Origin of the sequence: Bacillus massiliglaciei (assembly GCF_900098925.1) — a bacterium.
GTDB classification, from domain to species: Bacteria; Bacillota; Bacilli; order Bacillales; family DSM-1321; genus Peribacillus; species Peribacillus massiliglaciei.
Genome location: NZ_LT622359.1, coordinates 447,386 through 503,524, shown reverse-complemented (window position 1 = coordinate 503,524; position 56,139 = coordinate 447,386). Strand labels below are relative to the sequence as shown.

The 56,139-nt window shown below is 39.1% G+C and carries 67 protein-coding genes and 1 pseudogene (2 of these 68 only partly in view); 11 read left to right on the top strand and 57 right to left on the bottom strand.

The genetic code is table 11. From position 1 onward, the window contains the following. Positions 1-511 carry the 5' portion of a helicase-related protein gene (locus tag BQ4305_RS14440; protein ID WP_110928430.1) on the bottom strand. It extends 446 nt beyond the left edge of the window, so only the first 511 of its 957 coding nucleotides appear in the window; its start codon is at positions 509-511; its stop codon lies beyond the left edge, outside the window. A 210-nt stretch (positions 512-721) separates the two neighbouring features. On the opposite strand from BQ4305_RS14440, the gene BQ4305_RS14435 reads away from it, so the two are divergent. Beyond that, entirely contained in the window at positions 722-1,567 is an 846-nt protein-coding gene (locus tag BQ4305_RS14435; RefSeq protein ID WP_110928429.1) for a helix-turn-helix domain-containing protein, read from the top strand. Here the strand turns inward: BQ4305_RS14435 and BQ4305_RS14430 are convergent. The 3 genes from BQ4305_RS14430 to BQ4305_RS14420 all read right to left on the bottom strand — a co-directional run bounded on the left by BQ4305_RS14430 (position 1,560) and on the right by BQ4305_RS14420 (position 3,701). Beyond that, positions 1,560-2,207 (bottom strand): hypothetical protein, encoded by a 648-nt coding sequence (locus BQ4305_RS14430; protein WP_199880699.1) that lies wholly within the window; start codon positions 2,205-2,207, stop codon positions 1,560-1,562. The genes BQ4305_RS14435 and BQ4305_RS14430 overlap by 8 nt on opposite strands. Beyond that, on the bottom strand, positions 2,110-3,309 hold the full coding sequence (locus BQ4305_RS14425; RefSeq protein ID WP_110928427.1) for an FtsK/SpoIIIE domain-containing protein: 1,200 nt from the start codon (positions 3,307-3,309) through the stop codon (positions 2,110-2,112). The genes BQ4305_RS14430 and BQ4305_RS14425 overlap by 98 nt, the downstream gene beginning before the upstream one ends. Before the next feature lie 209 nt (positions 3,310-3,518). Then, complete coding sequence (locus tag BQ4305_RS14420; protein WP_110928426.1) at positions 3,519-3,701, bottom strand: hypothetical protein; 183 nt, start codon at positions 3,699-3,701, stop codon at positions 3,519-3,521. Positions 3,702-3,850: 149 nt separating this feature from the next. Between BQ4305_RS14420 and BQ4305_RS14415 the strand changes: the two genes are divergently transcribed. The 3 genes from BQ4305_RS14415 to BQ4305_RS14405 all read left to right on the top strand — a co-directional run bounded on the left by BQ4305_RS14415 (position 3,851) and on the right by BQ4305_RS14405 (position 5,063). Next, the gene (locus tag BQ4305_RS14415) at positions 3,851-4,042 is read left to right on the top strand and encodes a helix-turn-helix transcriptional regulator (RefSeq protein ID WP_110928425.1); all 192 of its coding nucleotides are present in this window, start codon (positions 3,851-3,853) and stop codon (positions 4,040-4,042) included. A 2-nt stretch (positions 4,043-4,044) separates the two neighbouring features. Next, positions 4,045-4,614, top strand: coding sequence for a hypothetical protein (locus BQ4305_RS14410; protein WP_110928424.1), 570 nt, complete (start codon positions 4,045-4,047; stop codon positions 4,612-4,614). Positions 4,615-4,721: 107 nt separating this feature from the next. Then, entirely contained in the window at positions 4,722-5,063 is a 342-nt protein-coding gene (locus BQ4305_RS14405) for a YolD-like family protein (protein WP_234396969.1), read from the top strand. 97 nt (positions 5,064-5,160) lie between these two features. Here the strand turns inward: BQ4305_RS14405 and BQ4305_RS14395 are convergent, their stop codons facing one another. From BQ4305_RS14395 to BQ4305_RS14385, 3 genes are read right to left on the bottom strand one after another with little or no spacing between them, the layout of a single operon-like run. Beyond that, the gene (locus BQ4305_RS14395) at positions 5,161-6,123 is read right to left on the bottom strand and encodes a peptidoglycan-binding protein (RefSeq protein ID WP_234396968.1); all 963 of its coding nucleotides are present in this window, start codon (positions 6,121-6,123) and stop codon (positions 5,161-5,163) included. 52 nt (positions 6,124-6,175) lie between these two features. Then, positions 6,176-6,421, bottom strand: a complete 246-nt coding sequence (locus tag BQ4305_RS14390) for a holin (protein WP_110928823.1) — start codon at positions 6,419-6,421, stop codon at positions 6,176-6,178. Positions 6,422-6,448: 27 nt separating this feature from the next. Beyond that, positions 6,449-6,781 carry a VIT1/CCC1 transporter family protein gene (locus BQ4305_RS14385; protein ID WP_110928423.1) on the bottom strand — a complete coding sequence of 111 codons (333 nt, stop codon included), beginning with the start codon at positions 6,779-6,781 and terminating at the stop codon, positions 6,449-6,451. Between the two features lie 311 nt (positions 6,782-7,092). Between BQ4305_RS14385 and BQ4305_RS21550 the strand changes: the two genes are divergently transcribed. Next, positions 7,093-7,416 carry a hypothetical protein gene (locus tag BQ4305_RS21550; protein WP_199880698.1) on the top strand — a complete coding sequence of 108 codons (324 nt, stop codon included), beginning with the start codon at positions 7,093-7,095 and terminating at the stop codon, positions 7,414-7,416. Positions 7,417-7,469: 53 nt separating this feature from the next. On the opposite strand, the gene BQ4305_RS14380 is transcribed toward BQ4305_RS21550, so the two are convergent. The 41 genes from BQ4305_RS14380 to BQ4305_RS14185 form a co-directional block, all read right to left on the bottom strand. Beyond that, positions 7,470-7,811 carry a hypothetical protein gene (locus BQ4305_RS14380; protein ID WP_110928422.1) on the bottom strand — a complete coding sequence of 114 codons (342 nt, stop codon included), beginning with the start codon at positions 7,809-7,811 and terminating at the stop codon, positions 7,470-7,472. A 157-nt stretch (positions 7,812-7,968) separates the two neighbouring features. Further along, on the bottom strand, positions 7,969-8,271 hold the full coding sequence (locus BQ4305_RS14375) for a hypothetical protein (protein ID WP_110928421.1): 303 nt from the start codon (positions 8,269-8,271) through the stop codon (positions 7,969-7,971). 15 nt (positions 8,272-8,286) lie between these two features. Then, on the bottom strand, positions 8,287-10,554 hold the full coding sequence (locus tag BQ4305_RS14370) for a right-handed parallel beta-helix repeat-containing protein (protein WP_110928420.1): 2,268 nt from the start codon (positions 10,552-10,554) through the stop codon (positions 8,287-8,289). Beyond that, positions 10,554-12,113: a phage tail protein gene (locus tag BQ4305_RS14365; RefSeq protein ID WP_110928419.1), complete on the bottom strand. Its 1,560-nt coding sequence runs from the start codon at positions 12,111-12,113 to the stop codon at positions 10,554-10,556. The genes BQ4305_RS14370 and BQ4305_RS14365 overlap by 1 nt, the downstream gene beginning before the upstream one ends. Beyond that, complete coding sequence (locus tag BQ4305_RS14360) at positions 12,113-12,823, bottom strand: phage tail protein (RefSeq protein ID WP_110928418.1); 711 nt, start codon at positions 12,821-12,823, stop codon at positions 12,113-12,115. Before BQ4305_RS14360 ends, BQ4305_RS14365 begins: the two co-directional genes overlap by 1 nt. After that, the gene (locus tag BQ4305_RS14355; protein WP_110928417.1) at positions 12,823-17,340 is read right to left on the bottom strand and encodes a phage tail tape measure protein; all 4,518 of its coding nucleotides are present in this window, start codon (positions 17,338-17,340) and stop codon (positions 12,823-12,825) included. Before BQ4305_RS14355 ends, BQ4305_RS14360 begins: the two co-directional genes overlap by 1 nt. 34 nt (positions 17,341-17,374) lie before the next feature. Then, on the bottom strand, positions 17,375-17,506 hold the full coding sequence (gene gpGT, locus BQ4305_RS22025) for a phage tail assembly chaperone GT (RefSeq protein ID WP_267888113.1): 132 nt from the start codon (positions 17,504-17,506) through the stop codon (positions 17,375-17,377). Positions 17,507-17,559: 53 nt separating this feature from the next. Beyond that, positions 17,560-17,925, bottom strand: a complete 366-nt coding sequence (gene gpG / locus BQ4305_RS14350; protein ID WP_110928416.1) for a phage tail assembly chaperone G — start codon at positions 17,923-17,925, stop codon at positions 17,560-17,562. Positions 17,926-17,965: 40 nt separating this feature from the next. Then, positions 17,966-18,157, bottom strand: a complete 192-nt coding sequence (locus BQ4305_RS14345) for a hypothetical protein (protein WP_110928415.1) — start codon at positions 18,155-18,157, stop codon at positions 17,966-17,968. 3 nt (positions 18,158-18,160) lie between these two features. Then, complete coding sequence (locus tag BQ4305_RS14340; protein ID WP_110928414.1) at positions 18,161-18,772, bottom strand: major tail protein; 612 nt, start codon at positions 18,770-18,772, stop codon at positions 18,161-18,163. Between the two features lie 36 nt (positions 18,773-18,808). Continuing rightward, on the bottom strand, positions 18,809-19,195 hold the full coding sequence (locus tag BQ4305_RS14335) for a DUF3168 domain-containing protein (protein ID WP_110928413.1): 387 nt from the start codon (positions 19,193-19,195) through the stop codon (positions 18,809-18,811). Continuing rightward, positions 19,195-19,599 (bottom strand): HK97-gp10 family putative phage morphogenesis protein, encoded by a 405-nt coding sequence (locus BQ4305_RS14330; protein ID WP_110928412.1) that lies wholly within the window; start codon positions 19,597-19,599, stop codon positions 19,195-19,197. The genes BQ4305_RS14335 and BQ4305_RS14330 overlap by 1 nt, the downstream gene beginning before the upstream one ends. Next, positions 19,596-19,964 (bottom strand): head-tail adaptor protein, encoded by a 369-nt coding sequence (locus BQ4305_RS14325; protein WP_110928411.1) that lies wholly within the window; start codon positions 19,962-19,964, stop codon positions 19,596-19,598. Before BQ4305_RS14325 ends, BQ4305_RS14330 begins: the two co-directional genes overlap by 4 nt. After that, positions 19,951-20,256, bottom strand: coding sequence for a hypothetical protein (locus tag BQ4305_RS14320; protein WP_110928410.1), 306 nt, complete (start codon positions 20,254-20,256; stop codon positions 19,951-19,953). The genes BQ4305_RS14325 and BQ4305_RS14320 overlap by 14 nt, the downstream gene beginning before the upstream one ends. Before the next feature lie 14 nt (positions 20,257-20,270). Next, a complete protein-coding gene (locus BQ4305_RS14315) occupies positions 20,271-21,437 on the bottom strand; it encodes a phage major capsid protein (protein WP_110928409.1) in 1,167 nt (388 codons plus the stop codon). Between the two features lie 26 nt (positions 21,438-21,463). Continuing rightward, positions 21,464-22,198, bottom strand: a complete 735-nt coding sequence (locus BQ4305_RS14310) for a head maturation protease, ClpP-related (protein ID WP_110928821.1) — start codon at positions 22,196-22,198, stop codon at positions 21,464-21,466. Further along, complete coding sequence (locus tag BQ4305_RS14305) at positions 22,188-23,354, bottom strand: phage portal protein (RefSeq protein WP_234396967.1); 1,167 nt, start codon at positions 23,352-23,354, stop codon at positions 22,188-22,190. Before BQ4305_RS14305 ends, BQ4305_RS14310 begins: the two co-directional genes overlap by 11 nt. 13 nt (positions 23,355-23,367) lie before the next feature. Then, positions 23,368-25,044: a terminase large subunit domain-containing protein gene (locus tag BQ4305_RS14300; RefSeq protein WP_110928408.1), complete on the bottom strand. Its 1,677-nt coding sequence runs from the start codon at positions 25,042-25,044 to the stop codon at positions 23,368-23,370. Further along, positions 25,041-25,382 (bottom strand): P27 family phage terminase small subunit, encoded by a 342-nt coding sequence (locus tag BQ4305_RS14295; protein WP_110928407.1) that lies wholly within the window; start codon positions 25,380-25,382, stop codon positions 25,041-25,043. Before BQ4305_RS14295 ends, BQ4305_RS14300 begins: the two co-directional genes overlap by 4 nt. Before the next feature lie 158 nt (positions 25,383-25,540). Then, on the bottom strand, positions 25,541-25,729 hold the full coding sequence (locus BQ4305_RS14290; protein WP_110928406.1) for a hypothetical protein: 189 nt from the start codon (positions 25,727-25,729) through the stop codon (positions 25,541-25,543). Positions 25,730-25,786: 57 nt separating this feature from the next. Then, the gene (locus tag BQ4305_RS14285; protein ID WP_110928405.1) at positions 25,787-26,119 is read right to left on the bottom strand and encodes an HNH endonuclease; all 333 of its coding nucleotides are present in this window, start codon (positions 26,117-26,119) and stop codon (positions 25,787-25,789) included. Positions 26,120-26,125: 6 nt separating this feature from the next. Then, entirely contained in the window at positions 26,126-26,359 is a 234-nt protein-coding gene (locus BQ4305_RS14280) for a hypothetical protein (RefSeq protein ID WP_110928404.1), read from the bottom strand. Between the two features lie 59 nt (positions 26,360-26,418). After that, positions 26,419-26,670 carry a hypothetical protein gene (locus BQ4305_RS14275; RefSeq protein ID WP_199880697.1) on the bottom strand — a complete coding sequence of 84 codons (252 nt, stop codon included), beginning with the start codon at positions 26,668-26,670 and terminating at the stop codon, positions 26,419-26,421. Between the two features lie 633 nt (positions 26,671-27,303). Further along, positions 27,304-27,786 carry a hypothetical protein gene (locus tag BQ4305_RS14270; RefSeq protein ID WP_110928402.1) on the bottom strand — a complete coding sequence of 161 codons (483 nt, stop codon included), beginning with the start codon at positions 27,784-27,786 and terminating at the stop codon, positions 27,304-27,306. A 22-nt stretch (positions 27,787-27,808) separates the two neighbouring features. Further along, positions 27,809-28,189, bottom strand: a complete 381-nt coding sequence (locus tag BQ4305_RS14265) for an ArpU family phage packaging/lysis transcriptional regulator (protein WP_110928401.1) — start codon at positions 28,187-28,189, stop codon at positions 27,809-27,811. Between the two features lie 109 nt (positions 28,190-28,298). After that, positions 28,299-28,811 (bottom strand): hypothetical protein, encoded by a 513-nt coding sequence (locus tag BQ4305_RS14260; protein ID WP_110928400.1) that lies wholly within the window; start codon positions 28,809-28,811, stop codon positions 28,299-28,301. 269 nt (positions 28,812-29,080) lie between these two features. Beyond that, positions 29,081-29,296, bottom strand: a complete 216-nt coding sequence (locus BQ4305_RS14255; RefSeq protein WP_110928399.1) for a hypothetical protein — start codon at positions 29,294-29,296, stop codon at positions 29,081-29,083. Between the two features lie 118 nt (positions 29,297-29,414). Beyond that, the gene (locus BQ4305_RS14245) at positions 29,415-29,999 is read right to left on the bottom strand and encodes a RuvC family protein (protein ID WP_110928397.1); all 585 of its coding nucleotides are present in this window, start codon (positions 29,997-29,999) and stop codon (positions 29,415-29,417) included. 14 nt (positions 30,000-30,013) lie between these two features. Next, positions 30,014-31,315 (bottom strand): replicative DNA helicase, encoded by a 1,302-nt coding sequence (locus BQ4305_RS14240; protein WP_110928396.1) that lies wholly within the window; start codon positions 31,313-31,315, stop codon positions 30,014-30,016. Continuing rightward, complete coding sequence (locus BQ4305_RS14235; RefSeq protein ID WP_110928395.1) at positions 31,296-32,096, bottom strand: replication protein; 801 nt, start codon at positions 32,094-32,096, stop codon at positions 31,296-31,298. The genes BQ4305_RS14240 and BQ4305_RS14235 overlap by 20 nt, the downstream gene beginning before the upstream one ends. A 17-nt stretch (positions 32,097-32,113) precedes the next feature. Continuing rightward, positions 32,114-32,536 carry a hypothetical protein gene (locus BQ4305_RS14230; protein WP_110928394.1) on the bottom strand — a complete coding sequence of 141 codons (423 nt, stop codon included), beginning with the start codon at positions 32,534-32,536 and terminating at the stop codon, positions 32,114-32,116. After that, entirely contained in the window at positions 32,537-33,274 is a 738-nt protein-coding gene (locus tag BQ4305_RS14225; protein ID WP_110928393.1) for an MBL fold metallo-hydrolase, read from the bottom strand. A gap of 2 nt (positions 33,275-33,276) precedes the next feature. Continuing rightward, positions 33,277-34,209: a RecT family recombinase gene (locus BQ4305_RS14220; RefSeq protein ID WP_110928392.1), complete on the bottom strand. Its 933-nt coding sequence runs from the start codon at positions 34,207-34,209 to the stop codon at positions 33,277-33,279. A 14-nt stretch (positions 34,210-34,223) separates the two neighbouring features. Beyond that, positions 34,224-34,658 carry a hypothetical protein gene (locus BQ4305_RS14215; RefSeq protein ID WP_110928391.1) on the bottom strand — a complete coding sequence of 145 codons (435 nt, stop codon included), beginning with the start codon at positions 34,656-34,658 and terminating at the stop codon, positions 34,224-34,226. Between the two features lie 17 nt (positions 34,659-34,675). After that, entirely contained in the window at positions 34,676-34,903 is a 228-nt protein-coding gene (locus BQ4305_RS14210) for a YqaI family protein (protein ID WP_110928390.1), read from the bottom strand. Continuing rightward, complete coding sequence (locus BQ4305_RS21545) at positions 34,896-35,057, bottom strand: DUF6906 family protein (protein WP_199880696.1); 162 nt, start codon at positions 35,055-35,057, stop codon at positions 34,896-34,898. The genes BQ4305_RS14210 and BQ4305_RS21545 overlap by 8 nt, the downstream gene beginning before the upstream one ends. Further along, positions 35,054-36,571 carry an ATPase gene (locus tag BQ4305_RS14205; protein WP_199880695.1) on the bottom strand — a complete coding sequence of 506 codons (1,518 nt, stop codon included), beginning with the start codon at positions 36,569-36,571 and terminating at the stop codon, positions 35,054-35,056. Before BQ4305_RS14205 ends, BQ4305_RS21545 begins: the two co-directional genes overlap by 4 nt. Beyond that, positions 36,572-36,787, bottom strand: a complete 216-nt coding sequence (locus tag BQ4305_RS14200) for a hypothetical protein (protein WP_110928389.1) — start codon at positions 36,785-36,787, stop codon at positions 36,572-36,574. A 13-nt stretch (positions 36,788-36,800) separates the two neighbouring features. Beyond that, entirely contained in the window at positions 36,801-37,529 is a 729-nt protein-coding gene (locus tag BQ4305_RS14195; RefSeq protein ID WP_110928388.1) for a phage antirepressor KilAC domain-containing protein, read from the bottom strand. Positions 37,530-37,644: 115 nt separating this feature from the next. Continuing rightward, a complete protein-coding gene (locus BQ4305_RS14190) occupies positions 37,645-37,881 on the bottom strand; it encodes a hypothetical protein (RefSeq protein ID WP_110928387.1) in 237 nt (78 codons plus the stop codon). 14 nt (positions 37,882-37,895) lie between these two features. After that, a complete protein-coding gene (locus BQ4305_RS14185) occupies positions 37,896-38,105 on the bottom strand; it encodes a helix-turn-helix domain-containing protein (protein WP_234396987.1) in 210 nt (69 codons plus the stop codon). A gap of 224 nt (positions 38,106-38,329) precedes the next feature. Here BQ4305_RS14185 and BQ4305_RS14180 point away from each other — a divergent pair, with 224 nt between their 5' ends. Further along, on the top strand, positions 38,330-38,986 hold the full coding sequence (locus BQ4305_RS14180) for an XRE family transcriptional regulator (protein ID WP_110928385.1): 657 nt from the start codon (positions 38,330-38,332) through the stop codon (positions 38,984-38,986). A gap of 15 nt (positions 38,987-39,001) precedes the next feature. Then, positions 39,002-40,354, top strand: a complete 1,353-nt coding sequence (locus BQ4305_RS14175) for a recombinase family protein (RefSeq protein WP_110928384.1) — start codon at positions 39,002-39,004, stop codon at positions 40,352-40,354. Between the two features lie 34 nt (positions 40,355-40,388). On the opposite strand, the gene BQ4305_RS14170 is transcribed toward BQ4305_RS14175, so the two are convergent. The 4 genes from BQ4305_RS14170 to BQ4305_RS14150 form a co-directional block, all read right to left on the bottom strand. After that, positions 40,389-40,814 carry a hypothetical protein gene (locus BQ4305_RS14170; RefSeq protein WP_110928383.1) on the bottom strand — a complete coding sequence of 142 codons (426 nt, stop codon included), beginning with the start codon at positions 40,812-40,814 and terminating at the stop codon, positions 40,389-40,391. 316 nt (positions 40,815-41,130) lie between these two features. Beyond that, positions 41,131-41,973, bottom strand: a complete 843-nt coding sequence (locus BQ4305_RS14160) for a DegV family protein (protein WP_110928381.1) — start codon at positions 41,971-41,973, stop codon at positions 41,131-41,133. A 159-nt stretch (positions 41,974-42,132) separates the two neighbouring features. Next, positions 42,133-42,816: a response regulator gene (locus BQ4305_RS14155; protein WP_110928380.1), complete on the bottom strand. Its 684-nt coding sequence runs from the start codon at positions 42,814-42,816 to the stop codon at positions 42,133-42,135. A 33-nt stretch (positions 42,817-42,849) separates the two neighbouring features. Continuing rightward, complete coding sequence (locus tag BQ4305_RS14150; RefSeq protein WP_110928379.1) at positions 42,850-43,998, bottom strand: sensor histidine kinase; 1,149 nt, start codon at positions 43,996-43,998, stop codon at positions 42,850-42,852. An 819-nt stretch (positions 43,999-44,817) separates the two neighbouring features. Here BQ4305_RS14150 and BQ4305_RS14145 point away from each other — a divergent pair. Both BQ4305_RS14145 and BQ4305_RS14140 read left to right on the top strand, forming a co-directional pair. Beyond that, a complete protein-coding gene (locus tag BQ4305_RS14145; protein ID WP_110928378.1) occupies positions 44,818-45,453 on the top strand; it encodes a YigZ family protein in 636 nt (211 codons plus the stop codon). 167 nt (positions 45,454-45,620) lie between these two features. Beyond that, positions 45,621-46,646 carry an LCP family protein gene (locus BQ4305_RS14140; RefSeq protein ID WP_110928377.1) on the top strand — a complete coding sequence of 342 codons (1,026 nt, stop codon included), beginning with the start codon at positions 45,621-45,623 and terminating at the stop codon, positions 46,644-46,646. Positions 46,647-46,861: 215 nt separating this feature from the next. On the opposite strand, the gene BQ4305_RS14135 is transcribed toward BQ4305_RS14140, so the two are convergent. From BQ4305_RS14135 to BQ4305_RS14120, 4 genes and pseudogenes are all read right to left on the bottom strand, one after another. Then, positions 46,862-47,911, bottom strand: a complete 1,050-nt coding sequence (locus tag BQ4305_RS14135) for a glycosyltransferase family 4 protein (RefSeq protein WP_110928376.1) — start codon at positions 47,909-47,911, stop codon at positions 46,862-46,864. 312 nt (positions 47,912-48,223) lie between these two features. Continuing rightward, entirely contained in the window at positions 48,224-48,955 is a 732-nt protein-coding gene (locus BQ4305_RS14130) for a WecB/TagA/CpsF family glycosyltransferase (RefSeq protein WP_110928375.1), read from the bottom strand. A 122-nt stretch (positions 48,956-49,077) separates the two neighbouring features. Then, positions 49,078-49,860 (bottom strand): annotated as a pseudogene (gene tagH, locus BQ4305_RS14125) (teichoic acids export ABC transporter ATP-binding subunit TagH); the annotation flags it as partial. A gap of 15 nt (positions 49,861-49,875) precedes the next feature. Continuing rightward, complete coding sequence (locus tag BQ4305_RS14120) at positions 49,876-50,694, bottom strand: ABC transporter permease (protein ID WP_110928819.1); 819 nt, start codon at positions 50,692-50,694, stop codon at positions 49,876-49,878. A 350-nt stretch (positions 50,695-51,044) separates the two neighbouring features. On the opposite strand from BQ4305_RS14120, the gene BQ4305_RS14115 reads away from it, so the two are divergent. Continuing rightward, positions 51,045-52,565, top strand: a complete 1,521-nt coding sequence (locus BQ4305_RS14115) for a glycosyltransferase family 2 protein (protein WP_110928373.1) — start codon at positions 51,045-51,047, stop codon at positions 52,563-52,565. A gap of 120 nt (positions 52,566-52,685) precedes the next feature. Here BQ4305_RS14115 and BQ4305_RS14110 read toward each other — a convergent pair whose 3' ends face one another. Next, entirely contained in the window at positions 52,686-54,788 is a 2,103-nt protein-coding gene (locus BQ4305_RS14110; RefSeq protein ID WP_110928372.1) for a CDP-glycerol glycerophosphotransferase family protein, read from the bottom strand. Between the two features lie 625 nt (positions 54,789-55,413). On the opposite strand from BQ4305_RS14110, the gene BQ4305_RS14105 reads away from it, so the two are divergent. Beyond that, positions 55,414-56,139, top strand: partial view of a CDP-glycerol glycerophosphotransferase family protein gene (locus tag BQ4305_RS14105; RefSeq protein WP_199880694.1) — the 5' end (the start) only. 2,109 nt of this gene lie beyond the right edge of the window; the window shows 726 of its 2,835 coding nt (coding positions 1-726); its start codon is at positions 55,414-55,416; its stop codon lies off the right edge, out of view.

The following is a 56,139-nucleotide window of genomic DNA, read 5'->3' as shown; positions in this document are numbered from 1 at the left end:
TTTTGGGAATGAGGCCTCGTTCCAATTGTTTTTTCCAATGGCCGCTCCATTTTAATTGCGGAAGCGGTATCGGTTTGCGGTGATAGCGGGCAGGGATTTTCACAGCCTGGAGACGGCCGCGCTGGCGGTCACGTTTCATATCAGGAGAAGGTGTGGCAGTAAGAAGAATGACAGATGCATCTGCTTTCTTTGATTTTTCAACGGCGAATTTTAGAGAGCGGTCCATGGAATAAGGAAAAGCATCTACTTCGTCAATGATCATCATATCGAAGGCATCACGGAATCTGCAGAGCTGATGAGTGGTTGAAATGACAAGCGGAGAATAGGTATGCCGGTCTTCACTGCCACCGTATAGAGCAGTGATGTGAATAGAGGGAAAGGCTGATTTCAGTCTGGGAGCCAATTCGAGTACAACATCAGTACGGGGAGTAGCGATGCAAATTCGTTTGCCTGCTTTCAGGCCTGTTTCAATGCCGCGAAAAAGGACTTCTGTCTTACCTCCCCCGCAAATAGCCGGAAGTGAATACTAAAAAATCCAAAATAAAAGAAGAGCACAACGTGTTCTATGTAGTGCTGGTAACACTCTAGAACCGATCGCCTACTCTAACTAGGCAAACACCTGCTGTACCCTTCACATGCATTTTATTATAGATGCACAAGGTAAGCAACGGTTTGTCTAAAAAGCGAATCGTTGCTTTTCTTATAAAGGGAGCATTTTAGTATGAAAAAACGTATTGATGTAATCGCAAATGAAGAAGCCTTCCACAATCTTTCTTCCTTCACTCAGATTGAAGATATGAATCAAACTGTACGTACTTACAGAGACGTTATCAGGGCGTCTATTAAGCGTGCTGACGTACAAAGCAGACTAATTGCATTACTGGAAATTTTGAAGCGCCACAGCTGCAAGCAAATTGGCGTGAGCTACATGTGCAAAAATACGATTGCGGGTAAGATGGAATTATCCTATAAGACTGTGCAGCGCCTGGTAAAAAAATTAGAAGACCTGGGCATGATCCGTCAGGTAGCAATGAAGCGTAAAAAGGATATGCTACAGACAGCTAATGCTATTATCATTCAACCTGTTGAAAAGGAAATGTCCGGCAAGACCCCTTCCGAAAAGTCCGAGAAGTGTCCGACCATTAAAACAACCCCTGTTTCTTTAAAACAAAAGATTAAAAATATAAATAAACGTAATACTGTTTCCTCATCTTCCGATATGGATAAATCTACTGATCAATTCAAAAAAGCAAATTTTGTAGCCCATTGGGTACCATCTACCTTTGCAGAGTTAGCTGGCTATTTCTATTCGGATGCCAAAACTATTCAGGAATTTTGGAAGGTTGTTAAGCAGAATAATAGAGTTGTGGATCATTATGATAACACTAGGGCTTTTAATAGTGAACAGGAGCTAAAAATAGGAGTCAGAGCAATCAAAGAATTTGTCATGAAGATAAAGTCTGGAGCAAAAATGAAAAACGGCATCTTTGCTTATTTCCACGGAATTGTAAACAATTTGATGAGTAAGCTTTATTTTGACGTGGATTTCATGCAGAACTTTAGCTGATCGATGAGAAAGTGTGGACCTGGCCATATATATTTTTCTCTTTCATCCAGCCTTCTAGTTTTCGCTTTCTTGCTTCTGTTAGTGTGAAAAAATATAGGACAGGGACCAGGCCACGTTCTTCTTTGATAGACGGCAGCACTTTGACGTATGCATCTATTTTCTTTCTGTTATCTGCCATGCCGCGGGTGTTATCGATCTCAACTAAGTGGAGGTATCCATTTCGGGTAAATGAGGCGTCTGCAATGACCTTCTTTTTATCCGGTAGAGAAATGCCTTTGAACTGGATTCCGTACCCTGTAGCGACCGGCTCCTTTGCTTCCAGAGGACATTCACGCTGCCAGTCAATCGGGCAATTGAAATACAGATAAGCGTCATTGCAAAGTAGAGTATGATCCAGCAGCATATTCTTTTTCATTTCCCTTGTGGATCCAATAAGCTCCCGGCCATCTTTATTAAGATACAGCACCTTCTCTTTGTTGTGGAAAGTCTCGATTACATACGGCTGCAGCTGTTTAACTACCCGGCAGGCATTGCGATAACTTTTAAGGTCGTGGGTTTGCTGCAGGTGTTTTATCTTGGCTGCTCCAAGGGTGTCGATTGTCATTAGCAGGCTTTCGATTCTCATCATGGTTGATTGCATCTGCTCTCTCCTCCATTTTATTGAACATGTATTTGTCATCAATATAAGGAACCTGGACAGTGCGATTCTTTTCTATTTTGTAAATAGCGCGGCCTGGAATGCTCGGAAGGTCCTCTGCCCCCACATCATCCAATATGACCCGGCTTCCTACCTGTTCAGCAGCAATAAAGGATAGGCGGGCTACAATATTTGCTTTAATTTGCATAGGAACTGCTTCCCTTGTAGGATACTGAGTGCAAAAAATCAACCTGTAGCCAAGTGCTCCACCTATACGTGCAATTTCTGATAAAACGGCTTGACAAAAAGCTGCGTATTTCTTTGCTTCCTTACCATTTATTATTTGTGGTGACAATTCCGCTCCTTCATCAACGATGATGAACGTTCTTTGATTTATAGGTGTATCCACAATGTTCTTGTACCGTTTAGCTCTCATTTCTCTTTGTTTGGCCTTTAATTGTTCCATAACATCTGAGAGCAATTCTGTGGACTCATATATATCAGAAGCTACAGCCTTCACCTGTGGTATGCCTATATATTCACCAAACTCCATCCCGCCCTTTAGGTCCAGGATATAAAAGTCTACATTCTCAATTTGGTTCATCAGTAGGCTGTAAAAGGCTTCCTTAATAAATACAGTTTTTCCGAACCTGGTCACTCCACCCACAAGCATATGAGGGTATTTGTCAAAGTCATGATAAAGGATCCCTGAGTGATTCCGGCCGACTGGTACCTCCCATGTACCTTTCTGCAGCAGGTCATCTTTATATTTCCAACTTACCGGCAGCTTCTTATTAAAGACGCGTATCAGGAGAACTCCGGTAAATTCTATTTCGATTTCCTTGTTTAATCCATCCCTGATGGCGGGCAATAATTTAATCGCATCATCTGCTGGCATACCTAAAGGCAACGAATATGAGTAAGTTACATGCGACACTTTATCCTCTTTATTGAGCAGCCGTGGGTAGTTCATGGAGTCTCCTTGTTTAATGCCGGCGTTAGTATTTTCAAAAATCCGCTGTATTTTCCCCTCTACCGTCAGTTTCTTTTTCGGGACAAACGCTGCTCCCACCACAACCGCGGGTATGGCCAACCATTCGAGCATTCCCTTCACTCTCCTATTCTATGAATTGTTCAATGTAGACTGCACTGGCCTATTCATTGCACTGTGCATCAAGTGAACTATTCAATGTAGTATGCAATGTTATGCGACACTAAGGCCGAGACTACTATTTCTCTGTGCAATGAAGGAGCAACAGATATACTCTGTATATCTCTTTTTCTCGGCATTCCATACCTCGAAAAAGATTGGAATCATAAAAACAGATGGCTCATTTCTTTTAGTAGCCACAGGATGCCTCCATATTTGGCTGTCTCCATTGCGATTGTCAGCATTTCCATATTGATACCTACCCCTGATTTCTCCAACAATGATATTGCCACCAATGCCCCACCCATTGTTCCCGTAGCGATCAATCCGAATGTAAATGGATCCATGCTGTTCACTCTCCCCTTCTGTGTATACTTCAATGTATGGGGATTCGCCTAAATGATGCTTGTATTTATAAGAAAAGTTATAAAAAACAACAAATTTGCTTATAAAGGTATATAACTTATTTTGGCGAATACCTTTATTGGGTGATCACATGAAATGTTTAATAGGAAACTTGATCAAGGAGCGAGGTTTAAAGCACAAATTCATTGCTGATAAAATCGGCGTATCCACGCAACAAATTTCTAACTGGATAAATATGAGAAACTATCCTACAATTGATAAGGCGTTTAAATTGGCTCAAATATTGGGGGTCAAGGTCGATGATTTATATGAGGAGGAGTAAACGTGAAAAAACTATTTCTAATTGGAATGAGCGTATTTGTTTTAATCCTTGCTGCATGTGGAAATGAATCTACTGAAGATACAGCAAAAGACGAGCAAAAACAGACTGAACCAACTATTGAGAAAAAGAAAGAAACAGAGGATGCAAAAACTGAGGAAACAACAGAGAAATCTGAAAAAGCAGAACCTATCACATGGGAAGATAAAGTGAAAGAAGTTGCAACAACAGATGGTTCTAACACAGAAAAGCATGATGAAATTGTTTCATATGCACGTGATTACAAAGCAACAGATGATGAAATTAAAGAATTTGAGAATTATATCATCCAAGAATATAAGGACAGAAATTACCTAAAAGATGTTACTAACCATGAATACATGCTTGAAAACATCTTTAAAGCTTCTGTAGTTGATTATCATTATGACGATTCCGACAGCAATCCTATACAAGACTTTGCATTTGATTTCTTGCAGAATACAAAATATAACTATCGTGGTGCTGAGACCGCTACAAGTGATTCTACTTTAGCGAATGAAGAGCAGATGAATAAAGCTCTTACTGAAATGAAATAAGAGGAAAGAGTCCCATCTTGTATGGGGCTTTTTTATTTACTCCTATTTTTTTCTTGTTGTTCACGAACAAATGTTTGTATTATACTGAATAAAAAGGAGATGATCGCGTGATTAATAAACTAACTCCAGGGTCTAATATGAAATGGGAATCAAGTAGAATGATGCTTCCAGAACATGTAGCTGCGCTCAGGCAATTAAAAGAAGAAAACAAAAAAGTGGAGAAGCCTATCCTGGATGAGCAAGAATTACAGGAAATTGGCATTGTTGTAATGGACTCATTGTATTACGCTCAATTAATCAGGGTAACTACATGGAAAGACGGTCATTTTACCTCACATGAAGGTGTAGTCAGCAAGGTGGATTACTATATGAAATACCTAAGGCTGGAGCTTGAAGAGGATTTTGAACGGATAATGATTGAGGATATAACTTCTGTAGAACAGTTATAAATACAAAAAGGCCCCACTCAATTGAGCAGGGCTTTTTTGCGCAGGTTAATCCATGGTGTGGATTTATTATTGGTTTATGGTGGTATTCTTATACATATTATGCGAATAACTTTTCGAATGTGTTCGGGCCGGCGATTCCATCCTTAGATAATTTATGAGCACCTTGGAAGCTTTTTACGGCCTTCTCGGTGTTGCTTCCGAACATACCGTCAATCCCTTTAGGATCGTGACCATTGACGTATAGTAAGCCTTGAAGGATATATGTGATATTCCCCTCTGCGCTCTTTCGGACGGTCGGAGTGGCTGCCTTTGTTTTAGGTCCCCACTTTCCATCAACCGCAAGACCTGATTTATATTGTTTGTTTAACTCAGTCTGGAAGCCTTTAAGTGCAGCCTTTAATGTTTCAGGACCGAAATACCCATCCTCTGCAATCCCTGTATTGTATCGGCTGTTCAGTTTCTTTTGAAAAGCTTTAATGTTTGCATCTCCACTTTTTGTTGCAGGCTTGGCTGGCTTAGAAACCTCTGAAGCTAGTTGTGCTTTTGGTGCAGAAGTGCCGTTCACCTTAGAAACAAGATTTGGCTTTTTGCCGGCCAATAATTGAGAGTAAGATAAACCGCCAGTCATCTCTAAGTGTGGATAGTCCTTGAAACTCTTCCAATCTCCACCCCACTTAAACCCAAGTGATTTACCAATGGCAGCCACTCGCTTCCATTTATCGTTAACCGTCCACAGTGCTGTGTTGCCATCATCGCTAACCAGGAAATAGTCCACAGCCAATCCAAAGTTATGATAAGATTGGCCAGGCTTGGCGTTTGTCACCTTGGCTTTAGCAACATTACTGTAATTTACGCCGTTATAGGTATAACCAAGCCTTCCCTGACCATAAAGCTTGGCCTGTTCTGTCATGGAACGATAGCCGGCAGAAATTTGTACAAAGATACCTTCGTCATACGCTCGCTTGATTAATTCAATAGCTGACTCTTTCACCACTGGATGGATGCCACTGCCCATATTTTTAACCGACCGATCAATAAGTGTCTGCAATGCTACAGTCATTAAAATCTCTCCCTTTTTTTAGATAAAATAAAAAGCCACCCGAATGGGCAGCTTATTTGCGATCTTTAAATACTTCATAAATTCCTGTGCCACCAAGACCTGCTAATGCCCCTGCCCACAGACGGAGAATAAGGTCCATATCTGTGAACGGATAAGCAGCTGCACCGATTAAAATCCCTACTCCCAAGCTAACCGCCGGGATAAAATTAGTTGGGATATTAACCGTGCTTTTAATTAAGCTAGTCAGCGCAGTAAGAATTGGCGCCAGCACAGTTGTAAATATTAAAATTTGATTCATCACTTCGTTTTCCAAATTAAACGCCTCCTATAATAACCTTTGAATAATCTCAATTACTCCATAAAAAAGACCCCCGCCACCAAAGATAGCAAGAGCCAATTCCCATTTTTTATTTGAGTTGTTTTTCCTGATTCCCAATGTGTGATCAACTAGAGTTTTGAAAAGTGCATCCTGTTCTTTCCTCTGTTTATTGATCAATTCTTTTTGCTCTTGGCTCTCCTTCAGCAAAGTTCCCTTGATCTCCAGTTGACTGGTTTGGACAGCTGTCATTTCTTTTTTTACTTCGCTGTAATTCCTTTCGAGCGTTAAGATCCTTTGCTCATGATCTTGGACCATTTTTTCCACATCAATCTCCTCCAATGTCCATCCCCCCTAACAAAAATATCTCTCTGTATATCGTGCTGCTGGCATAGATTATTTTCCATCGCAACACCACCTTTTCTGGGCATAATAAAAAGCCACCCAAAACGGGGTGACTTACATTAATAAAAACACCACTATGAATTAAGTGTTTCAATAAAATTCTTTCTATATTTCTTTACATCTTCTTCTAACTCTTTATATGATTCATCTTCTCCAACACAAATTGTATCTTGAATTACATACTCTTGAGCTGATTCCCAATTGGCTAGCACTTTAGTACAATCCCTTGGTTAAACAACTTAACCTTTTTGATAAATGAGAATAAACATAGAAATTTAACCAAGAACCAGAAACGACATCGCGCTACTGTAAACCATTATGCAACAGATAAGTACGGTAATGTCTTTTCGGGCAATGTTTCTATTGGCGGGAACGGGATTGTAGTTAATGGGCACTCACTAGATGATCCGAGTGCTGCAAATAACCCATATTTTAAAAACTATACTGCAACTTTCTATTATGAATTTATTTTTACTAATCTAAACTCACCTGTTAGCGAGACATTATTACAAATCGTTGAAGGTGCAAAACAAACAATAGATGATTTAGCTTTAGCTATAACAGGAGAATAATTCTCCTGTTTTTTTATTGTAAATAAACAATTCGAGGACTCCGTTTGGGGTCCTCAAAAGTCTTCTTCACCTTCCCAGTCATAATCATAATTTTCTTCGTCTGGATTAATCTTTAGATAGTATTTTCTGGCTGTATCTTCAAATCTCATACAATCACCATAACTATAGTCAATGCTCGGAAGAGCTCTTCCGTGCTTGCCTACCATTAAATCCTGATATATTGTTTCGCAATCATATAATTTTTCTTCGGCTTCGATATACTCATCATACCAATACCCTTCATCAAAAATATCTAAGTACCCGAAATAAATACGAGCAACTAAAAAAATGATTAGTAATGGGATACCTACTCCTATACCCAAACCCAATAAAAAATTTTTGTGTTCTTCTTTCATTTAACTATCTCCTTGGGATTTCAATAAATACTATTCATATATCGGAATTAATTTATAAAAATTAAGAAGTAGTTAATTTTAAAATGAGGGCTTTTGATGGAAATCCCCTTAACATTTATTTGAACCTTAATTTTTCTTCTCCCTATAAATACAACTACTAATTAAACGGCGTTTGTCCTTCTTCTAAAACATTAATAGCGTTTTTAAATAGTTCTTCTGTTTTTAAGAAATTATAACCCTGTTTTCTATAGTTTAATGAATCATCTAAAATGTCTGGCACAAAAGTGAAAGATCTTGTATATAATGGATCCTTATTTTCATCTTTCATTTTTTTTGTATAATAAATAAAAAGCTGAAAAGATACTATACTTCCGTCTGTTTCAGTTAGGGATTTTATATACGCATAGGCTGTTTCAGCTACTACTCCATTAGGAGCTTCATACCGTAATTGCAATGCCATATTATCTTCTCCTTATCATTGTGTAAGTATTGTCTTTCCATCCGTGTCACTTGTTGGCTTCCCATTTTTTATTCTGGGATTTCCTGAAGCATCAATCCAAATGTGAAAATTCCCCATTCTAAAGTGTCCCCCGTTATAAGTGCTTTGACAAGCGAGTCCACCCTGATTAACCAATTCATCACCCTCATCAATGGTTAATATAATTTTGCCGTCATTAGAAGAATTAGGTTTGCCAAACTTATATCTTAAATTACCGCTGCCATCTATGAATATTCGATATCCACCCATATGCAGACCGTTCAAATAGGAAGAATTGGTTCTCAATCCCGCTGCAGCTGTGAAATATTTCTCCGTTCTAAAACCATTTGTCCCATCATTAACTGGATCAATATCTAACCTTATATTTTCATTTCCATTCCCTAGAAAAAGGGCTGGCTGATTACTGGATGGTTCTTTATCGATTTTCATAAGTTTTTCATATGTGGCATTAGGGTCTATGACTGACACTGTATTCATCCGATAAACTTCAAATGGTATACCTGAAGCAGTAGCCATAAAAGGGTGGAATCCATATCTTTTTAATATCCCCATTCTCATTTCACCTTCAGCATCTGCTCCCGTAAAAGCAATATTATTAGCTCCTGCATTTTTAGAAGCTATTGCTACCATTAAGTTCTCTATGTTATTTGAATTAGTACCATCTTGTTTCAATCCATCGGTGATAACGTGTTCTGTGCCATAGGCTTTGTTCCCTTTAAATGTACAACGAATTGCATAGCCCATTAATAATGGGAAGTTTAATATCCTTGTTCCGTCTTTCATGGTATCAGTTCGTTTGTCAATAATAATATTCGATTCAACAAGTAGGTCTTGAATTGTGATTCCTGAATTAACATCTAATAAAATTCCGAAATTTTCATTATTGAGTGGTACAGCATCTGTAAATCCATCAGCTTTTTTATTACTTCCACAATCAATGATCATGTTATGACTGCACTGACCTACTAAAAGACCTCGTATATAGATGCCACCTCTAGCCGCATTCATAATTACATTGTTGAAGATACCTATATTTCTTGCGTAATCTTCTACATTTTCTGGTGTAATCGGATAAGTGCTACTTGGATATGGATATACACCTATGCCTATACCTTTTCCATCATCAGGCCCATCTACCGGTCCTTTTCTTACACCATTTATGATATTTCCTGAAACGATACCGTTTTTAGGAGCATCAGCTAACTGGATACCGTTCCATCCTGAATCATTAACAATATTCCCTACACACGTAAAGTTAGAAGGACCAGATTCGTTATTCCCTTCTCCTCCCATCCAACCAGATAACCAAATACCGCAATATGCAGAAGTATTGATAATATTGGCATTACAAACGATATTTTTATTTTTACGACTAATACTGACACCATTATCTGCACTGCGGGAAACAGAATTGTTATTAAAAAACACGTTTTCACAATGGGTATAACCAATATCTAAGCAATTATCAAAATCATTATTTATAATTCTTGCATATCCTCTAATGCCTTGGAGAAGGACTGGCAAAGAAGCGATATTTTTGAAATCACAATTACTTATGGATATATTTCTGACAGCATGTGACTCACCAGGCATTAAGTCACCTGCGAAATGTATGGCAGTGTCAAAGCTTTCAACTGTTGTTCTTTTTCTTCTAGGAACCTTCTGGCCTTCATCAATAACCCCGCCAGTAAATCCTACCCCATCAAAACTTACATCTGATATATCATCTGAAGCAGTAAAAGCTGAATCCATTTGTATTTTTGAAGTAATATAAGTTTCTTTCTTTTTTCCTAAGACAGTTAGTCCGTTAATAGCCTTTACTGGACGATCTAATTCCATTAAATACGGTGGTAATTGAATAGTTTTTCTATAAGACATATTTATTGCTGATTCAATAGCATCTGCCCAACTATTCTGTTCGTTTTTAAAAGGTTCAACCTGGACTCCTATTGTGGCTAGTTGGCCATCTAATTCATCAGCACGTTGTCCCATTGTTTGAAAAACTTTTCCGGTTACACCTGACACATGGAAATCCTTAACTTCAGTAATGTCTGTAGAATTAGCGATTTGCTCATTATATTTCATTTCCAATATTGATTGGCGACTTTCAGTGTGTTTTGTAAGATCTGTAGCTGACTGAGTTTCTTTATTTATTTCTTCTAATCCATCCACTAATGAGCCTCGAACGTCTTGTCCGAAAACAGCAGTTTTGATTTTATTTAGATGTTCATTGATATCTGCCATTATGCTATTCCTCCTTCCAGATTAGTTATTCTTTCATTCATTTGATCAAGATCCTGTGGATGCAAAACAGAAATAAGCTGCAATTTCTTCTGCAGCTCACTTATGACCATTTTCATTTGTTCCAAATCTGTCAGGCTTTTAACAGAGATTAAATTCATTTTTGCTTTATCAGCAGCAGGCATAAGACCTGACTTTTCAGAAGTTGCATTGTCATAGAGAGGGACACCTTCTACAGCATCATTCAAATCATATATTGCTTTGTTTAGGTCAATGATTGCTTGGTTAATACCAGGCAAATCACTATCGATGATTGATTGGTTTATTTGTGCCACACTCTGATTAACTGTTTTTATTTCGACCGATAAAGTGCCTATACGTTGTGATTGCTCCCCTACTCTTGACTCAATTCGAGCAATATTCTTTGTTGCCCTCGTTGCATCTGCTTGATATTCATAAAGCTTCTTCATTTTGTCCCCTATTGTGATGCTTGCTTTCTCAGGACCATTTATGTCAATTGACTTACCGACTATCCTCAGAGTATCATCAATGCCCATTACCGGGTTATACACTGGATGAGAATTATAAACATCAAGGCTGTCAGGATCTAATCCAATGAGAAAAAGATCAACTGCTTCTATGGTGTACTGTGTAAGGACAGTCTTTTGAGCCTCAAGATCCGCTTGTCCTTTTCGAAGAAGATTATTCACATCCGTTACATCATCATAAACGACTGTGCCACCTTGGATTCCAAATTCCTCAATCAAAGCATTTCCATCCAGGTAAGGTTTGCCGCCATTAACTGAGGAAATTGACAGCCTTTCTTCAGAAGCATCTGTAGCATCTGGATTTTCCGATTCAATTCTAGCTCCTAAAGGAGTAAGTCGGGAAATGATAGAGGTAGGATCCACATCAACGCTCATACTTAAAAGGTTCTTTGCAATACGAATCGGTGTCTTTTTCACTTCTCCGAACTTCTTCATGTAATCAAGATACCGGATGCCATTTTCTTTTCGGACTCTTATCTCTCCACCTAAGCGATCCAATAATTTATCTTTGATTGTGTCAAAAGTAGTTGTCTCAGCTGATAAATAAATGTACTGATTATCTGTAGAATTTGTTACATCCATTTCACCGATGTGAAAATGCTTGTAATCTTCTACCTGACTATTGTGATAATCAAGGATAGTTTGGAGCAGTTGCCGCGGTGTGCCTCGGAATTCAAGATGCCTTTGCTGGGAATCATGCAGATAACCAAGCTCCCCTTCACAAGTAAAAGCAGTACTTGTCACTCCTGTGTTCTCCATGTTCTTTGAGGGTTTTAATACACGACCTTCGAAGTCATATTTCCCTGTCTTAAGGTTTAACACTTTGATCAGAGTTCTGAAAGGCCGAATCTTACCGTAACCGGGATTTCCGGGATATATACGAAAATCAAAAGAGTCAATCAAGTTGATTTCCTTTTTGATCGACCCTTCAGGTAATTTCAAATTATTCACTTTAGCATTATGAATCTCAATTTCATCTGTCTGATTATCACTTTGTATGGTTACTCTATACATCAGCGCATCTCCTTATAATACACAAACTCAATGCTGCCTTTACCAGTGATAGTAATAATATTGTCACCTGGCTGAAGAGTAAAATCATCACTCTGAGATGTGCCAGCAGGGACCTGCATTGTCACCTGATCTTTCTTCAAAGTCATGGCAGACGACGTGACAATTCGAGGCGTAACATCCGGTGTACCTGCATTCAGCAGGTTTATAGACAACTGGCCGTTCACATCAAAACGAACTTTCTGTGATACATCTAATTCAAAATTAAAGCTATCCCATATGTCATTACCTTCTGGAAGATCAGCAATCATAAATGGATAAGCAGTAAAATTAGCCGTAAGCAGTCCCGACTTCCAATCATCTTGAAAGCTGCCACCCTCATCAAATTCAGCCAAAAAGTAATAACCCGGTATTGCATCATCATAGAGCCTGACCTTCCCTCGAGTAGAAGACAGCCAATTGAGTAATTTTGTCTTAATTATGTGGACGTACTGAACATTCAGCTGTTGTTTGTTCATAATCGTAAACACATAAGTTAAAGGCCGCGGTTCATAAACCTGCGACCCATACAATTCACTGAAATCATATTGGATATTACTAAATGGAACAGTGATTAAATTTTTCTGTTTGCTTGCAATGCCAATATCACGACTCTCTATTGGTATTTTGAAATCTTGATAAGAATGGCGACCGTTATAAGTAATGCCTAACATTATGTTGCCAGCCCCCTATCTGATCCCTGTACTTTTGTTAATCCCATTCTGTTCAAATGCGGTTCTAATACTTTTGCAAGAGGTATTCCGTCCACATAGAGATTAGGATTTTTCGCAAGAATTGCAGTTAATAATTCTACTTGTTCCTGCAGTAAACGAATAATATTCGCCAGATTCAGGTTATCTTCTGCAGAACTTGAACTTGAGCTTGGCAATTGATTAGGACGCTTATTACCAATATCCTTCCCAGCCAGTGCCAACAGCTTCATAGCATCAGTTCGCCGGCTTGGATCTGTTGGTATTACCCATTCTGGCCAGCCGCCCTCAGCAAGCTTATACAGGCCTTCATTCTTGATTAATCCACCTGTGGCATACCCATGACCCTTACCGATATATTTAAGCATGCTTGTAGCACCGTAACGGCTTTTTGCATAATTAATACCGGCAAGTAAGCTGTCCAAACCGTTCATTTGGTTATTATGGCCAGGAAAGGCATAGGCTCGAAATGTCGGCGGGATTACTTGGACGAGGCCGCGAGCTAAATTTCCGGTCCTGGCATTAATATCATTAACAGCCATAGACTGTACAGCCTTTTCATTACCGCCTGATTCTGTCTTAATCTGCCTTAACCAGGCATTTACATAAGCGTCTGTGGTTGGCAACCCGTTCATCCCTAATGCACGAATGACAGTGCCGCGCCATCTTTCCACACCTTTACCGCTTGGCGATGCAGAGAAATTTTCCAATGTTTTTTTCAAGAAATCAAATGCAGTGTCTTTCACTTTTGTAAATCCAGCTTTAGCAATCTTAGCGATGTTGCCGCTGCCGGAAGGTCCACTAATCCCCAATGTTTCCATTGCTAAGTTAAGAAGCTTTTTCGGATTCGTTGCATACTTCCAAATATCCACGGCTGTATCTTTGACCTTCTTGGCTCCTTTTTTGGTTGCCCCCCAGACATTACCCGCGACCTTTTTTGTTCCTTCCCAGAGGTCTGTACCCCATGCATAGTGTGGAATTAACTGCTTTGTCAGCGAAGCTGGAAGCACTTGTGCTCCTTTTGGTAGGTTCACTAAAGTTGGCTTCTCCGGTGAAAGGAACTGCTGTCCATTTGGCATGATAAGTAATTCAGAGCCAGCATTAGAACCCTTTCCATCACCAACAACAGCTGGACCATCGGCAGGATGTCCACCTGTACCACCTGCATATTGCGGGACTTTCCACTTGGATAGCTGTTTATCATCAGGAACACCAAGCTTACCCATTACCCAATTGACTCCTGTAATGACTCCATTTACACCTGTTCCAAGCCCATCAACCATTTTATTCGCTACCGAAGTGACTCCGGCTTTGATTTTACTTGCTGTTTTCTTTAATCCATCAGACATTTTTTGAGGCATGCCTTTAACAGTCTCAACCATATTGGACACATAATCTTTAACTTTATTTTTTATTGAATTAAAAATGTCCGATACCCCGGATCTAAAGTTGCTGAAACGATTGATCGTATTGCTGACTGCAGTTTTAATTGGATTATAGATTGCGTTTTTTATAGCATTCCAGATATCCTTCGCAGTATCACGGATCTTTCCGAAAATCGAAGAGATCGTATTACGCATTGTGGTAAAGCGATTTTTCACCAAATCGACAATTGCCTGAATCACTGTTTTAAAGAATCCTGAAATGCTATTCCAAATGGTTGATATAAGCTTTTTAACCCCGTCCATAAGGGTGTTAGTTTGATTTTTCATGGAAGTGAATCGGTTTTTCACGAAGTTTACAATCCACTCGATCACTGAGGAAAAGACACCTTTTATACTGTTCCATGAACCTTTGAATGCATTCACTAGGAGTTTTCCTAAAGATAAGATGCCTTTTAGCATCTTTCCCCAGAACATCAATTGAACATAGTTCCAAATAAAAGTTAAAGCCCCAGAAAAGACCTGCTTGATGCCTTCCCACATTTTCGAAAAGTCACCGGTAAATAATCCAGCAAAAACTTTGACAAGGCCCATGATCACATCCAGGGCCCCTGTGATAACGCCCTTAATGTTGCCCCAAATTGACTTTATAATGGCAAGTACCGCCGGCATGATAAATTGGATTACTTTAAAGATCCCGTAAAAAACAGCACCAACCACTGTTCCTAAAACTTCAACAATTTTAAAAATGCCTCCAAATACATTGGAAGCAGCCGCGAGTATCTGTTGCCCATCCGATTCAAAGAAATCTGACACTTTAGCAAAGATTCCGGTAATGAAATTAAGAATGGCTGAAAATGCCTTACTCAGTGAAGATTTGATCCCTTCCACAATTCCATTAATCTTTTGAACGGTACTGTCAGAGAGACCCATACCGCTTAATATATCCATTGCACCTTGATTATCGCCTTTTAGGAATTTAAAAATGGCTGAAAATGAGTCAATAAAATTAGAACGAAATAGGGAAATTTTCTCTGCAATATTATCAAGAGTTGCTACTGTCTTATCAGAAAATCCAAGTCCGCTTAATATAGTCCGACCCTTTTCACCATCATCTTTAAATAAGCCTTTTATCCCCGATATTACATCTCTAACATAATTGCGGAATGATGAAATTCTCTCAGCGATATAATCCATCTTCATCACCGTATTATCAGAGAACCCTAGACTGCTAAGGATATCTCGACCTTTTTGTCCATCATCTTTAAATAGTCCCAAGATGCCAGTGAAAAAGGTTTTTATATTTTTTGCAGCAGAAACTACTGTAGAAATTACCTCTTTCAATCCATTGCGGAATGTCTCCGAGTTTTTATAAAGTGTTATGAACCCGGTCGCTAATAAGGTGATAATCCCAATAACAATTCCCACAGGACCCGTAAGAGCTGCTAGTCCCAACCTCAACCACTTTAACAAACCGCCTGCTCGTGCTATTGAAGGGAAAAGTTTAGCAAGTCCTACTGCTGCATTGCCTAAAAAGCCAATAAACATTCCTCCGGCAACAAGGAGGGGTCCAATAGCTGCCACTACTGCTGCGAAAACAGCTGTTAATATCTTCAATGATGGAGATAGATTTTGCGCCCATTTAACTGCATTAGTCAAACCCTGTATAACGGCTCTTAGAGCTGGCTGTACTATGTCATAAATTTGCAAACCTAATTCACTCAAAGCAGACATTAAAGTTTTAACGTCCCCGGTTGCGTTATCATTCATAGTTTTTGCCATTTCAGCCGCTGCGCCATCGGCTCCTTTTAACATTTCAGTATTTTTCCCGAGATCCTTTGACCCTTTATCTAGTAATACTGCCCAATGTTTATAAGCTTCTGCTCCAAATAAGGTTGTTAGCGCTGCTGATTTCTGTTGAGCAGTCATGCCATCAGTGCCTTTTTCAATTTCTGATATTACATCAGGCATAGATTTCATGTTTCCATTAGCATCGAAAAAGCTGACACCTAATTGATCAATCATCTTTTTCATTGCCTTGGTAGGCTTGGCCAATCGACCTAAAGAGGTAGCAAAAGCACTACCGGCCATTTCCCCTTGGATACCTGCATCAGATAATGCCATTACAGCTGCAGTTGATTGCTCCATACTCCACCCAAGTGTTTTGGCAACCGGTCCTAAAGGCTTCATAGCTTCACCTAATTGCTCAACGTTTGTATTCGCGCTTGATGCTGCTCTAGCTAAAACATCCGATACATGCCCTGACTCATTGGCTGCAATTCCAAAGCCAGACATGATATTAGACGTTATATCCGCCGCTCTCCCTAAATCCAGGGCGCCCGCAGCTGCTAAGTCAAGCATCCCCGGCATAGCCGAAAGTATGTCATTTGTTTTAAAGCCTGCCATTGCTAAGAATTGCATACCATCTGCTGCTTCTGAGGCGCTGAATTGAGTTGTTGCCCCTAAATCCCTGGCTTGCTTTTCTAAAGCTTCTAGATCGTCTCCTGTGGCTCCAGACACCGCGGAAACTTTACTCATAGAGTATTCAAAGTCCATGCCCGTTCTAGCAGCCAATACTCCTAATCCAACCAAAGGAGCCGTTAAATATAAAGACATCGATTGGCCGACAGATTTCATATTTCTTCCGATGTTAGTTAGCTTGGAACCAGTTTGTTCTAACCCTTGGCCGAACCTTGACCATCCAGATTCCGCAATTCTTTGTTCTTCACGTAAATCTCGTAATTCAGCTTCTGTCCTCTCGATGCTACGTTCCAAATTATTTAGAGAAGCCACTTCGTTGTTATAAGCTCTTGCGGCTTTATCGGCCTGTCTCGACCCTTCACCGTGTTCCCTTACCATTTTCTTGTATTCTTCTTTTGCTTCACTGGTAATAGCCCTCTGAACCTCTAATTTACGATTCAGACCAGTTATTCGAGACTCATATTTATCTATTGATTTATCACCGCGGTCAAATGCTGATAAATTTGCTCTCATTTCACTATTAACTGTCTTTAATTTATCTCTTAAGCCTGTTAACCCACGATTCAGCCGGGTTGAATTGAGGTCAAGATCAATGGATAAGCCTTCAATCCTTTCCATCCATTAACCTCCCTTCCGCATACCAAAAAAATCCCTAACCACCGAATGCAGCGATTAGAGATTTTTCTTGTTTTGGCTTATTCTTTTCTTTCAATAATTCGAGCATAAAGTTGAATGGCATATCCATAATTTCTGTAGGATCCTTGCCTTCTTTCATCAGATTCATGAATAACTTATCCATATATTCCTTTTGCTTTTGTGGAGTAAAATCGTCATCCGTTAGCGATTCTTCTCCGCGATAAACTTTTTTGATTCTTCATTTTGCCGCCCCTGAGCAACAAAGATAATTTGTTCCTGCAAAGTGTTGATTGCATCCGGAGCATGCAGCCCGTTGAATAGATCGTCTTTCGTGAATTGTTTGTTATAGACTTTATTGGCCACAAAATCTAGTAATTTATCCATCTGTTCTTTTTCAGATGCAGCACTCTTCTTTTCTCCCTTATCTTCAAAATCATCCATCATATCAATTGCTTCATAGACTACTGCAAAGGGAATAAAAGCTGGGGTCAAATACTTTTGAGTAACGACTTCCCCCTCTTTTACTTCCTTTACCAGTTCAATCATATGTCGTTTTAAATTTGCCATTTTCCATTCTCCTTTTCATAAAAAAGAGCAGGCATAATGCCTACTCTTCAATTTTTTTAATTAATGGTAATCCAATTTTGTTTTTCGTTGAGGATAGTTCTTCCAATCGTTTCTTGCTGATGTTCTTTGTCGCCGGTTTCGGGTAAGAATCACCCTTACGATAAATCTTACTCTTGTCTTCCAGGTCAGTGAAATCATACAGCACAATATATTTATCTTTTTTATTACTCATAATTTACGCCCCCGCCGGTGCAGTTTCAGTTTCAGTTCCAGGGAAAGGTCTGCCGAAAATAGCGAGGAATATAGCATCACGCTGTGTAGTTTCTCCTTTTTCATCAGTACCAGTCAGGATAGATTTGGGTTTGTCAAACCCTTCTATATCACGATCCATAAACTCAGCAGTGACTTCATCAGAAGAAAATTCAACGCCATCTTCCTTTGTTTGTCCTGTGATGTTAGGGCGGAGAAAAATCCCTTTCGGCAATCCCACCCATTCTGTAGATCCATCTTGATAGGTTTTGGCAAAAACACATGCTACATATGGTGGTTCATCATCCGAACCGTAAGCATAAATTCCTCCGTTAACCTCCAAACCAAACAGCACTTGTTTATCCTCTTTTGGTACTTTATGAAAGGCGGAGGTAACAGACGTATTACCACTTGCTACGGCGATTTCTGCCACTCTATTATCACCGTAGGCACGTACTGCTTCCTGCGGCATTTCGATCTCAATATTTTGTAAAAATTCCACACGCTCGGGAGCTTTAGTGGTGATTCCTTCTCCTGTCTCGTCTAACGGGGCATAATAAAACCGGTCTACTCCGGTAGCTGCACGATATCTTTTCATCTAAACCACTCCTTTTGTGTAATAAAAAAAGACCTCTTACAAGGCCTCTAAATCTTCTCTATAAACTTTTCCTCTGTACCTTCTGGCATCACGATAAACGCCAGTATCCTTGTCCCATTCATCCACACCGGTTCCTTGTGAAAATCCTAATTCCCACATAGCCTGCCGGATATGATTCGATAGCTCCCTTGTGGAGGCTCTGTTCTTCGACCAAACTTCTATCTGGAATAGGCAATCATAAGTCATCCAGGTATTATCTCCGAAATCTTTAGGGATTGGAACGTCCAATGGATCAATGACAATATTGGGAGCTGTAACGCTCCCGGCATCAGGAAATTCATAATATTTTATCCGGCCGTCAGCATTTTCTCTGATATACGGATCACCCATAAGCTTTTCATAAATCATTGTGAGAATATCCATTATAAACCTCCAGCAAGAGCACGCCGATATTCTTCTTTAATCGCATTCCTATAGGCAGTTTCTGCATTTCTCAATGATCTGGCAATGGCCCCTTTGCCTGCTGGGTTAGGATTCTTTACAGTGCCAAATTCATTAAGGTGAATGATCCGGTAACGATTGTGCGGCCCTTTCCAGTGAACTTTAATTGTTCTAGCCCCTCTGACTGTAAACGGGGCAGAAATAGTAATTTCATCGATTGAAGCGCCGGTATCCTTAAATGATTCAAACTGGCTTTTCAATTCTCGGACATAAACCTGGGCCGCGCGCTTTAATGCTTTGTCATTGATTTGCTGAATCCGTTGTGGCCCAAAACGACTCTGCAAATTTCGAAGCAACTGATCCATGCCTGTGATTTGTATGCTCATGATACCAACTCCACAATCACATTGATAAATGCTTTATGCTGCAGGTCTGGCTGAACAGATTTGATGTTAAAACGCTTGTCCCTGTATTCAGGAGCATCAATGGATAAATAATGCTCATTTGTCGGGATATACTCTGCCTGCGGGTCTCTGATTGTAATTGTTAAATCAGAGAGAGTTCCGTTAGACTTAGCAATCTCCAAATCTTTCAGCCAGACATTATCAATCTTCGCCCAGGCCTTGTGAAGGATTCTTTTTTCAGACTCCCCTGGCTCAGGACCTTCGTTGGCAGCATACTCATAAAAAATAACCGGAGTTCGTAAATCGCCTGTATTTACCCTTGGCGGCTTGTACTTAAATGGTTGCATCAATGTCCTCCTCCGCTAAGGCAATTGATATCCCCAGACTATTAATATCACTTAGAAAATTTTCATTGAAATATTCTAAAGCATCATTATAGGCATATCTGGTTCGTTCAAATACTAATTCTTTCGCTCTAAGATCGATATCACTATCTCCCTCAATGTTAAAATCTCCGCAGCTGCCTTTTATCGAAGCGATAGAAAAGGACAACAATTTTTTCAGATTGTCATCCTCGTTGTGGGTTATATGCATGCGCTCTTTAAATTCAGCCAATAAATCAGGAGAAACTTCCTGCATTTAGATCACTCCAATCAGGCGCCAGCTGGTTCTTCAGATGCAGGTGCAAAAGAAATGTTAAGGTCATAGACCAAGGCTGCTTTATTATCCTTTGGCTTACCATTAGCAAATTGTTTGATAGTGTAAAGAGTAGCATCTTCCATGGCAAAAGTTTGATCGAATTTTCTGAGCTTATAACCCCCAGCTATTACAGCCAAATACTGTCCTTTAAGGAAGAATAGAGCTTTTCCAACTGGGATTTCTTCTGACTCCACGACTTGAATATTGTACGGTAAAGCAGTTACCCATTGTCCGTTGGAAGTTTGGATGGTATTGCGGAATTGAACACCGATAGCATCCATTGGATTTACAACCATTACAATTTTACCTGCTACTTTTCGGGTCTCTCCTTTTGCATTCGTAGACAATGCTTTGACAACTTCATATAGCTCACCAGCCACAATTTCACCATACTGAGAAGGAGCAAAAGTTAAAGTACCTGATGAAGTTTTATCTGTAACTGCACCTGAATCTGGATCAACATCTTTCATTAATCCAACCGGCTCACTTTGTGCAGATCCACGACCATTTACAAATCCGTATTCCAAACCTATAGAGTAACTTTCAACAAGAATAGTACGAACATAGCGTTCAATCCAAGCCGGACCAAGATCCAACATATCATTCGGAATAACCGCAAATGCTGTTAGTTTTAATTGTCCTACTTTTTCAGAACGGAAAGCCGCGTTAATTTGTCCAGAAATATCGCCGAATAGTTCTTTCCAAGCAAAGGCTTTTGTGGCATCAGAATAAATAAACTTCGTTACCGCTCCTAAATCTTCTAAACCAAGTACAGCAAGCAATGGATGCTCTTTTACCAAATCCTCAAATACGCGCTCTTGTGTAGTTTCTGGAAGAATAGAATCATCTTTAAATCCACCATCAATTACAGCTGCATTAAAGAACTTTGTCTCCTCAGAAGTAAGAACATTTTGTCCGCGTTGTTGAAGGATAGAGCGATCCAGCATTTCATCATTAACTTGGTTACGAATAGATGAAGCTACTTCTGTTTGAAGCGCATTAAAATAATTTTCATACGCTTGTGTCGTTTCCTGTTCTGTAGCATCCTCTTTTGATAAAACAGCTGTTAGTGCTTCTTTAGCACTTTTAAAAGCTTCTGATTTGTTGAATTTAATTGTCATTATTTACTTCCTCCATTTTCATAAAATTAAAGAATCCTTACAGCTCTGTTTTGTTTAACAGGTGCAGGATTCTTAGGTTTCGTGTTTTTTAATTTATCTAATTCATTTTGTAAAGTCTGCATTTGGACTTTCATTTGTGCTAATTCTTCATCGGGTTCTCCCTCCACAGTTGATGTTGTGGCAGTAGCAAAACCAATTTCTAAGGCTTCATTTGCACTAAACCAGGTCTCCTCATTTACCATGTTTCGTATTTCTTCTCGTTCAACATTTGCACGAGTCATGTAAATATCAATGATGCCATCCTCTAATTTTTCAAGCATATCAGCTTCTTTTCGCATAAGTGTTTTACTGCCCCATACGATAGTGGAAGCTTCATGAATCATTAACATGGATCCCGCACCCATAATTAATTCATCTGCTGCCATCGCTATAATAGAAGCAGCTGAACAAGCCCAACCGTCTACATGGATCGTAACCTTCCCTTTATGAGACTTTACACGATTGTAAATAGCTATCCCATCGAAAGCACTGCCGCCTGGAGAATTCAGGTTAATAACTAAATCGTTACTCCCTGCTTCTTTCAACGCATTATCTACATCCTTTGCAGAAGTAAAATCTCCCCACCATGACTCCCCAATATCTCCATAAATGGTTAATTCACTTACGCCCTTTTCTTCGTCATGAACAACAGCAAAATTATGTGGGATACTCGCTAACTGCTCGTTATATTTTTGATTTTTAAAGCCGAATTTACGTTTCATCTGCTTCACTTTTATTCTCACCTCCTTTAACTGCTTCTGTACCGTCTTGGTAATTTTTCGTAATGAAATAATTCTTCATAATGTCTTCGTCCACACTTTCTAATCCCAATTCAGTTCTGATTTCATTACCATTAACTACACCAGAAGAACGCAATTTATCTATTGATGTGGCCAGATCAAAAATGCTCAAATAGGAAGGAGAACGAACTTCCAATCTTGTTCCATTTAAAATATCTTCCTTATCAAAAAACTTGAATAACCCTTCATCCTTGATTTTTTTTAAAATGGGATTAATTGAATACATCATATAATTTTTTGTTACCTTCTCTACATCCGCCATATCACCACGAATGAGAGTTAAAGGAATGCCTAATGCAGTTGCTACTTGATCGAAAAAACCATCAGTCACTTTATTTATCTCGTCCACAGATTGAATGCCATTTCCACTGCCAGCAAAGTGCTCTTTGTATTCGAAGCCTGATTGCTCAGGAATGATTGCTACATCTCTTTCTCCAATAGCCTTGTACATCTTATTGATAAATTCTTGTAATTTCTCCAGGCCATCTTTATTTTTGGCAGTCGTAGCATCCACTTTAACCGTTGAACGTATTTGATTTTTTCGCTTTTGTGAATTAAGAATACGGCCAAATAAATCACCATAATCACTAAACAAACTGTCTACTAAGGGTGTTAATGATTCATTACTATACTTCAAATGAAATACTTCATTTTGCTTGAATACTCGTTTAAAGGTATAGTCTTTAATTTTGACATTTGAAAATGTATCTTCAAAAACTGCATATTCATTATGATCAAAGGTATCGGCAATCAATAAATCTTCATCATCGGATTGAATAACAAGTGCTTCATTGTCATAAATCAATTTGTACATAATTTTTTGCCAAAACGTACTTGCTGTTTGATTTTTATTAGGACGTATATTCAACCGATAATATAATTCATTTTTTATAAATTCATCATTTTGTTTAATCCTAAATTCAGATTGACTTATGGTTCTCGCCAAAAAAGAAGCACATGTATCAATAGCTAACCTTTTCATGTGCAGTCTCTTCGATGTAACTTGAATCAATTCAAGATCAAATATAAAGCTAGCCTCACTACTTTTACGATTTACAATCAAATCCCAAAGCCCCAATTCCTCACCTCCTTTAAAAATTGATATCAGCAAAGGCGAATGATCCGCCTATTACAATTTCATCTGCCCGATACATCCCATGAACAAATGCTTGGAAGCCATCTGTTTTACGCTTTACAGGTTCTTTTTTCTGATACTCCTTATTGCCTCGTTTATCAGTAACCACAAGTACATTATTGGTGTACCAACGCATTAACGGATTAGGCCCAAAAATTATTTGATGATTCGCAAAAGCTGTTTCAATTCGCGGAGCCAATAAACTGTGAATGGCACGTGGATTTCTTATAATCTCCACTTCAAATCCCTCAGTCTCGAACAGTGGCTTTAAAATCTCCATTCGGAAATTATCTGCAACGATTTTTTTAATGACATAATACTTACGCATCTCCACAAACCATTGAACAATTATGTGTGGATCAATAGAGGGGCCATCAAGGACTGATAACAATCCCTCTTCTTCCCATTCTCGAATAGGAGCCAATTTCTTTTGATTTTTCACATTATCGCTCATCTTTTTCGAATAAGCGTAATGTTTATCCACGAATTCTTTACGGACAAATGAATGAGTTTTGAAAATGTAATTTTCTTCTGCATCCCTGAATAAAAGGCCGCATGCTGCAAAATCACGAATCGAAGCATAGTCTAAACACCCTATGCATTCCTCATTTAACAGTTCAGGTACCTCACGATCTGTAGCTTCGATTTCTTCCCAGCTTGCTACAGACCTTTCTAAATCAACCTTAGGAAGGTTCATCCGCTTCGTCATGAATTCTTCAAAGTTTGATGGATCGTCTTCCAGCTCCTCGTACTCTTCATAAATCGTATCGAAAAGACCTTGTGCATAATCGCTCCGAGGTTCACACAACATTGGATTCGCTTTTTCCCATAGTTCCGGATCGTCTGCTTCTGATTCATCATCCAGCTTACAGATGAACGGAAAAAGAGAATTCCACCTTGCTTCACCTTTTAAAACTTTCATGGCCTTTTCTTTTAATTTATCTAAGAAGCCTTCGCGTACATATCCATCAGTGCCAATATAGAACTCTCTTGGATTACGCTTTTTACCAAGTCCTGAAATATGAACCCGTACATCTTTGTTATCTTCATATTGATGGATCTCATCAAAGATAACAGCACCGTCTCGGAGGCCGTCTTTTGTGCCGCCGTTGGACGTGCGGAAGGTGAAGATGGAATTGGTCTTCTTTGATACGATCTTCGTTAATGTGGCTTTAAAAGCCCGCTGCAACACTTCATGTTTTTTCACACATTTATATGCCTCATCAACCGAGGTTTTAGCTTGCTCCTCACTGTTAGCAACAATTGAAATATTATAATCTTCAATACCATGAAGCTCACTAATAAGAAAGTTTGATATAACTGTAATCAGACCATTTTTCCCGCCGCCTCGTCCAAGCATCCAAAGGAATTTTCGAAAGACGACACGATCATTTTTTTTCCAAAATAAAAAAACGAATGCTATTAAGAATTTTTGAAATGCAGTTAATGGGAAGTACCACTTCTCACCAAATGCAATACAATTCTCAATCAATTCGTCATCAAAATAAATATCATCATTCTCGCTAATGTTCTTCAGAACAAAATCTATAAGCAATATTCGTTCTTCATTTAACTTAATTTTCCCTGTCTCATACAGGTGAATATATTCATCTACATATTTCTGAGTGGTCATACTAAATCACTTGATTCATAATCACTTGGTTTCCCTTCCACAGGCGAGGATGAAGAGGAAGGGACAAGGTTTCCATTGGTGAAATTCATGCTCTTTTCCAGCGCAATCAGCTGCGAGTTTAATTTATTCTTTTCATTCATTGCCGGGTGAGCCTTAATAAACCTTTGCGAACCATTTTCTATTACAATAGTCGCCCCATCCCGTTCAATGGCTTCATCACAAGCTGCATCCAACTCCCGTAATTTTATATAACGATTTACTTTATCCACTTCCAGCAAATCGTCAACGTCAATCCGGGTCATTAATTGCGCTTTTAAATTTTCTAATATTTTGTTCATGCTACCCCTCCCCCCTATCCACACCCCCATACGTGCGCGAATTCAGAAAAAATATTTGCGAGTTGAGACCCCTGCCCGGTCCCCGGGTTAAAAAAATTCGGCAAAACTTTTGACCGGGGGGTGTTAATCTTTTCTTCATAAAAAAATACCGACTGTGATTAAACAGTTCGGCATTCAAAAGAAGGCTTTTCATATTCCATTAAAACAATTTCACCTGTTTCATCTTTCAAGTGCCATGTATGTCTTCCTGTCTCATCACAATGATCAATCTTTAATACTTCATACCTTTTGCCATTAAAATTAATGGTACCTAAATGTTCTGGTAAATCATTTAATTCATAGGCCATTATGTCTCCCTCCATCCTAAGTTTAGTTATACATATTATATATACTTCTCTCAATGACTACCATCGTTCGTCATCCCATTTCTTTTTCTTAGCCTGGCCAAAGACTCGACCATGCGCTTTGTTATGACAGTTCAAGCAGACAGTCTCCAGGTTGTCCAATACAAGAGCCAGCTGCGGATAGTGTTCAATCTCATACTTATGATGGACGTTAAGCTCAATGCTCTTGCGTCCGCCCTCGACCTTGCGTGAGTCCGCATGAACTCTGCCCTCACGTTTACATTGCTGGCACTCATAGTTATCACGCTTAAGAGCCTGCTGCCTTAAGGCTTCCCATTCACTTGAGCGATAGAACTTCTTCTTCTGTGCTTCTGTCTTGTACTCAGCAGCCATTGAACATCACCCATCAGTTTCTTTACCAGCAAGGATTTGTTCACCTGGTTCTATTTCAGTATAAATACGCTCAGCTATCTTTCCGCCATCAACATATGCTCGAGTGATGTCATCCTGTTCCTTATCCAGGCGAATACTGTACTCATCTTCCTTTGCATCGTAATCGATGTAGGATACATCGTACTTCTCCAGTAACTCAATGACCTTTTGTTTAGCTGCTTCCTGTACTTTGTTTTGCATCTTATTTCCTCCTTAATTTGTGGTGTTCAACCTGCATCTGACAAAATTAAAAGACCTCATTAACATGAAGTCCTGGCTCGAATAAATGCCGGCTTACGATCTATTACCTGATGTTTAATAAATGCTTTCTGAAATGGCTTATGCTTAGCTGCAGGATGCACTGGATGATTGCCTTCAAGATATTCAGTAACGTGATTCATAAGATGTTCTTTAATACTCTCCCACGTTTCCCGGATTAAAATCATTAGCCTTTCAGCTGCTTCTTTAAACAGCTTTGCGATTTCATCTAATCTTTCACGATAAGTATTCATTCTCCTCATCCTTTCTTTCAATAAAAAAAGCACCCAAATTAATGGATGCCTTTCTTCTTTATGGTCTTGTTGTTCCACCTGGATCTAAATCCTTACTTCCCACTACGCCTGGATCTTTCATCTGATCACTCCTTATCCTAATTATTAAAACCATTATACCCTTGCAAGATATTTGCAAGGTAGTTTTCTTTATGTTTTCTTTATGTTTTCTTTAGGAATCGTGCTCTAATGAAGGAAAAATTTCAAGTGTACTCCACGTGGGTACATTACTGTACTCCATATGGGTACAACTTTGTACTCCACGTGGGTACAAGAAAACGGTGTACTCCACGTGGGTACACAATATATTTTCTCTAAACCAAATGCTCCATAGAGTACCTGCTTTACAAAAAATATATTTGGAGTGCTCTTACCTCCTCGCCCCGCCCGCAGCCACCGCAAACTAGGTGCATCAGCATGAAGATCATGCCTGTTTGACTACTCGGGTTAGCACAACTGATAAGGGACTGTGCTTATCCCAGGAATCACTTCCTGAGATTAATGTTATAAAAATGGGCACAAAAAAAAGGCAGCAACTTTGTCTGCCTTTTTCTCCATATTTTGTTCGCTTTTTGTCCGGAAAATTTTCCTGTTTTACCATTCGTAAGACCTAATATTATTTAGAATGTCACGTGCATAATCTTCATATCCTTGAATGTTTATGCCATCGACCACACTATAAGTGAAATCTTGGTTTCTTTTAAATTCTTCGTCATATAAATGGGGTTTCTCGTTCATCTCTTTCCACGATCTATATATCCAGCATCTATTTACTCTATTTGGATTAAAGATACCTTTGTTATACTCTTCTAGATTTTTATTGATAATTGTAAGAACGCAATAATGACTTCCTATATCCAACGCTATATCCATATGGGCATTAGGCCCATCATTGCCTGTGTTACCCGGAGTATAATAGTTTTGGCAAAAACTTCTGATGCTGTACTCCACAATATCAAAATCCTTTTTATGAATGGGCATTACAATCTTTTTTGCCTTTTCAAGTACATCCTCTATGCGGAAAGGTTTGACTGGAGTTTGAAGTTCAAGAAAATCGAAAATGCTTAGCTGCTCCAATTTCCCTCACTCCTTCCAAAGATCAAATAATATTCAAGCAATGAGCAATCATAAAAATAGCCTGCTTCTTCTTTTCGTAATAAGCTGTTTTCTGCAGGCATAAATCCAAATAAATATCTATGTCATTTTGACGTTCAATCGCTAAGTATTTCTGTTCTATGATTTGCCGTTCGATACAGTCCAAACTATTCAGCGCTCTCTCCATATGGAGCACCTTCATTTCCTTCTCCTGATCGTTATCATTCAATTTTGGAAATATATCAATGGTTATCCCTTTTTCTTTCAGCTCTTTCTTATTAAGCTGCTGTATTTTAAGCGCTCGGAATAATTTAAGTTCTTTTACAACAATGGAGCGTATTTCCTTCTCGTCAACATCCGGAAAGAATGATAATTGATTGCTCATAAAATTCTCCCCCTGTGGTATAATATTTCCACCAAAACATACACCATGGCCGGGAGAAATCCTGGCATTTTTCATTTCAGCCCCGAGCGTATGCCCAGGGCCATTCCTATTAATCTAGCTCATCCGCATCTGGATAATAATCCCCGAATGGATCTTCTTCCTTTTGCTCTGGTTCATCCTGACCCGCAGCTGCTTCATCTTCTTGGCCGTCCACATCTTCCAGGGACAATTGATCAGGAGAAATAGATGCCGTACTATCCTTGTCCACTTTATATTCAAGGCCCTCATGCTTCTCCTCAAAATCATCTGTACTCATTTGTGATTCGACAATAGTTAAAGAGACGTCCGAGCCTGCTTTTCTATAAAAGTTGAATGTATTTTCTGCAGAAGCATCACCTTTGACAATGAACTCCAGAACCGTCTTTTTGCTGTCTTTAGTAGATTTATTAAATTCACAGCGTAATTTTTGTTCTACTCCCTCAATTTCCAAGATGACAACTTCACGGGTAAGATCCCTCAATTCAGGCTTTTTCTCATCGTCCCCTTTAACATGGAACTGAACAAGCTCCTTTTTGCTATCCTTTGTCTGTTTATTGAAATGTGCTTTAACTGATACTTGCATTTGAATCGCTCCTTTTTCCGCATTATTTAATCAAACTTCGTCCTACTTAACGACTTTTAACTTTTGCTTATTGATGTACTTTTGAAGTTGTTTTACCAATGCTTCTGCGTGTTCAGCAGTGCAATAAAAGTTAAACTCGCCTTCCTCGTTTTGTACGATTATCGCTGTTGCACCATCTTCTCCATCAATTTCCGCAAATTAAAAGTTAGTGCTTTCATCTAATGCTGTTTGTATTCTCATAAAATCTCCTTTTAACGCATAGTGTGTGTCTACTTTGTCCGAACCAGCTTAGCAACCCACGGGGAAGAAAAATCCTCACTGGTATAACGTTTCTCAAAAGAATATTGATCTAATTTCTCACTTGCCATTTCCTGCCTCAAAGGAGTCACTAATTCAAATCCCCTGGCTAGAAGATCGTTTATGGCTTGTTCTGCCTCACTCTTCTTCCGGCGGCGGATAAAGACAGGTTGGGTATAAGAAGCCATCAGCTTTTCACCTCTTTTAGATATCCAGATTTAACAAAAATGTTTCTCCACGACCTGGCCAGTTGCTCCTTCTGTCTCTTTTTCAGAGACTTACGGATCCTGCGTTTCTGTTTGTCCGTCATGCCTTGGTAGCCTTCTTTCTCGGCTTTCTAGCTTTTGGCTGAGGATTTAAGATATTTTCAATGACCTCTCGCTGGTATGAAAGTTTGGGATATAACCCACTTTTTGCCCTCCTGATAGCCTTTGCAATTTCAGCCATAATATAAGCGTCCACCACGTTGTCACTGCTGTGAGTAAAGCCGAAATGTTCTTCGACTGCCTTCATGACAGCTAACTTTTTTTCTGGACCTTTCAATCTCCTTTTATGGCCAACTTCACCTTCCCAGCCGGTAACATTTACAAATTTCTTTACTGCATTAGGCGCCGCCTCATAATATGGAATTTTCCTCATATACAAAGCATTACGGATGCTCCCATGTATCCAGCCTGCCTGCGCAGCCCTCTGGGTATCAAAGGGCACACCTTCTATACAGATAAAGTCATCAGGGCGTATATGCTCCATGATTTCTTGTGTTAAAGTAACAATCCTTTTAGGATCCTCAGAGCCGATGCCTTTCAGCTCTTTTCCTCTTAAAACGATACTGCCGGGATCCATTGCCACGAATCCTGTTTTAGTGGATGGATCAATTCCTACAAAACGCATCTTTCTTCCCCCGTTCAACTTTCATCCTTTTTTAAAGGAAGCTCTTCAAATTTTTGTTTCCAGTTCAGAAAGAGTAGCTTGAATTCATTCACTCCAATGTCACGGCCCTTTGCAAAGGTCTGATTGATGATTTTACCGTGTGAGGACGTTTCCCCTTCGGTCCATAAAAACTCCACCACATCGGCGTCCTGCTCTATGGAACTGGACTCTTTCAAATCTGCTAATACCGGCCGTCTTGGAATACCTCCCTTTTCCGAGTCCCTTGTCATTTGGGAAAGCATCATGAAGCAGCAATTCATTTCCATTGCAATCTGTTTCGCCTGACCGGTCACTCTTCCAATTGCCAGCGCCCTGGTATCTCCCTTTGTCTGTGGGATATTCATAATCTGTAAATAATCCACCACGATCATGGCAATCTTTCCGTATTTCTTCTTAAACTGTTTGGCCGTAGCCTTTATATGCTCAATGGTTACACCAGCGCTGTCCTCCATAAAAATCGGAAGGTATTCAAAGTTCTCATATGCACGATCTAAAAGGGCTTGTTCTCTATCATTAAGGTTCTTCATCTTAATCCTTTGAAATGGAATACCAGTTAAAGAAGAGAGCATCCGGTCCTTCAAGGAGTTACGTTTCATTTCCTGGCTCCATACCAGGACAACCCCTTCATTCTGTTTAGCGACTCCATAAATTCGCTGTAGCGCAATGGCTGTTTTTCCGACTGATGGCCGGCCGGCGCTGATAAATAACCACCCCCGCCAAAGTCCGTGCGCCCATCTATCAAACTCCTTAAATCCCGTTTTTATATACTCTGCAGGAGTTTTTAAATGCGTATAGTACTCTTCCTTCGTTTCTGAAAAGCTGAGCATTTGAGAATTGTCCTGCGGCCGTAATTCAGTGATGAGCTGCTCAATATATGAAAAATACTCTTCATCTGATTCATAATCATCCCGGCTCATTCCATCAATTATGTGTGCTGTGTTCTTTATTCGCCGTTCCATGGCCTTAGAGCGTATAATCCGAGCATAATGCTCTATGTTTGCTGTAGAAGGGCAGGAGGCGGCCAATTCTGACAAATAGGTGACGCCCCCGATTCTATCAATATCTCCAAACTTGACATAAGCATCGGTCACAGTAACGATATCCACCGGCTTCTGCTTCTCTTCCAGGAATCTCATAACTTTATAGATTTCCTTGTGCTTAGGAAGCAAGAAATCTCTTTCCTCTAAAAATGCTATTTGATCTAAAACATCAGGATCCAGGAACACTGCACCTAAAACAGATTGTTCTGCAGTAATTTCAGTTCCAGTTAAATTCATCCGGATTCTTCCCTTCTGCTATCCATCTTTGAAACTCGATATCTATGTCCCTTGCATCCCTGCGTTGTGGAGCTGCGGCTTGTTTTGGTTTCTTTTCTGTATTCATCTTGATTGCTAAATCCCCGAATTTTTCACGGAGCTTCTTGGCAGAAAGGACATTCGTTCTCCAAAATGAATCCTTCACAACCCAATCCATTACTTCCTTGGCCAATTTTTTGGTAACACCGTCTAATTCAACCAGCTTTCGAAAATCATCTGCCCAGGTTTGTAAATTTGCTTTTCTGATAAGATGCTCAACGCCCGCCTCTTTCGCCACAGCAGCCACCTTCTCGTGGAAATAAAGAGCCATTTTATAATAGGAGTTATCTTCTCCGTATTTTTGCTTAGCAGCACGTTTCTTTTTTGGCTTTTCTTCCTGCTCGTTATTTTCTATATTGGAGGAAAGAGAGGACTTCCTTTTGCTCTCCGGCTGTCCCCATTCATCATAATTTTTATTAAAGCTCAAAACCCTCGCCCCTTTTTCACCTGTTCCTAATACATTAACTACCTGGCTATCTATTAGAACTTTTAATTCACGATCAACCTGGCTTCTGCTTGCATTTATCTTTTTAGCAATATATGTTATAGAAAAATCATTCTCAGTCGTTTGGAAGCCGTAGGTACATCTCCATATGAAGAGCAATATTCTAAGCTGTGTACCATTGAATGGCAGCTTTATTACGTGTTCCATAATCTCGTTTGCAATTCGTGTAAATCCTTTTTTAAGTTGTGGACTGGCCATAAAGCTTCATCCGTTCTTTATCTCTGAATAGTGTTGATCTGGAATAAAGGAGACTCTTTCATTAAAGTTAAAAGCTCATCGATTTTAAGTTCATGCCCGTTTCTTTCTGCCATCAGCCTGATTAGATTAGTGACAGCCAGAATCAGACGATCATTTTTCTCTTTTTCCTTATCCAGCTGCTCGATATAGTGCAGTTTGATATCTTCAACTTCTTGCTCTGTAAATACATCTTCTGCAGGCTGCTCATCGTCTTCCTTAATCTCCAGGCAAACATCTGGATCAAATAGTTCACCTGATAATGCTCCATCTATAACTTGGTATTTCCAACGTCTGTCTAAAAGAGTAAGAGAATACAACTGACGTACTTCAAACAACTCGCCTTTATTGGCAATTCTCCCTCTGCCTTGCTTATGAATATCTTTTAATAGTTTAATTTTCATTTAAAACACCTCTATTTCATAATCTCTGTTGGCTTTAAATCCTCTTCTGGCCAACTCTCGAATAGTTGTCATCTTGGCTAGATCAGCGAAGTTATTGCTGCTGGATAAGTGGGTCAGATAAATCTTTTCGCCGATTCCTTTAATCAACTTGGCCAGGGCTTCCGCAGTCTGCTTATTGCTTAAGTGACCGATATCAGATAAGACCCTTGCTTTGACGCTGTTTGGATATTGAGAATACTCAACCATGGCCGGCTCGTGATTGGATTCAATAATGAAAAAGTTGCTGTATTTCATGGCTTGAATCATTTCCTCGTCCACCTTGCCAGTATCCAAACAGACAGACACTTTATCCCCAACATTGTCCACAATGGCAAAACCAATTGGTTCATGAGCATCGTGGTAAGTTTTAAAGACCGTTATATCAAAATTAAAAGCTTGCAGATTCCCTTTAATGACTCGTTTCAACTCAGGGTCCACGCCTTTAATGCTTTTCCATTCGCCCTCAGAGGCATAGACTGGAATCTTGTACTTATTGGCTATTGGCAGCCCTTTAACGTGGTCTGAGTGAGCATGAGTGATAAAGATGGCATCTATGGAGTCGGGACGAATCCCGACCTCCAATAGCCTTTTCTCAATTTGCGTCTTAGGAATCCCCGCATCAGCTAAAATCGTGTTTTCTCCTGAACGAATAGCTATTACATTGCCTTTGGATCCACTCGCTATGATGTCTACCTTCATAATTAATCCAGCTCGTCATTACTTGAATTTTGCGCTTCCTGCATGTCTAAGTGCATTTCAAGCAGCTGCAGCAGTCCAACATAATCTGCAAGGGATGGGTTTTCTGGGAAACTTGGAGCATGTTTAGCGATATAAGCTAGCTGTTCCTTTTTAGGGATGCCCAGCTGCTTAAAGGCTTTGCTCACATCACCGCGGATTCTCTTAATCTCTGGATCTTCAACAGGCTTCTTTTCTTCACTGACAGGCTTATCGATAAGATCCTGGTTAGGAGTGATGTCTTTGCGATCTTGCGGTTTATATTCAGGGACGGCAGCAGCATCGGTAACAGTCTCCATTCCTTCAACCACTACGTCCGCGATATCAAATTGTCCTTTTATTGCTCTGGTTCCTACATGTTTTTTGAACATATCAGGGTCCACATCGCCATTATCTTGTTTCCAAAACTTGCCGTTAATCTTCATCCATTTTTGAACTTCTGAAACATCCATGAAGACTACGTAATTACTTCTATTTTCTCGTTTGGCAATAGCATAGGCCCCCATCACCTTGCCTCTAGGAAATCTCGGTTTATGCTTTACACCAACCATTTCACCCTCATCATTTAAAACCACATCGAAGTCATCAATTTCGTTTTCGCAAACAACTTGCGAGAAAATCCCTTGATATCCCTCAGACTTTTGAGCCAAGGATTTCAGCCCTTCATATGAAACCCGAATATCCATCTTTCCTCCATACACAATTGGGAAAGCATGTTTTAGTGATGGATCCAGCCCCATTCGATTACATTGATACATGAAGAGGTTAAACTGTGGGATCGATAAATCTTTACCTACCGTCTCTTTCATAGTCATAAGTTCATTAACGCCGAAGTCACCGATCTGATGTAACTCATTAAGTTCCGTATTTTGAGTAACGATTGAATTATTGTTTGCCATTGTTAAATTCCTCCTTAATATCTATCTTCTTCATCAAATTTGACTGTCAGAGAAGGGTTCCACTTGTTTGATAGATTTTCAACTGTGCTATCTATCATGCTTTTCGTGAAGGCTTCAATACTCCTTTGGCTTGACAACTGCCTCTTAAGTTCTTCTTTAAGAGATTCTCTGTTTTCATCCAAAATTTCTTTAACCATTTCCTTGCAAAGTTCTGTGACAGTCGTGTGGACATGATAATCGATTAAGTTATATTTATTATCACTAGAGTAGCTGCTTACCTTACCGCTCTTATCAACTTTTGTCATAAGCATTGTTTTAATGGCTGTGCTAACAAGTTCATCTTTTTTCCCTAAAGCTTCAGCAATGCTTGATTGAACTACTCCTTGTACGATTTCTCCGATATACTTTTCATCAATTTTTAAATCAAGCCCCATGATATTGTTTGCCATAATTTAAACTCCTCCTATCAATCTGCAATTTTGAATATGAAACCTTTAGCTTCAATCAGGTAATCTTCCAATCTATCTTCCGGAACAGCCTCACCATTCTCCGGATCAAGCACGATGGAATCCCCTTCTAGGATTTCATTGCCAAAGTAATCTGTACCTGAATGCTCCGGCTGGGCGACCATATTGGCATATCCCGTTTTCCTAATCTGGGTAACGTCCGGGTGCTCAATGTGATCTTTACTCATGCGGAACCTCCCGGGTCTGACCTGTATACCGATGGATAATCGTCATGTTTTCCCCTTCTGGATGCTTAAGAAAGAGCCAGTCTTTGCTTTCCTTAATCCCGATGGCTTGGACGGCTTTATGCTGACGGACGGTTAATCGTTTGCCGCGTTTCATTCCGCATCCTTCCCTTCTATTTTCAGTTCCTGCCCGGCAACTACCCGGCTTAATATCATCTGTCCGATAGGCTCCTTAAATTTCGTAATGGACTCAGCATTATCCACGACAACCGGCGTAACAAGGTCACTCTGCTGGCTAAGGACATCCCTTAATTCCAAGCCTGCCCGGATGCTTTCGGACAATGACAGGGTCCTGTACGGCTTACCATCCAGTTCGATTTCAAAGGTGTTTTTCAACTCGCCATTCTTCTGTTCTTCAAACAGGCGGACGGATAAAGTATCAAATAGAGCTTGTACTTTTTCAGCCTGTAATTCGGCTTCCTTGGCCTTGAATGCCTTCACACTGTCCAGGATGAAAATTGATTCATTGAGGGATTTAAGTGTGTCTTTTTCATCTGTCTTAGCTTGTTCAGTTTCTTCTTGTAATCTATTAAACTCAGCATATTCTCTAATAGCAGAGCGCAATGGCTGTCCTGATTCATCCAGCTTTTTGATTTCCTCTCTAAGTACAGCTGGATCGATAAATTCCAGGCCAGCTAATTTTTCTTGCAGTTCGTTCCTTTTGCTAACAAGCTCTTTATGCTGCTTCCTGTGATCAGCTTTGCGTTGCTCGATTTCCGCATTCACCTCGGAAACCGCTTCTTCATCCAAAGGTTGTTTACACATGTCACAAGTATCCTGGGCAACTTGTGTTTTTATTTTTTGCCAACGCTCGAATGACATTTCAATTTGTTGCTGCAGGTTCAAAATCTCAGCCTGAGTCTTATTGAAATCCTGATTTTTATCCCATATGTCATCCATCTGGTTTTCTTTCTCCCGCACCTGCTTATCTATTTGTGCAAGTTCCACTTTCAATGATTCGATGGGAGCTTGAATATCGGAAAACCTATCCAGCTGCTCTTTAAGTGTCTTTGTCCGGCTTTGTGCAGCTATATATTTTTTGTCCAGGCTTGTCTTATTCTCAGCGTGGATTTTCTTAATATCATCTAAACTATGCTTTTTTAATAAAGCAGCTAGGCATTTGTGTTGCTCGTCCGGCATATGCTTTAATACTTCTTTATTTGCTGGAGAGGATACATATTGCAGTAACGTGGCCCTTTGCTTCTCCCAATGTAGAGAGGGAAAATAATGAGGATTGAACAGCGATAGGAATAAATCCTTCGTGAATAGGTTCTCGACAATCTCATTAAATTCGCCAGCTTTTGATGGCACTTCGTTGATGTAATACGCAGTTTTGCCTTTCTTTAGGCCTCTGCCCAGTAATAAAGACTTTTCATCAATATCCAATAAAAGTGAAACCATCGTCTCCTCTGCCTCGTATGTAATAGGCGCAGGATTCAATTTGCTTCCTGTGGCATCAGTGCCGTACAATAGCCATGGGATAGACTCCACAACGGTAGTCTTTCCTTTCGCGTTATCCGCCGTGATCTGTGTCGTGTCGCCAAACTCAACTGTCAGATCACGGTGCGATTTAAAATTAGTAAGGGTCAAAGCTTTAAAGATAATCTTCACTTAGCAAACCTCCAATGCATCATATTGATATCTCACACACAAAACCGGCAAATTGATTTCTGCAATCAGCTCATCGTTTTGATCGAACAGCATGTATTGCCCGTCCCTCTCGATAATGTCCTCAACAATTTTGTCTGCGTATTTGTTTCCAATCTCAATCGAATGAACCCATCTTCTTGCATCTACTTCTATAGACTTGATCGTTCTTTCAGGCATCTCTCTCATCTCCTCACTCAGCTATTTTCATTTCATTGTTAAGAAATTTATTTATGAAATAAATCTGACCCTTTCCAGTTACCTTAGGCGTTCTGGTTGTACGACTGGACCCATCTGGATTGCTGACAATTCTCTTTTTAATTTCAAACAGACCCAAATCCATGCTTTTCTGAGAAGGCAGGTTAAACATCTCTCCTTTTTTCTTAATGAGATATCCTTTCTCCCGCAGCCATTCAAACAGCCTGTTTTGCCCAATTTCAATTCCATTCTGCTTTAGCAGCTTTGACAGCTCTCCGATCAAGATGGATGACTGTGAGACCTCCACCGCCTCCGCAAACAGAACCTTTGGTTTATCCAAAGCAATTTTCTCTTTTAGCTCAATTACTTTTTGATCAGCAAATTGAAGCGCCCTTTTCATTACCATCTCTGGACTGTTCCATAGTTTCTCCAGCTGCAGGAAATACTGACGGGCCTGCTTTCCTTTTTCCGTTCTCTGGATCATGGAGATTTCTTTTGCCATATCTAATTTGATGTGGTGATCTACAATTTCTTGCATTCCTCCAGGGGTCGGACATTTTTGGGTCACCCTTAGGAAATCAATTTTTTCATTAAATCCATACTCGGTCATTCGGCCGAACCATTTTCGATATTCAGTCTTAACTTCCAGAAATTTATGAAGCTCCCGGCCGCTTACAATAATTTCACCCTGTTCATTTTGATTCGTGGTGATGATTTCATTCATTATTTTCACCTCCTTTCATTTCCTCTCTAGCAAAGATTCCACCTAACATAAAACTGAACGTGCTTGCCAACAAAAGACAAAATACAAATGTAGTTAAAGTGACCATGATTACCTCCTACGAGATTTGTTTAGCTTTTCCTTTATAAGTCAACACTGTGGATAGCGTCCCGTTCTCATAAACCACTTTTCTGTCATATTCTTGCATTAAAGAACTACTTGACTTTTTTTCGTCCGGAGCAACATACTCCCATGCGTTGTTCCTATTTAAAACTTCAGCCAACCCTTCAGGTGCTTGAAATTCAAATCCATCAATCGAAACGCTAATGATTTGAAACGACTGTTTTATTTTCATCCCTCCACCTCTCTCTACTTTTGAAGTAAACTCCCTTCCCTCTCTCTACTTAAAGTAGAGTCATGGTTAAAAAAAATAAAATCATAACTTACATCTAAGATTCGACAGATTTTTTTTGCTTCACCGATAGTTACGTTATCCGGATCCTTTTCCATCTTGCTATAAGTTTGAACGTGAATCCCTAGACGTTTAGCTATGTCGCGTTGTGTAAAACCCTTTAGCATTCTAGCTTGTTTTAAAGTGAGTATCATGGTTATCACCTCGCTTTTCATCTTGCTTAACCAAATATTAATCTACTTAAAGTAGAATGTCAATAATAAATCTATCTACTTTTTCTACTTTAAAAGTGTCCTACTATATTAAAAGTAGATTTTTTTCGACTTTAAGTTGAATATATTCTACTTTTAGTTTATGATATTTAATAACAGAAGACCGGGGGGGATATAAAATGAGTATTGGTAAAAATATAAAAAAACTAAGAGAAATGCATAATCTTTCCCAAAAAGACCTTGCAGAGATTGCAGGGGTTACTGATAAAGCAGTCTCAACTTGGGAGAACGGAATTAAAGAACCAAGAATGGGAGCTATTCAAAAAATCGCAGATCACTTTGGAATTAGAAAAAGTGACATTATAGAAGATAAAACTTCAAAAGTTAATCCAATTAGTTTAAAACACCATAATATTGATGGTTTTTCTAAACCAGTACCTTTGCTTGGATCTATAGCAGCAGGTCTTCCAATCGAAATGGTAGCAGTACAAGAATGGGTAAATGTTCCGTTTGAAATTGCTGATAAATATCCTGATGCCTTTTTAGTGAAAGTTACTGGGGACAGCATGAATAAAGTTGTTCCTCCAGATGCCTTAGCTTTAATAGATCCAACTCAAGAGGTAAAGAACGGAGATATCGCAGCAGTGGCTGTGAATGGTTATGACGCTACTCTAAAACGTTTTTATAAATTCCAAGATGGAATTACTTTAGAACCAGAAAGCTATAACCCTAAACATACAACTCAGTTTTATAATTCAAAGGAGCAAGAATTTAACCCAATCCATATTAAAGGAAAATTAGTTTGGTACATGGCTCCTCTAAATATTAAATTCTAAAATTGGAGGTTCATAATGGTTAAAGCTGCACTATATATTCGAGTTAGTACACAGGAACAGATTGAAAATTATAGTATTGAAGTTCAAAGAGAACGATTAGAAGCGTATTGCAAAGCGAAAAATTGGGAAGTTCAGGACTTTTATATCGATGGGGGATTTTCTGGATCCACACTGGAGAGACCTGATTTGCAAAGAATGCTGAAAAATTTAAAGGAAATAGATGCGGTTGTTGTTTATAAATTAGACAGATTGTCTCGTTCACAAAAAGATACGTTAGAACTTATTGAAGAGCATTTCTTAAAAAACGATGTGGATTTTGTATCGATTACTGAAACATTAGACACCTCCTCACCATTCGGAAAAGCGATGATAGGAATTTTATCTGTTTTCGCGCAATTAGAACGAGAAACTATTGCAGAAAGAATGCGAATGGGCCATATCAAAAGAGCAGAGAATGGTTTGAGAGTTATGGGCGGGGATTATGATCCTGCAGGGTATGCCAGGGTAGATGGCCATCTTGTATTAAAGGAAGATGAGTCAAAACACATAAAAAGAGCATTTGATCTTTATGAAGCATATCACTCTATAACCATTGTCCAAAAGAACTTAAAAGAAGAAGGTTATCCAGTTTGGAGATTCAGAAGGTACAGAGATATCCTATCCAATCCTCTATACATCGGACAAGTAAAGTTTGCAGGTGAGCTTTACCAGGGTCAACACGATCCAATAGTCACAGAAGAACAATTCGACCGCGTACAAGCCCTTCTGAGACGCCACAAGGGTAATAATGCTCATAAGGCTAAAACAAGCCTCCTGAGTGGTTTATTGGGGTGCAGTTGCTGTGGTGAATCGTTTGTAGCTTATTCAACTGGAATATCAAAGAAAAATAAGAAAAATTATTATTATTACATATGTAAAGCACGTAGATTTCCGTCCGAATATGAAACTAAATGTGTAAACAAAATCTGGAGTAAAGATAAAATTGAGTCCTTAGTACTTGAAGAATTAAAAAACATGTTATTAAAAAAATCAACTGATCAGAAAAAGAGACCTACTGTAGATTATAATAAGCTCCTTAAAGATGTTGACAGAAAAATTGAACGTTTGATCCAGCTATATACCAATGAGAAAATCGATAATAATTTATTAGAGAAACAATTATCGAAGTTAACCGAAGAAAAAAATCGAATAATCAACAAGCAGACCATACAAGAAGAAGACACATTTATAATTTCTGAGGATATGTTAGATAACATAAAACATAATTTAGATGTACTTGATTTCCCCGACAAGAGAGCAATAGTGCAAAGTTGCATTAGACAAATTTATATCGAACATGATCACGTCAAAATTGATTGGCGTTTTTAATAACACATTTTTTTAGGTATTCATTGTTGGCTATTCAAACCGCCCATACCAGGAGCTGCTCTCCCTTCTCTACTGCCTTTACAACCCGGTTGGAGGCCGTTTGCTGTCCATCTGACAATTCTCCGGTCCAGGCCATGACTTCCTCAAGGATGGGGAATTCGGTTTTAGGCCCTTTCCAGCCATATAGGAAAGAACATTCGCTCACACGCCCCATCATTATGCAGGCACGGCAGTAAGTGCAGGCTTCCTTGCCGCAGATTTGACAGGGAAAGCTATAAAACAGATGGCGGTCTTGATTGCCGCATCTCTCACAAAAAAATCCTGTCTTCTTTCTTATGATGCCTTTTGTTTTGGTTATGAATTCGCTGTCCAACGAGTCATCCGGAAACGGGATTTCACTCCTCAGCAGCTGCCGGCCGGCTAAATGCAGACAAAGAGCTTTTGAACTGATATTTTGCAAAACACTTCCTCCTTTCCCTAACAACCATTCGCTCTAAAAATGAGAAATCCTTTTTTCGGTTATATAGAGGCCGTAGCACAACTTAAGTTGAAATGCATTTCATTAACAAAACCCTGAACCAAAAACTGTGATTGCTGAAGATTGGAACGAAAGGTGTGAGACTCCTGCGGGACTAGAGGGCCAGGTGAGACCCCGGAGGCGGTACGCCGAGAAGGCTCACCGCCCTCCCCGCGGAAAGCGAGCAGCCTGGAGTGGAAATCATCCACTTCCTTGCTTTAGTAACAAAAAAGCCCGTCATATGACAGGCTTTCTCTGTTTATTTTCGATACCAAGTTAAGCCCATCGCACCTTCACCAAGATGTGTGCCGATAACAGGACCAAAATAGCTGATATCAAACTCCACATTTGGATACTGTGCGTGCAGCTCCTCTTTCCATTCCTCGGCTTCCTTCAGCCTTTTAGCATGAATGATCACCGCTTTGTAGCTGCCGCCTGCATTTGCATCCTCTCCAAGCAGCTCATTTACCCGCTTCATCGCCTTTTTCCGAGTGCGGATTTTCTCGAATGGAACAATGACTTTATCTTTAAAGTGCAGAATCGGCTTCACCTGCAGCAGGCTTCCAATCAGGGCCTGGGCGCTGCTAAGACGGCCGCCACGCTGAAGATGTGATAAATCATCCACAACAAAATAGGCCCGCAGTGATTTCTTCATTTCATCAAGCCTTGCGATGATTTCTTTCGGTTCTTTGCCCTGAAGCGCCATTTCCGCTGCTGTTTCTACATAAAAGCCCTGTGCCCCGCAGCTTATTTCTGAATCGTAAGCATACACGTCAATGCCATCTGTCATTTCTCCCGCAGATATAGCTCCCTGGTAGGTACCGCTTATTCCGCTTGATAAATGAATCGAAATGACCGCGTCATATTCTTTCGATAATTGCTCAAACAATTCAACAAATTGACCGATTGGCGGCTGGGAAGTGGTTGGAAGTTTTGCTTCCTTTTTCACTTCCTCATAAAACTGATCAGCAGTTAAATCAATTTCCTCCCGGTATACTTCCTGCTGGAGAACAACCTGCAGAGGGATCATATGTATATGCAGGCGTTCAAGGAGTTCTTTAGGCAAATATGCCGTACTGTCTGTAACGACCGCCGTTTTCATAGGTAAAACCATCCTTCACAATATATTTATCCATAATCCACTATTTTAAAGGAAAGAGCGGGCAATTGCACCGACTAAATCGTTGATATGCTGAATTTACAGGAGCCAGTATGCCAAAAAAGCCCCTCCAAAAGAGGGGCGGTATTTTTGTATAGTTGCTTATTTTACTTCGACCCAGCCATTCTTAATGGCAAGAACAACAGCCTGTGTCCGGTCGTTTACATTCATTTTCTGAAGAATATTGGATACGTGGTTCTTGACGGTTTTTTCACTGATATACAGTGTCTCGCCAATGGAGCGGTTGCTCTTTCCATCTGCTAACAGCTGAAGCACTTCACATTCACGGCGAGTCAAAAGATGCAGCGGACGTCTGATTTCAGGCGCATGGACAGTATCTCCTTCTGAACCTTCCTCGACAGCAAGTCTCCGGTATTCCTTAACCAGGTTATGCGTAACTTTCGGATGCAGATAGGATCCTCCGTCCGCAACAACCCGTACTGCTTCAATCAAGGCATCAGCATCCATTTCTTTAAGCAGATATCCTTGGGCCCCTGTCTTCAGGGCGTGCTGTACATAGTTCTCATCATCATGGATGGAAAGGATAATGACTTTTGTATCCGGATACCGGCTTACAAGCATTTGCGTCGCTTCTACACCGTTTACATTCGGCATATTAATATCCATGATCACTACATCCGGCTGATACGTTTCTACAAGGTTGATCGCCTCGCTCCCGTCATCCCCTTCTGCAACAACATCAAAACTGGCTTCAAAATCCAATATCCGCTTTACTCCCTCTCGGAATAGCTGATGGTCATCAATAATGACAATACTAGTCTTCAATGGCTTTTCCTCCTATAAAAAAACAAATAATATTTATTTAGCATCATGGTAAGGAATTTGGATAAATACAAGCGTACCGGCACCCGGCTGTGAATCGATCGTCATTTCACCTTCCAAGAGCTCTACTCTTTCCTTCATTCCCACTAAACCAAAAGATCCCGCTTTCTGGACGGATGCATCAAATCCTTTTCCGTCATCCTTAATAACAACGGTCGCAGATTCTTTGGAAATCGATAATTTAACTTGAATATTTTTAGGCGATGCATGTTTCAAGGCGTTTTGCACGGCTTCCTGAACAAGCCTGAACAAAGCAACCTCCATATCTCCCGGCAGCCTTTTGACCTGTCCCAAATTGACAAAATTCAAATGAATGCCTTCATTATAATCTTCGGTTGTCTGTAAATATTTTCTTAGGGTAGGCACCAAACCTAAATCATCAAGAGCCATCGGACGCAGGTCATAGATAATCCGCCGCACCTCATATAAGGCATTTCGGACCATCACTTTAAGGTTCTTGATCTCGACCATGGCGGCATCCGGCCCATTCTGTTTATGTACCCGTTCAATCAAATCCGAGCGCATCATGACATTCGCAAGCATTTGAGCAGGACCGTCATGAATCTCCCTCGAAAGCTTCTTGCGCTCCTGTTCCTGAGCTTCGATAATTTTAAAACCAAAATCCTGCTTCCGCCGAGCTTCCTGAAGTACTTCGCCTACATGTTTAAGATCCTGGGTAAGATAATTAAGCACAACAGTTATCTGCGATACAAGATGGGAAGCCCGTTCGATTGTCTGCTGCAGGCTCCTGATCCTGATTTCCAAGTCATCCCGCCGGTTCCTCAGCTGCTTTTCAAGCTGGCGGTTCATCTGTAAATCTACTTGCAGCTTATGGGCGCGTTCATATGCATCTCTCACCTGTTCTTCAGAAAACTGGTTAAAATGCATACTTACCTCGGAAAGACGCTTTCTGGCAAATCGAGCTTTTGAATCCAATGCGTCACTTTCCATGATCACGATTCCGACCCTCGCCCTGATTTCTTCAAGCTCCCTTGTCAGGGATTCATAATCACGGCGGCACTGTTCCTCTATTTCAAAAATAGAATCTTTGCTTTCGCCTACCGTGCTTACCATCGTTTCCAAAATCATGTCCAAGGCCTGAATATCTACTTTTTTTATGGACATATAGATTCCCCCACTAAAACTGCAGTATTGTACATGCTGATGCATATATGTTATGTATACTGAAGGTCCTATCTTCAACACACAGTCCCGCTGCCTCAAACTGTGAAACCGCTGCCTCTCTGAACCCCTTAGCAAAATGCTCATTGCCAGCCAAAGCGAGGCCTCGGCCAAACAAGGGACTCTTTTCTCATAAGACAGCCATTTTCCATCAGTCTGAAGTGACTGCATTCTCATATTTTCAGACTTCATCTACATTCTCTATATTTGTCAAATACGCTGGATAGTATAAATGCTTCTAAAATCAACGATATCTTATTATATATTGTAACAAATATAGCAGAAAAAGACGTGAAATTGTCCCTAAATCATCCATATCATCTATGGAAATATTATCAAGCAGCATTCCTTTCCTGTCTAAGTCCCTATATAACATCCTTTTTTTAAAAATAAGCTGTCTTTTTTACTATAACAATTATATTTCCCTTTTTGTATATATCCATTATCCTAATTGAGAATGATACAGACAATCAAACAGCAAAATCAATCAAAAATTCGGCAATTTGACACTCTATAATGTCCAAATACCCATTCCAGCGCCTAAGGAAAAACACCGGATTGAGGTTTTTATCATTTTTCTCAAAAAATATTCCTTTACGCATATCCCCTGATTTTACAAACTTGAAACCAGTATATTCGACATATTTATTATTGGAATTTTAATTTTGCGAAATTTACAGAACTGTACTGGCTCCAATTGCCACTTTTTAAAGCAAGACTTATAATGAAGCCACAACATTCGGAACCGGAAGGAGAATATCCATGCTGCCCAATTACCTGACAGTAAAAGGACAGGGAAATAATGAAATTATTATCGAAAAATCACGATTTATTGCCCATGTCTCAAGAACAGAAACCGAAGAAGAGGCCCTCGGCTTCATCGCGAAGATCAAGAAAATCCATAAGGATGCAACTCATAACTGCTCGGCCTATATGATTGGAGAACAGAACCAGATCCAAAAAGCGCTGGATGACGGGGAACCGACCGGAACAGCCGGCGTTCCGATCCTGGAAGTCATTAAGAAACGGAATCTGAAGGATACAACAGTCGTTGTGACCCGCTATTTTGGCGGCATCAAGCTCGGAGCTGGCGGATTAATCCGTGCGTACAGCAAAGCAGCATCCGAGGGCATTACGGCCACAGGCGTCGTCCAGCGAAAATTGGTGAAAGTTATCACAGTCGAGGTCGAATACCCGCTGCTCGGAAAACTCGAAAATGAATTAAGGTCCTCTGAATTTCAATTAAAAGAAATCATTTACCTGGATAAAGTGACGATTAACGTCTTTGTAGAGGAGCAGTCCATCCCTCGGTATAAGGATTGGATGGTTGAATTGACCAGCGGACAGGCTAAGATTACAGAAGGCGAACAGTTATACTTAGAAGAAGACTTTTTTTAATCTCCTTCTTTCAGACTGTTCCTTATCTCCTTGTAATTTGATTGAAATGAAACTTTTGTTTTACGAAACAGAGAAATCATTGTAAAATTAGCTATAGTTCAAAAATAGATGAACAGGCTCGAAAAAGATCGATTCCTGCCTGTTATATTTTTAAAGGAGTAGGAAATATGTCTACCACTAGACGTGTCTATAAAATTAAAAAAACGAGGAAGAGACGAAGACGGAAAGTTATGTTCCTCCTTGTTCCCCTTCTTGTTATCGTACTTGGTGCTTCCGCCTATGCAGCCAGTCTTGTGATGAATGCAAAAAATGTCTTTGATGAATCCTATGACCCAGTCTCAGCCTCTTCCAAACGAGATGGCGGTGTTGACCCTCTCAAAGATAATTTCTCTATCCTATTCATTGGAATCGATGACAGTGAGCGACGGAATTATCAAGGAAACTCACGGTCGGACGCCTTGATGCTCGCCACTTTTAACAAAGAGCAAAAATCCGTTAAGCTGCTGAGCATTCCGCGTGACTCCTATGTATATATCCCAGCGAAAAATACAACGACTAAAATCAATGCAGCCCATGCTGCCGGCGGTCCAAAAGCAACCATGGATACAGTAGAAGAACTGTTTGATATCCCCGTTGACTATTATGTCCGCATGAACTTCAATGCGTTCATGGATGTAGTTGATGCTCTGGGCGGGATAGAAGTCGATGTCCCTTATGACCTAAAAGAAATAGATTCAAAAGATAACAAGGGTGCCATCGTACTGAAAGAAGGCCGTCAAACCTTAAATGGTGAAGAGGCATTGGCTGTGGCCAGAACAAGAAAGCAAGACAGCGATATTCAGCGCGGTGAAAGACAGCAGGAAATCCTAAAAGCCATTATGGCAAAAGGAACCTCTGTCGGGGCCGTATCGAAATATACAGATGTAATGGAAGCAATTGGCGACAATATGACGACGAATCTTCGTTTTTCACAAATGAAAGGATTCATCAATTATGTAACTGCTGATTCAGGAATTAAACTGGAAACAGTTAAACTTAAAGGCAGTGACTTAACATTGAACGGAACCTATTATTATCAATTAGATGAAACGTCAGTGGAAGATGTGAAGCTTCAGCTGCAGTCTCATTTAAACTTATCTCCTGCGGAAAGCACGACGGAAACAGAATCCGCTCAGTCTGCCGCCGGACAATAAGAGAAAAAGCCTGAATCCATGTGGATTCAGGCTTTTTCAGCATAATGGACCAAATCCGCATTTGGCTGTTCGAGGGCAGGAAGGACCGAACAAGAATCTTTTGTATATCTAAACCTACAACTAAGCTCTGCGTCAGTCTCTCCTGCCGTCCGCCTTCGCATGAAAAAAGCCCGTCCATTTACGGACAGGCTTTTTTCTATGATTCATCTAATCTATTATTTTTTCATATTTCTCGCACTGAGCATTTTCAAAAGCGGCTGATAGCCGGAGCCAATCAGACCTACTTTTTCCACAAACAGTTCAATAAGCAGCAATAGACCCGCAATAATCAAGAGCGCTCCCCACATTGTAGCAAAGGAGAATATGATGGCCGCCATTCCAAATGATGCCGCCATCGCATAAATAATTAATACGGTCTGACGATGTGTGAATCCGCTGTTCAGCAGGCAATGGTGCAAATGCGACTTATCCGGTGCCGAAATTGGCTTTTTGTGCACAAGACGGCGTATAATGGCAAAGAACGTATCTGAAATAGGAACACCCAGGATAATGATTGGAACAATCAAAGAAATAACCGTGATATTTTTAAAACCTGATAACGATAATACGGCAATAATAAAGCCTAGGAACATCGATCCTGTGTCACCCATAAATATTTTTGCCGGATGAAAATTATATTTCAAAAATCCAAGTGTGCTTCCTAATGTAATCAGAGCAACAGCTGCAACAAATACATCATTCATAATAAGCGCCATAATACCGATCGTGACCATCGCAATCGATGACACACCGCCTGCAAGCCCGTCCAGGCCGTCAATAAAGTTAATGGCGTTCATGATCATAACGACCCATAAAATCGTAAATGGAATACTGAACACTCCAAATTGGATTTCACCGCCAAATGGAAGCTTAATGAATTCTACTTCAAGACCGCCCCAAAGAACAATAATCAAAGCTGCAACGATCTGACCCAAAAACTTAGGAGCCGGACGAAGCTCATATATATCATCCGCAATCCCTACCGCAATAATCACAAGCGCTCCTGTCAGCAGAGGCATATGAAGGGCAGTGTGGGGGATAAACAAGAAAAAGGCAATCATGAAACTGATAAAGATGGACAGTCCGCCCATTCGAGGCATCAATTTCATGTGGACTTTCCGTTCATTCGGTTTATCAGTCGCCCCTATTTTAATTGCCAATTTACCGACATACGGAGTCAGAAAAATGGACAAGATCAATGCTACCAAAAAGGCCACTATTAACATTCTTTCCACCTCTTATTCGACATAAAGCTATCTATTCACAAAACAGTATATTTACGTTTTCTTAATTAAATCTTAACAAATCTTATTTATCCTCAAATACAAATTATAAACGTTTTACCGCTAAATCTCTACTAAAAGTAGTGATTTATATTATTTTGTAAAAAATTAGCTTTATTTGACCTAAAAGGTAATCAGTTTATTAATAAGGTTACCTAATCCACTTTTTTTATCAACGTTGTTTTATAAATGATATAACACGGTATAAATTTTCGCTTTGAAATTCTTTATGTCTTCCATAACTGGATTCTGACATTAACGGCGCTTTGACTTAATCATTACTTTCAATGCAAATCTTGGCAGCATAAGCATTCTTCTCCATCTGGCCGGCTGCTGAATCAGTCTGTACAGCCATTCAAGGTTGGCTTTCTGCCAGAAGACAGGAGCCCGCTTCACTTTCCCTGCGAGTACATCAAAGCTGCCCCCTACACCCATAAATATCCCTTTTTCAAACAAATGATAATGCTTATGAATCCATTTTTCCTGCCTCGGAAAGCCAAGTGCCACTAACACAATATCCGGACGCTGACGGGCTATTTTCTTAGCAAGACCGGCATCATTAATATCAATGTAGCCATGATGGTACCCTGCCAGTTCAATATTTGTGTACTCAAATTGAACCTTGTTAGCAGCCTCTTCAATCACGCTTTCTTCCGCTCCAAGCAAATATACACTGAATCCGTTTTTGTCTGCCAATGAAAATAGATCTTTCATCATATCAAAGCCAGACACCCTTTCCTGAAGGGGCTCTTTCATCCAGCGGGAAGCAAGGATTACGCCAATTCCATCAGGAGTAATATAATCGGCCGTGCAAATGATGTCCTTATATTTTGGATGATCGTTGGCATACTCCACAATTTCCGGATTCGCGGTAACAATGAATGTTTTTTTCTCTTGTTTGAGCCTCGGAGTAATCTCGTCTTTTATAAATTTCTTTTTCGTAGTATTCGTAAAAGGTATGGATAGTATTTCAACTATATTCTTCATTTCCTTCTCTTCAGCCCTTCATAAACGCAGCTAGCATTTTTCTATTTAAGCCTTTGTCAAAAGAATCTAATAAAGTAAAAAGGACAGGCAATACCTTGCCTGTCCTTTTACACAGTGGCCTTGCTCCGTTTTTCCATCTGTTGTTCACGGTATTGTTTTTGTTCTTTTTTAGACATCGCTTTATACTCTTTTAAAAACTTCTCATATTGAGGCATGACTTCTTCAATCGGCCCATAAGCCTTTAATTCTCCATATTCAAGCCAAAGCGCCTTTTGACAAAATTTCTTCATCTGGCCAATTGAATGGCTGACAAAGAACATCGTCTTGCCCCGTTCTTTAAACTCATTCATCTTATCAAGGCATTTTTCCGCAAAGGTTTTATCCCCTACCGATAAAGCCTCATCAATAATCAGAATATCCGGGTCAATATTAACGGAAATAGCAAATCCCAGCCGTGATTTCATGCCGCTTGAATAAGACTTAACCGGCTGATCAATAAATTTGCCCAGCTCCGAAAATTCAATGATTTCGGGTTCTAATTCCTTAATTCTCTTTTTATCAAAGCCTAGCATCAGCATTTTCAATTCAATATTCTCTCGGCCTGACAATTGATTATTTAATCCTGAACTTACAGCAATCAATGCCGTTTTTCCGTTGACCTTCACTTCTCCACCGCTTGGCGGAAGGATTCCGGCAATAATATTGGACAAAGTGGATTTTCCTGAACCATTCACCCCTACAAACCCGATCACATCACCTTTTTCCGCTTCAAAACTGACATTGCGGAGAGCATAATATTCTTCGCCGTAACTCTTCGGCAAAAGTAAATCGAGCAGTTTATCTGAGTTCTTATTATAAAGTTTATATTTTTTCGTCACATTTTGGACGATTACTGATTTATCCAACTCATCACTTCCAGTTTATTTAAAATCGACAAAACGATCTCTAAATTTCACATGCAGATAAGAACCTACAAAAAACAAGACAAGAATTACGATCCAAAAATAAAGCGTATATTCCCAATTATCGATGAAATACCATGACCTGCCAAGAAGCGAAGCCCTATATCCTTCTATAATATAATAAAAAGGATTGGCCATCATAAGCATATGAATCAACGGATAATCTGCCTTTTGCTCATCACTCAACACCCATAGTATCGGCGTCAAATAAAACAATATTCTCATAAGCGACGTAATTAAATTATGGACATCCCTGATGATTGTCGAAAGAGTTGATGTAATCAAACCAATAGACAACAGCAGAATGACTGTAGCTGCCATAAAATAAGGAATCTGTATAATAAACTCTGTAGGGTAATAGCCTGTAAAAGCCAGTAAAATAATAATGACTGCCAGCAGCATCAGATGCTGATAAAGCTTAGCAAAGATAACATACGTCGGGATCACGCTCATCGGAAAGCTCATTTTCGAGACCAAATTCAGACGTGAATAGACCGATTTAGATCCTTGAGTAATGGATGGATTAACGAAAAACCACACCACAATCCCAGAAATCAGCCAAGGAAAGAAAGGAGTTCCTTCTACCTCTCCTCTATTCATGATTCCAAAACCAAACACAAACCAAAAAATACAAATCTGAATAAGCGGGCTGATTATCTCCCATAAGTTCCCCAAATAATTATTATTATTGGCACTTTTCATTTCATATACAGACAATCTTCTTATCAAATAAAAATTACGGATTTGTTCTTTTAATACCGTCAAAGCTGAATTCATAATCATACACGGACCTTCCTGTAACACATAATTCTAAAACATTGTGCTCTTTAAGGGCGAATTTATTAAAAAAAAACATCTTTTTATCTTTATATGGCTAAAAACAGGGTAATGGTTTCAATAAATCATCATGATACTTCTATCATCTGCTCTATTAAAAAAACAGAAGCAAAAATACCTGCTTTTATACAGCCAGACCTAATTATATGTCTTATTATTCATAATATCAATTATAGGTTTCGTTTCTGCTATACACTATTTTTTGTAAATTTTTTCAACGAGAGTATAATACTGTTTTAGAACTTCACATACTTTTGGAACAGCATCCCTAAAAAAAGGAGGCATAAAAAATGGAAGATCCATTACAACAATTAGAAAAATCGAATAACATAATTTATAACTCTGAAGGGCGCTACATAAAAAATAACGGTTTGTTATTTAAAAAGAGCAAGATAACTGTAGTAACTCCTGTTTATAATGCTGAGAAGTTTTTGCGAAAAACGATTGATTCTGTAATAAATCAATCCATTGGTTTTAAAAATATTGAATATATCCTTGTCGACGACGGATCTACGGATTCTTCGAGAGAAATCCTGTTTGAATATGCCAACCAATACAAAAATATTATCATTGTCTTCTTTCAAAATAATACAGGCACACCAGCAGGACCAAGGAATTATGGAATCCAGCTGGCTAAATCCCCCTACATCACCTTTTTAGATGCGGATGACTGGCTAGAACCAGATGGTTTAGAAAACCTCTATAAGATTATCAAACAAACTGGCGACGATTATATCGTAGGAAAAACCATAGAAGTAGGAAATAAAGGCAATAAAATAATAGGTGAACATGAATCCTGGATAGAAAGAAGAGGAATCTCCCCCTTCTCAATCCCTCATATGTTTCAGCACCTTGGTCCCCGTGCCAGAATGATGAAGACAAGCCTGTTAAAAAGGTATGATATCCGGTTCCCTGAAATGAAATATGCCGAAGATAAGCAATTTTTCATTGACGTGCTTATACACTGCCATAAAATTTCCACGACCAGGCATGTTGTTTATTATCTAAATCGTCTTGAAGAAAATAACGAATCTTTAACGAAACAGACAGATGTGATGGAGAAAATGGATACCAATATCCAAGTAATTAAGTATGTTAAAGAAAAGAATCTCGATATACACAAAGAAAAAAGCATCTTAAATCGCTTATATGAATTTGATTGTATTACTCGCTTATTCAATCGGCATCATTTCTTTAAAAGCGAAGATAAAACCTCTTATATAGATAAATTTAGAGAGGTTTTAGACACAACAAAAGATTTGAGTTACGATTTTACTGAGCAATTTTTCCACCCGATTAATAAAAAGGCTTATGAATTGTTTCAAAGCGAACGCTATGACGAAATGGAAAAATTATTCAAGTGGAATAAAAAAGAGAAAGTTAAACAATTTGAAATCATCGACAGTCTTCCGTATTTTCAAGTCCCTTTTCTTAAGGGTACAGATCAGTATATACGTGTCCCTTTACTTGCTGTCTATCAGAATGGCAGATTTCAAAAAGGTGCCTATCATTTAAAATTCGATGTATACGGAGAAGATGCACAAACTGTTCGTGAAATTGTTCTGAGAGACCGAAGTGATTTACTGAATGAACACCGCTTTCCTTTGAATATTAATGAGGCTGGGACAGCAGAAGTGATTTTGGACTTGGATGTTTTAGACAAATTAAAATCATCGAGCTATGAAGTGTTCATTATTTTTAGTGAATATCGAAAAGCATCAATTACAAATCCTGCTATGGTTCAATATAAAAAGAGAACATTCCAATTTTATACAACCATAAACTCAAATATTGGTTTCAAATTGAATTAAAGTTAAGGACGCTTATAAAGCGTCCTTAACTTTAATGTCTTGTCTGCGTTAAACGGAGGTGGTGGTTTTGAAGGCAGGCTGTCAAACTCTATTTTCAGCCTTCCCTCCGCTTCCTGCTGCTTAATGAAATACTGTTTCAACCACTTTTTTAGAGGATTCTCCTGATTCCAGATAACAGAACTTGTTATAAAATTCCTCAAATTCAGGAGGAAGAGCCTTTCCATTATCAATTTCCTTAATATAGCGGATGACTTCTTCTGTTGTTTTGGTCAATGGACCAGGGGCTTTCTTTTCAAAATCAAAATAAAACCCTCTTAATTTATCCCGATATGTTTCGATATCATATACATAAAAAATCATCGGACGTCTTAAGTTGGCGTAATCAAAGAATACGGAAGAATAATCTGTAATTAATAGATCTGAAACTAAATACAGCTCACGAATATCCTCATGATTGGAAAAATCAAAAGCAAAACCAGTATGTGAGCTCAGATCTAAATTTTCAGCAACCAAATAGTGCATCCTTAGAACAATCACATATTCTTCTCCTAATTCCTCTTTTAGCTGATCCAGATTTAATTCCAAGTCAAATTTATACTTTCCTACTGAATAAAATTGGTCATCTCTCCAAGTAGGAGCATAAAGAATTACTTTTTTATCCGCAGGCAAACCAAATCTTTTTTTCATTGCAGTAATTTTCTCTGGATTATTCTCGGTGTACAGAACATCATTTCTTGGATACCCAGATTCAATCATTGTTTTTTCGAAATTAAAGGCTCTGGCAAAGATTTCAGAGGAATAACGGTTCGGAGAGACTAGATAATCCCAATTCCTTGATTCTTTAAAGAAGTTCCTTTTATACTTCTCTGTATTCGTTCCCGGCATATGCACCTCTTCCATATCAGAAGCAAGCCTTTTCAGCGGCGTTCCATGCCAAGTCTGAAGGTAGGTTGTATGCGAGGGTTTTGGAATCCATAATGGAAGACGGCTGTTACTGACCCAATACTTCGCCCTCGCCATTTTAAATAACCATTTAACCGAAAACCTTCGGACATACGGCACATCCTTGCCTTCAAAATTGCGGATGAATTTTTTATCCACACTCCAAAGCATTTCATATTCTGGATTGTTTTCCTTTAGATATTCATAAATCGCACGCGGGTTATCACTGTACTGCTTTCCTAGAAAGCTTTCAAACATGATTAAATTTTTCTTAGCTGGCAGCAGCCCCACCCATTTGAAAGCAGTTTGATACATTTTTTTGACAGCTGATCCTCGTTTAATTCTTAGCACCTTATTCACTATCTTCCTTTTCAATTCCTTAATTAATTTATAATTATAGACTTGCACTGATAAATATTTGGATTTTTTTGTAGGCTTAATCAATACCGCTTTTTTTACACCATTAACCTTCCGTGTTTCAATCTGTTTATGCATCTTTTGATAATTTGATTTAAATTTGATTCTGCCTGTCCTCTTTGTTTCTGGAAGCCCTTCATCCGTCATATAGGTATATTCCAAATAAAACTTATAATAGGTGTGCGATGCCACATTCATCCAGTTTAATAAGTTTATATTGGATTTCCATTTACCGACTAACAGGCTGTTGCCTAAGTCCTTTTCATCCAAATCAATGATGGGTAAACTCTTTTCTTCCTCTGTTTCATGATTTCTTACAATGAGTTTCTTTTCGAGAATAGTGAGGCCTGACATCGGTCTCAAAAAATACCCTTCTATTCCTAAAGTCTCCTCAGTGAAAGAAAAATCATTTATAAACAGCCTAACCTTTCCCCTTCTGGATCTTAAGGATAGATTCCCTTTATTTGTTGTAAATGGATAAAACACATTTCCTTCTTCATACTCAAAGGTAAGTAATTCATGATTTTCAAAATTACTCTTTAATCTAAAGCTTTTTGAGTCTCCCGATTCTGCTTCTTCTGAATTTATGGTTAAAAACAAATCCCAGGTTCCTCTGTGATTAAAGATAGTTTCATACTCCTTAAGCGGAACGGCCGCTTCATAAATTCCAAAGGATTCCTGGGAGTCTACAATAGAAATAGGCACAGCTAATTGACTGTTATTATTTCTCGGAAGAAACAACAAATTTTTGTCCCCTTCGTACTCATCCATTTTTTCTTTTAAAAAATAAAATTGAATACACATGGTCGAATCTTCAAAAAAGATATCTTTGACCATTTTATTTTTGATAAATTTATCCATCATTGGTACTCCTTTTGAACAATTACCCTTATAGTATGAGGGGTTTAACATTTTATTGAAAGAACAAAAAGCCTATCATCCTTATTTCTTCTTATATAAATATTTTCTTGCTCGTTTTCAATAAAAACGATACAAGTACAGAAGGTATAACCGGATTTAAGTTACTTACTATCGACTTTCTATTCTCCTTTTGCTGATAAAAATCACATTGTGATTATACCACTTAATTTCTCTGAACAAAGAATTATCGTCATATGGCCTCTGCTATTATTCCTTCTTATATGCTCTCCCAAAAGTATTGGAAGGGCTTACGAACTGGTTATATAAAATAGACAAAAAATGTTTTTTTCGATAACATATTTACGTCTTTCCTTTATATTGGGGAATAATAGAAAGATTAACCACACTTAACAAATGAAATACAGTTATTCATTGATCAGCTTAATATTATAAGGGTATAAATAATATCTTCAGTTTAGGAAGGTCATTTGCACTTTGTTGGGAGGGAATTATCATTAGCATCTTTAGATTATCTACTCGTTATAAAAAAAGATTTAAAAAAATATTTACAACAAAAAAGAACAACCTGAGAGAATTTGTAATCAATAATTTATTGCCTTATTCCGAATTGCAGGATATTGCTGAAAATGAAACAGAACTGCAATTTTTGGTCACAATTAAAAAAAGTCTGCTTGGCCGCAATCCACATAAGAATGTATCTTTAATTTTTCTAAATCGAAAAAAAGAAACAGCTTTCTCTAAAATAGGATTTGTAAAGGACTCAGATAGCGAAAGCTTTTTATATTCATTTACTATTAATAAAAAAGAATTAGTTCTTGAAGAAAAAAAGAAAAATTATCACCTTTATATAAAAATTGGCAATAAAACTGCTGACGTTCGGATTAAAAAAGAAAAACATCAAGAGATTTCCAACACATTTTTTGAAACTCCGGACTTCCTTTTAAAGCTGCGGTATGACAGACATGGAAGAATTTTTTATAGAGCCAGTTATAAACAAGAAGCTAAGGAACTTTACGATATACCCAACGAGATCGAAAACATACTTTACGAGAATAACGAAGTGATTTTTGAGGGTACTATCTGGAACGGCTTTTTACAGGATAATTTCCCAAATGCAAGTTACCATTTACTTCTAAAGAAAAGAAAGGGAACTTATATTTTAAAAGCTCCTATGAACATTTACGAGAATAAATTTACTGCAACTCTGCAATTAGCAGATTATTCTTTTTTGCCTCAGGATAGGTGGGATACTTATATTCTGCTGAAAGACGAAGACTTCGAATGCAGTTTTCCTTGCTATGTAAATCAGCCTAAAGGTCAACAGCCTTTTGCG

What these genes read in the sequence shown, in the direction of transcription:
- BQ4305_RS14435 (WP_110928429.1), top strand. Translation starts at nt 722, where the DNA reads ATGAAAAAACGTATTGATGTAATCGCAAATGAAGAAGCCTTCCACAAT.
- BQ4305_RS14430 (WP_199880699.1), bottom strand. Translation starts at nt 2,207, where the DNA reads ATGCAATCAACCATGATGAGAATCGAAAGCCTGCTAATGACAATCGAC.
- BQ4305_RS14425 (WP_110928427.1), bottom strand. Translation starts at nt 3,309, where the DNA reads ATGCTCGAATGGTTGGCCATACCCGCGGTTGTGGTGGGAGCAGCGTTT.
- BQ4305_RS14420 (WP_110928426.1), bottom strand. Translation starts at nt 3,701, where the DNA reads ATGGATCCATTTACATTCGGATTGATCGCTACGGGAACAATGGGTGGG.
- BQ4305_RS14415 (WP_110928425.1), top strand. Translation starts at nt 3,851, where the DNA reads ATGAAATGTTTAATAGGAAACTTGATCAAGGAGCGAGGTTTAAAGCAC.
- BQ4305_RS14395 (WP_234396968.1), bottom strand. Translation starts at nt 6,123, where the DNA reads ATGACTGTAGCATTGCAGACACTTATTGATCGGTCGGTTAAAAATATG.
- BQ4305_RS14390 (WP_110928823.1), bottom strand. Translation starts at nt 6,421, where the DNA reads ATGAATCAAATTTTAATATTTACAACTGTGCTGGCGCCAATTCTTACT.
- BQ4305_RS14380 (WP_110928422.1), bottom strand. Translation starts at nt 7,811, where the DNA reads ATGAAAGAAGAACACAAAAATTTTTTATTGGGTTTGGGTATAGGAGTA.
- BQ4305_RS14375 (WP_110928421.1), bottom strand. Translation starts at nt 8,271, where the DNA reads ATGGCATTGCAATTACGGTATGAAGCTCCTAATGGAGTAGTAGCTGAA.
- BQ4305_RS14370 (WP_110928420.1), bottom strand. Translation starts at nt 10,554, where the DNA reads ATGGCAGATATCAATGAACATCTAAATAAAATCAAAACTGCTGTTTTC.
- BQ4305_RS14365 (WP_110928419.1), bottom strand. Translation starts at nt 12,113, where the DNA reads ATGTATAGAGTAACCATACAAAGTGATAATCAGACAGATGAAATTGAG.
- BQ4305_RS14360 (WP_110928418.1), bottom strand. Translation starts at nt 12,823, where the DNA reads ATGTTAGGCATTACTTATAACGGTCGCCATTCTTATCAAGATTTCAAA.
- BQ4305_RS14355 (WP_110928417.1), bottom strand. Translation starts at nt 17,340, where the DNA reads ATGGAAAGGATTGAAGGCTTATCCATTGATCTTGACCTCAATTCAACC.
- gpGT (WP_267888113.1), bottom strand. Translation starts at nt 17,506, where the DNA reads ATGAATCTGATGAAAGAAGGCAAGGATCCTACAGAAATTATGGATATG.
- gpG (WP_110928416.1), bottom strand. Translation starts at nt 17,925, where the DNA reads ATGGCAAATTTAAAACGACATATGATTGAACTGGTAAAGGAAGTAAAA.
- BQ4305_RS14345 (WP_110928415.1), bottom strand. Translation starts at nt 18,157, where the DNA reads ATGAGTAATAAAAAAGATAAATATATTGTGCTGTATGATTTCACTGAC.
- BQ4305_RS14340 (WP_110928414.1), bottom strand. Translation starts at nt 18,772, where the DNA reads ATGAAAAGATATCGTGCAGCTACCGGAGTAGACCGGTTTTATTATGCC.
- BQ4305_RS14335 (WP_110928413.1), bottom strand. Translation starts at nt 19,195, where the DNA reads ATGGATATTCTCACAATGATTTATGAAAAGCTTATGGGTGATCCGTAT.
- BQ4305_RS14330 (WP_110928412.1), bottom strand. Translation starts at nt 19,599, where the DNA reads ATGAGCATACAAATCACAGGCATGGATCAGTTGCTTCGAAATTTGCAG.
- BQ4305_RS14325 (WP_110928411.1), bottom strand. Translation starts at nt 19,964, where the DNA reads ATGCAACCATTTAAGTACAAGCCGCCAAGGGTAAATACAGGCGATTTA.
- BQ4305_RS14320 (WP_110928410.1), bottom strand. Translation starts at nt 20,256, where the DNA reads ATGCAGGAAGTTTCTCCTGATTTATTGGCTGAATTTAAAGAGCGCATG.
- BQ4305_RS14315 (WP_110928409.1), bottom strand. Translation starts at nt 21,437, where the DNA reads ATGACAATTAAATTCAACAAATCAGAAGCTTTTAAAAGTGCTAAAGAA.
- BQ4305_RS14310 (WP_110928821.1), bottom strand. Translation starts at nt 22,198, where the DNA reads ATGAAACGTAAATTCGGCTTTAAAAATCAAAAATATAACGAGCAGTTA.
- BQ4305_RS14300 (WP_110928408.1), bottom strand. Translation starts at nt 25,044, where the DNA reads ATGACCACTCAGAAATATGTAGATGAATATATTCACCTGTATGAGACA.
- BQ4305_RS14295 (WP_110928407.1), bottom strand. Translation starts at nt 25,382, where the DNA reads ATGAACAAAATATTAGAAAATTTAAAAGCGCAATTAATGACCCGGATT.
- BQ4305_RS14290 (WP_110928406.1), bottom strand. Translation starts at nt 25,729, where the DNA reads ATGGCCTATGAATTAAATGATTTACCAGAACATTTAGGTACCATTAAT.
- BQ4305_RS14285 (WP_110928405.1), bottom strand. Translation starts at nt 26,119, where the DNA reads ATGGCTGCTGAGTACAAGACAGAAGCACAGAAGAAGAAGTTCTATCGC.
- BQ4305_RS14280 (WP_110928404.1), bottom strand. Translation starts at nt 26,359, where the DNA reads ATGCAAAACAAAGTACAGGAAGCAGCTAAACAAAAGGTCATTGAGTTA.
- BQ4305_RS14275 (WP_199880697.1), bottom strand. Translation starts at nt 26,670, where the DNA reads ATGAATACTTATCGTGAAAGATTAGATGAAATCGCAAAGCTGTTTAAA.
- BQ4305_RS14265 (WP_110928401.1), bottom strand. Translation starts at nt 28,189, where the DNA reads ATGAGCAATCAATTATCATTCTTTCCGGATGTTGACGAGAAGGAAATA.
- BQ4305_RS14260 (WP_110928400.1), bottom strand. Translation starts at nt 28,811, where the DNA reads ATGCAAGTATCAGTTAAAGCACATTTCAATAAACAGACAAAGGATAGC.
- BQ4305_RS14255 (WP_110928399.1), bottom strand. Translation starts at nt 29,296, where the DNA reads ATGGCTTCTTATACCCAACCTGTCTTTATCCGCCGCCGGAAGAAGAGT.
- BQ4305_RS14245 (WP_110928397.1), bottom strand. Translation starts at nt 29,999, where the DNA reads ATGCGTTTTGTAGGAATTGATCCATCCACTAAAACAGGATTCGTGGCA.
- BQ4305_RS14240 (WP_110928396.1), bottom strand. Translation starts at nt 31,315, where the DNA reads ATGAATTTAACTGGAACTGAAATTACTGCAGAACAATCTGTTTTAGGT.
- BQ4305_RS14235 (WP_110928395.1), bottom strand. Translation starts at nt 32,096, where the DNA reads ATGGCCAGTCCACAACTTAAAAAAGGATTTACACGAATTGCAAACGAG.
- BQ4305_RS14230 (WP_110928394.1), bottom strand. Translation starts at nt 32,536, where the DNA reads ATGAAAATTAAACTATTAAAAGATATTCATAAGCAAGGCAGAGGGAGA.
- BQ4305_RS14225 (WP_110928393.1), bottom strand. Translation starts at nt 33,274, where the DNA reads ATGAAGGTAGACATCATAGCGAGTGGATCCAAAGGCAATGTAATAGCT.
- BQ4305_RS14220 (WP_110928392.1), bottom strand. Translation starts at nt 34,209, where the DNA reads ATGGCAAACAATAATTCAATCGTTACTCAAAATACGGAACTTAATGAG.
- BQ4305_RS14215 (WP_110928391.1), bottom strand. Translation starts at nt 34,658, where the DNA reads ATGGCAAACAATATCATGGGGCTTGATTTAAAAATTGATGAAAAGTAT.
- BQ4305_RS14210 (WP_110928390.1), bottom strand. Translation starts at nt 34,903, where the DNA reads ATGAGTAAAGATCACATTGAGCACCCGGACGTTACCCAGATTAGGAAA.
- BQ4305_RS21545 (WP_199880696.1), bottom strand. Translation starts at nt 35,057, where the DNA reads ATGAAACGCGGCAAACGATTAACCGTCCGTCAGCATAAAGCCGTCCAA.
- BQ4305_RS14200 (WP_110928389.1), bottom strand. Translation starts at nt 36,787, where the DNA reads ATGCCTGAAAGAACGATCAAGTCTATAGAAGTAGATGCAAGAAGATGG.
- BQ4305_RS14195 (WP_110928388.1), bottom strand. Translation starts at nt 37,529, where the DNA reads ATGAATGAAATCATCACCACGAATCAAAATGAACAGGGTGAAATTATT.
- BQ4305_RS14190 (WP_110928387.1), bottom strand. Translation starts at nt 37,881, where the DNA reads ATGAAAATAAAACAGTCGTTTCAAATCATTAGCGTTTCGATTGATGGA.
- BQ4305_RS14185 (WP_234396987.1), bottom strand. Translation starts at nt 38,105, where the DNA reads ATGCTAAAGGGTTTTACACAACGCGACATAGCTAAACGTCTAGGGATT.
- BQ4305_RS14180 (WP_110928385.1), top strand. Translation starts at nt 38,330, where the DNA reads ATGAGTATTGGTAAAAATATAAAAAAACTAAGAGAAATGCATAATCTT.
- BQ4305_RS14175 (WP_110928384.1), top strand. Translation starts at nt 39,002, where the DNA reads ATGGTTAAAGCTGCACTATATATTCGAGTTAGTACACAGGAACAGATT.
- BQ4305_RS14160 (WP_110928381.1), bottom strand. Translation starts at nt 41,973, where the DNA reads ATGAAAACGGCGGTCGTTACAGACAGTACGGCATATTTGCCTAAAGAA.
- BQ4305_RS14150 (WP_110928379.1), bottom strand. Translation starts at nt 43,998, where the DNA reads ATGTCCATAAAAAAAGTAGATATTCAGGCCTTGGACATGATTTTGGAA.
- BQ4305_RS14145 (WP_110928378.1), top strand. Translation starts at nt 44,818, where the DNA reads ATGCTGCCCAATTACCTGACAGTAAAAGGACAGGGAAATAATGAAATT.
- BQ4305_RS14140 (WP_110928377.1), top strand. Translation starts at nt 45,621, where the DNA reads ATGTCTACCACTAGACGTGTCTATAAAATTAAAAAAACGAGGAAGAGA.
- BQ4305_RS14135 (WP_110928376.1), bottom strand. Translation starts at nt 47,911, where the DNA reads ATGTTAATAGTGGCCTTTTTGGTAGCATTGATCTTGTCCATTTTTCTG.
- BQ4305_RS14130 (WP_110928375.1), bottom strand. Translation starts at nt 48,955, where the DNA reads ATGAAGAATATAGTTGAAATACTATCCATACCTTTTACGAATACTACG.
- BQ4305_RS14120 (WP_110928819.1), bottom strand. Translation starts at nt 50,694, where the DNA reads ATGAATTCAGCTTTGACGGTATTAAAAGAACAAATCCGTAATTTTTAT.
- BQ4305_RS14115 (WP_110928373.1), top strand. Translation starts at nt 51,045, where the DNA reads ATGGAAGATCCATTACAACAATTAGAAAAATCGAATAACATAATTTAT.
- BQ4305_RS14110 (WP_110928372.1), bottom strand. Translation starts at nt 54,788, where the DNA reads ATGATGGATAAATTTATCAAAAATAAAATGGTCAAAGATATCTTTTTT.